A 55,914-nucleotide genomic window follows, 5' to 3' on the forward strand; every position below is an offset into this window, starting at 1 on the left:
CGGCAGGTACAGCCGGTTCGCTCCGCCCCGTCCGGGGCTTCGCGAACCCGCTGAACCTGCCGCAACCCAAAATCTGTCGACAATCATCCCGGTCCAAAATGTCGACCATCAACCCGGTTGAACAGGGGTTCAGACCGGGTAGATTGTCGACAATCATCCCGGTCCAAAATGTCGACCATCAACCCGGTTGAACAGGAGCGTTCAGCCGATCGCCATCAGGCTGGCATTGCCGCCGGCTGCCGCCGTGTTGATCGAGGCGGAAACCTCTTCCACGAGCCAGTTCAGGCAATAGGCGTCCGGGTTGCGGGCTATTTCCTCGCTCGATGCGGCCTGGACGAGCAGGAGCGGGCCGGGCAGGGCGGCGATGGCCTTGTTGACGGCGCGGACGCGCTCGGCGTCACCTTCGACCAGCGCACCGGCGAAGGGGCCGTCGGCAGCCCAGTCCTTCGACCAGGAGACGCGCAGGCCAACCGTTTGCGGCACGTTTTTCAGCGAAGCCTGCAGACCGGAGGCGGCATCGATCGCGACGCTGTTGCCGGTCGCGAGCGCGGCGGCGAGCTGGTGGTACAGCCCGCTCTCCGTCGCCGGCACGAGGAGGATGCGGCCGCGCGCATGGAGGGTATAGAGGTTGCGTTCGCCGACCGGGCCGGGCAGTTCCAGGTCGAGGCCAAGGGCCGAGCTGCTGCCGGCGTTGCGGGCCGCTTCGGCCTCCGCGCGCGCGCCTTTGCCGTCGAGCCACTTGGCGAAATCGAGAAGGACCGGATCCGTGTGCACCGAGCTGTGCTGCGGCGGAACCGGTGGGGTGGTAACCAGGCGGCCGAGATAAAGCGGACCGCCGGCCTTGGGACCGGTACCGGAAAGACCGCGCCCGCCGAAGGGCTGAACGCCCACCACCGCGCCGATGATGTTGCGGTTGATGTAGAGGTTGCCGGCCTTGATACGGCTTGTCACATGCGCGATCGTCTCGTCGAGGCGCGTGTGGAGCCCGAAGGTGAGGCCATAGCCGGTGGCGTTGATGTCGTCCACCAGCCGGTCGAGATCGTCGCGCCGGTAGCGGATGACGTGCAGCACCGGCCCGAAGACCTCGCGTTGAAGATCGGAAAGCTTCTCGAGTTCGATGATCGTCGGCGGCACGAAGGTGCCCACTCCGGTCTCCGAGGCAAGCCCGATCTGCTCGACCTTGCGGCCGAGCCCGCGCATCCGCTCTATGTGCTTCTCGATGTTGTCCTTCGCCTCTGACGTGATGACCGGCCCGACATCCACGGAAAGACGATCGGTGCGGCCGATATGCAATTCGTGCAGCGCGCCCTTCAGCATCGTCAAGATGCGGTCGGCCACATCCTCCTGCAGGCACAGCACACGCAGCGCCGAGCAGCGCTGGCCGGCACTGTCGAAGGCTGATGTGATCACGTCGCCGACCACCTGCTCGGCAAGCGCCGAGGAGTCGACGATCATCGCATTCTGGCCTCCGGTTTCGGCGATCAGCGGGATCGGCCGGCCGGCAGGCGAAAGGCGGTCGGCAAGCTGTGCCTGGATCAGCCGCGCGACTTCCGTCGACCCGGTGAACATCACACCCGCAGTCTCGGCTGCGGCGACCAGCGCCGCACCCACGCGTCCGTCGCCCGGAAGAAGCTGCAGCGCGCTTGCCGGGATGCCGGCCTCATGCAGGATGCGCACACCCTCGGCGGCGATCAGCGGCGTCTCTTCCGCGGGTTTGGCGAGCACGGGATTGCCGGCCACGAGTGCGGCGGCGATCTGCCCGGTGAAGATCGCCAGCGGGAAGTTCCACGGGCTGATGCAGACGATCGGCCCGAGCGGCCCGTGGCCGGGGCCGAGCGTGCGCCGCGTCTGTTCGGCATAGTAGCGCAGGAAATCGATCGCCTCGCGCACCTCGGCAATGGCGTTCAGCGCCGATTTGCCTGCCTCGCGGATGATCAGCCCGAGAAGCGTGGGCATGCGGGCCTGCATCAGCTCGGCGGCGCGGTCGAGGCAGGCGGCCCGTTCGGACGGCGGGACGGCCGCCCAATCCGGCGCCGCTTCGGCGGCAAGGCGCACGGCGCGCCGTGCGTCCTCTTCCGAGGTCTCGGTCACCGAGCCTACGACGTCGCGATGATCTCCGGGATTTAGAACCGTGCGCGTCTCGCCGGCAGCGGGACCGGTAGCGAGCCGCGGTACGGCGGTCCACTTCATGGCCGCGCTTTCCCTCAGCGCTTCCGTAAGCGACGCAAGCGTTTCCTCGTTGGAAAGGTCGAGGCCTGCGGAATTGGTCCGCGCATCGCCGAAGAGCTCGGCCGGCAAGGCGATCCTGTCGTGCTTGGCGCCGACGACCGGCATGGCGCGGACGACTTCGACGGGATCGGCGATCAGTTCGTCGATCGAAACCTTCGGGTCGTTGATGCGATGCACGAAGGAGGAGTTGGCGCCGTTTTCGAGCAGGCGCCGGACCAGATAGGCAAGCAGCGTCTCATGGGTGCCGACAGGCGCATAGATGCGGCAGGGACGATCGAGCTTGCGGCGGCCGACGACCTCTTCGTAAAGAGGCTCGCCCATGCCGTGCAGGCACTGGAATTCGTATTTGCCCACCTGAAAGTCCCTGCCTGCCATGTGATAGATGGCGGCGAGCGTCTGGGCATTGTGTGTCGCGAATTGCGGGAAGACCACATCGGTCGCGGCAAGCAGCTTGGCTGCGCAGGCGATATAGGAGACGTCGGTGTGGATCTTGCGCGTGAAGACCGGGAAATCCGCGAGCCCGTCGAGCTGCGCCCGCTTGATCTCGGCATCCCAATAGGCGCCCTTCACGAGCCGCACCATGATGCGCCGCCCGGAGCGCCGGGCGAGATCGATGATGAAGTCCAGAACGAAGGGGCAGCGCTTGCCGTAGGCCTGGACGACGAAGCCCATGCCGTTCCAGCCGGAGAGCTCGCCGTCGAGGCAGAGCTCCTCGAGGAGATCGAGCGACAGTTCCAGCCGGTCGGCTTCCTCGGCGTCGATGTTGAGGCCGATATCGTAATTCCTGGCGAGGAGTGCGAGCGCCTTGACCTTCGGCAGCAGTTCGCCCATCACGCGCGCGGCCTGCGCGCGGCTATAGCGGGGATGCAGCGCCGAGAGCTTGATCGAGATGCCGGGGCCTTCATAGATGCCGCGGCCGGCGGAGGCTTTGCCGATCGCGTGAATGGCGCTCTCGTAATCCCTGTAATACCGTTCCGCGTCGGCGGCCGTGGTCGCGGCCTCGCCGAGCATGTCGTAGGAGTAGCGGAAGCCCTTTTCCTCGAGTTCCTTCGAACGCTTCAGCGCTTCCTGGATCGTCTCGCCGGTAACGAACTGTTCGCCCATCATCCGCATGGCCATGTCGACGCCGCGCCGGATCACCGGCTCGCCGCAACGCGAAATGAGACGTGTGAGCGCCGCCGACAAGCTGCGGTCGTTGACCGTCGAGGTCAGCTTGCCGGTTACGACGAGGCCCCAGGTCGCGGCATTGACGAAGAGCGAACGGCTGCCGCCGAGATGCGATTTCCAGTTGCCGTCGGCGATCTTGTCGCGGATCAGCGCGTCACGCGTCGCCGTGTCGGGAATACGCAGCAGCGCTTCCGCAAGGCACATGAGAGCCACGCCTTCCTGGCTGGAAAGCGAATATTCCTGCACCAGGCCTTCGACGCCGGAGCCGCTGTGCTTGCCGCGCAGCGCCTCGATCAGCTTGCGGGCTGTTCGTGCGGCCGCGTCGCGCGTTTCCTTCGGCTGCGTGGCCGCTTCGAGAAGCGGCGGCAGGCATTCCGTTTCCGGGCGGCGGTACGCGGCCGTGATCGCCTGGCGCAGTGTGCTCTGTGGCCGGACCGGCGGTGCGAAGTCGGCGAACGGCGCCGGGGCGACCTCGACGGGGGTTTTTTGAAGCGGGCTCGGGCTCATTGAACGCTGTCCTCCACGGAACGGTAGCGGGCGCTATCGACGCCCTGATGTCGTGGCAGAAAATACGCGTGCCATCGCCGAACATCCATCCGGCAAATCAGCATTATGGCCGAATGTTTCTCCACGACAGGCAAGACAAAGGGAGAACTATACGGAGTGCAGGCGAATGTTCCGGACGAAAGTCAGCATGCAGCCCCGAAAAGTTGCTCCCGCGCCATCAGGCACTCGTCATCCCCCGGCATGCAGGTGCGACAGACGATGGGGCGTATATCGTAGACCTTGCAGGCGACGGAACGGCCGAGCTTGCCCTCGAGCGCCGTGCAGCGGCCGCTCTCGCAACGCATGCCGCCGAGATCCGCAGCCACATAGTCTGCTGGTATGCGCTCGAGCTCTTCCTCCGTCTCGAGCGAAAAACGCGGCCAGTCGGCCGAATAGGCGCAGCAGGCGCCGCAGCTCTGGCAGTCGAAATTCTGATTGGCGGGAACGGACTGGCTCATGGCATCAGCCTATCACGAAGCGGGTGGCGCCGGAATGCCTGCCGCTCGCGCCGGAAGGTCACGCCCCCACCGCGTCGCGCCTTGCTATCTCGTAGTCTTCCGTATGCACGAGCACGCCGTCGCCGGTCACCAGCGCTATGCCGTAGGCCGCCGGCTCGTCCACCGAAAGAGATGCGTCCGCCGTGTCGAAGGGCATCGGCTGCTGGTGCACGGGGCTTTTGAAGATCGAGAAGGGAATGCCGCGACTGGAGCCGCTGATGGTGCGGTGAACATGCCCGGCGAAGATATGACGAACATTGCCGTGCCGCTTCACCAGGGCGTAGAAGTCGTCTTCGTTGATGAGGCGGATCATGTCCATACCGGCAAAGCCGCTGACATGCGGCGGGTGGTGCATGAAGACGAGCGCCGGCCGGCCGCCGGTCTCTTCGAGTTGCCGGCCGAGCCACGCAAGCCGCCTGTCGCATAGGTGACCGGCGTGACTCACCGGATAGTCGTAGGGCGGTGCAAACAGCGTATCGAGCAGGATCGCGCGGCAATCGGGGAAATCGAGCACCTGCTGGACGAAGCCGTTCGCGTCGGTCGCCGTTTCGGCGAAGACGTCGAGAAACACTTCGCGCCGGTCGTGATTGCCGATCATGAGCGCCGCCGGTGGGGTGAGTTCGCCGAGAAGGGCCTTCAGCCGCTCGTAGGAAGCGCGGTCCGCCCGATGCGTCAGATCGCCGGCGAAGATCACCCGGTCGGCATCCGCATGATAGCGGTTGACGTGGGCGATGCCGTTTGCGAGCCGCCGATACGGGTCCAGCCCGATGATCGTCTCGCCTTCGGGCACCATGTGGAGGTCGGAGAAAATGATGAGCTTCGTCATGTGCGTCCCGCGTTGATGTCTCACGGGTCACGCTCCTGCGCCTGCTCGCAGGCGTCAAGCGGCATTTTCGGGCGGGTCGGACCTATGCGGAAGACCGGACTGCCGCCCCCATCACTGCAACCGGTCCGCGGTTGCCTGCGCGAAGCGCCGGACGGTCAGCAAATCGCCGGAGGACTTACCGGCCATGCCGCGCTCGGCGAGGAGATGGGCATAGCTTGCCATTGCCAGAGCGTGGCCGTTCGCGGCGGCTTCGGCGAGAATTCGTGCCGACTGCAGCTTCTGTCCAGCCCTGTCGAGAACGCGTGCGAGCTGGAACTGCGTCCGGGCGCCGCCGTTCTGATTATAGGCCTCGCGGCAGGCGGAAAGCGCCACTCCGATGCGGATGTTCTGCGTCGCAACGGCCGGGAAAGCCCTGTTGCGTTCGAGATCGAATTCGCTACCGGCCTCGCGGTCGCATTGCTCGGCGGCGGTGAGATCGCTTGCACGCGCCGCGGACGGCATGGTCGCGAAGAGGGGCAGGAGCACGGCCGTCGCGAGCAGATGATGCAGGCCGGTACGAAGGCTCGATTCAACGTATTTCGTCATGGTGCGCTCCCTCTTGCCCGCACATTCTAGGGTCGCTCCGACCCGGTATCTGTTCCGCGGGAAACAGCGGCGAAGGCGATGAAACGGTGAGTTCAGGCAGACCCCAAGATGCGCCTTGCATCGGGCACGCCTCGGTCTATCCTCGTCAGGAGCCGGAGGCCGAACAGGGAGCGCTGCGAAAACCAGCGGAGAAGCCGATGCGGCAGTTCGACGTGAGGAGACGGATCTTTCTTGGCGGGGTGTTGCTTGCCGCCGTATCGGGCGGCCGTTCGACGGCAGCAGCTCCGGTCGTGGGCAAGGCCGCAAAGATCCGCGGCAACGTCCGCCGTCGGCAGGGCGGGGACGAGGAACGGCTGGCGATCGGCGGTGCGGTTCTCGACAAGGATTATGTCCTGACGAGCAGCAACAGCTTCGCCGATCTCGCCCTCAGCGAAACGCGTATCCTGCTGGGGCCGCAAACGGAACTCCTGATCGACAGCTACATCGCCGGCCAGGGCGGGACGCTGGAGCTGGGACTGGGCCGGATGGTCTTCGACCGGCCCGAAGGCTTGCCCAAGACGGACGTCGCGGTGCGCACCGCCTTCGGCATGATCGGCGTTCGCGGAACGAAATTCTTCTGCGGCCCGAGCCGAGCGGCGTTCGCGGTCTTCGTTGAACATGGCGTGGTGTCCGTTCAGGGCGGCGGCGTTACACGGACAGTTGCGGCCGGCCAGGGCGTCGATATCAGCCGCCCGGGCGCCGCTCCCAGCGAACCGACGCGCTGGGGAGAGGTGCGGATTCGTCAGGCCTATGCGAGCGTCGGGTTGAGGTAGGGGCGATGGCCGGCATCCCGCGCTGCGGTGGCTGTCCTCATTCCGCTCGAAGGTGCTTGTTCAGCTCATTGCTCGCTACCGTAAACAGCTCCATCGATCCGAAGCCTCTGATATCGTGGCGTCCAAGGGATCTGAGCGCCGCTTTCGACTGCGCAGCCGCCGCCGGGCCGATGCAGATGGCGGTGCCGAGAAACTTGTTCGCCTCCTGAAGGCGAGCGGCGAGGTTCACCGCATCTCCATGGGCGGTGTAGTCGAGCTTCCCTCCGGCGCCCACCTCTCCCAGTACCGCCGGCCCGGTTTCGATGCCGATGCGCGTCCTGCCGAAACCGTGTTCGGCAAATTGCGCACGTCTGCGCATCTCCTCGGTCAGTACATGGATCGCCGCGGCGCAGCCGATCGCCTTGTCTACATGGTCGGGCAGGTCCTCTGGCGCGTTGAAGAGAGCGTGGACGGCATCCCCGACGACCTTGTCGACCATGCCGCCATGCCCGGCGACAAGCGCGTTCACCTCGGCGAAATAGACGTCGAGCAGGGCCACGAGTTCGCGGGGAGCAAGCTTCTGCGAAAGTGTCGAGAAACCCTCGATATCGGTGAAAAGCGCCGTCACCGGGCGTTCCTCGCCGGCCATGCGCCCGCGATCGGGCTCGTCTATGTAGCGCGCCACCACGGACTGCGGCAGATATTGCGAGAATTTCCGCCGGGCGATCGCCTCTGCGCGCCGCGTGCGCGCAAACTGCAATGCGCTGGTGACGACGAGCACCGCAACCAGTGCCAATGATGTGCCGACCGCGTCGAAGAGCCAACCGGTGGAGGCATAGATCGCACCGGCAAAGGCGATGACGGCGAGCACCGTCGCAGCGCCCAGCATAAGGGATGCCATCGGGCGAAGCCTGGTTGCTGCATATGCTGCGGCGACTCCCGCTGCGAAGGCGAAGACCGCCTCGATCAATGGCAGATTGCTGCCGCGGTAGGGCACGAACCCCGTCATGATCGCATTGGCAACATCAGCGTGGATCTGAACCGACGGCTGGAGCGGCATGGAGGCGGTGGGCCGAAGGCCGCCAAGGCTCGGCATGCTGCTGCCGATCAAGACGAGCCTTCCCGCCAAACGACCTTTCTCCAAGCGACCGGCGAGGATTTCGGCCGCAGAGACCGTGCGGGCGGCGATCGCCTCCTCGGAACTTGCAGGGAAGCGCAGGTTGCCGTTCTCGTCGAGGGGGATGATCGCGTGATCGAGCCTCAGCCAGGCGGGTTCTCCGCCGAGAACGGGCGTACTGCTGTCGGCGGCAAGCCGCCCCGCTTCGATGCCGAGCGCCGGGTAGGCATCGTTGCCAAGTATGGCGAAAGCCTGAACGCGCCGGACTCGCGCGTCTTCGTCGCCGACGAGAAAAGCCGCCGTCGCAGCCTTCGCCTGGTCCATGAAGGCCGGGCAAGAGGTCTCTGCCCCTTCGATAAACCACTGCGCGGGGACGGCCAGCTGGCGCCGGAGGGCCAGAGGCGGCACGGGGCGCGGCCGTTCGAGAACGCGGTCGGCCGCCAGGAAGCCGAGGGCCGCGGGTGCCCTGCCGATCGCCGCGGCGAGCGCGGCGTTTGCGGGCGAAGCCGGGTCGCAGGCGGAACTGAAAACGAAATCGACGGCGATCGTCTTCGGCCCGGCCGCGGCCAGGCGTGTAATCAGATCGGCGGTTGCGGCCCTGTCCCAACTGCCGCCACGCGCTTCATAGGCCTTGCGGTCGACGTCGACGACGATGATGTCGGGCGACCTCGGCGAGGGAACCCATTGGGTGAGATTATCGAAAAAGAGCTCACGCTGGGTGTTGAGGATGGTTCCGGCAGAGAGATAGAGCAGCAGCGCCACGGCGAGGCTGGCGATGATCCCTCCGGAAAGCGGGGTTATGCGGTGATGCATCCTCGGCCTTACGCTCAACCGCTCCAAGTTTTTGAAACCGCCCGCTTTCAGGCGAGCGGCGTCAATCCTCCTCCGGATCGGCGATGCTCAGCAGGCGGCCGACATTGCAGCAGATGATGCCGTCCGCGCGCTTGATCGCGCCGCTCTCCTCCAGCGACAGGATCGCGCGGTTCACCTTCGGCCGGCTCGCTCCGAGAATCGAGGCGATGTCCGTCTGGCTGAGCGTCAGCCGGAGATTGGCGCTTTGCGGCATCTCGCTGCCGTGGATCTGGCGGAGCGTCGCCAGGAAGAAGCGGGCGACGCGGGCGTTAAGATCGTAGAGCGCAATGGTTTCCAGCCGGTCCGTCGTGTCGCGCAATTGCGCGCAGAGGAAGCGGATCACCGCCTCGGCGGTCCTCGGCCTCTGCGTGATGAGGGCGAGGAAATCCTTCTTGCCGATCACATAGCCTTCGGCGTTGGTGACGGCCGTCGCATCCGCCGATCGCGGCTGTCCGTCGAGCAGCGCCATTTCGCCGAACAGCGCTCCTGCCTCGTGCTGCCGCAACATGAGTTCGCGGCCTTGCGGCGTGAACAGCGAAAGCTTGATGCGCCCGGAAACCACCACGATCATGTAGTCGCCTTGGTCGCCGCGTTGGAAAATGACCGTGCCCGCGGACCATTTGCGATAACTGGCGATGCCCGAGAGCTCGCACAGGGTTTCGCTGTCGAATTCTTCGAATATAGGGAAGGACCGCCAGAAGGCGGAACTCCGGATGACTTCAGCCATTGCGGTTACCCCTGCGTTCCCCTTTACGCGTCGGGGAGTTTTGACTCTGTTGCCTCATCTTGCAACAGAAAAGCGCTTGATCGGCCGACCGAAGCCAAAGCGGTAAGGCATCAGTTGACGACGAATCGATTCCGTCTCTAGATTGTGAACGATCTGTCGCCGGGTGGGCGGCTAGAGGATTTCGAAAATCTTGTTATCTCTGCTGCCAACACGTTTTCCAACAGGAGCCTTGCGCATGTCCCAGAATGTCATCGTGCTCATCGGGCGCATTCTTCTCTCGATCATCTTCATCACCTCCGGTTTCGGCAAGCTCACCGACCCGTCGGCGACGGCCGGCATGATCACCGGTGCCGGTTGGCCTGCCGCAACGGCGCTCGCCTATCTCGCCGGTCTCTTCGAACTCGTTGCCGGTCTTGCGATCCTCGTCGGCTTTCAGACCCGCATCGCATCCTATCTGCTTGCCGCCTTCTGCGTGGTCACCGCCTTCGTCTTCCATAGCGGCGCAATCAACGTCCCGGACTTCCCGCCGGCTGCAAACGGGCTGCTGACGGTCTTCAACCAGATCATGATGATGAAGAACATCACGATCGCCGGCGCCTTCCTGGTGCTGGCAGGCTTCGGCCCGGGCGCGCTCTCGCTCGATGCCCGCACCGGAAACACGGTCGCCGCTTAACGCAGGCACCTCTGATCGAGAAGAACCCGCCGGCTCGCCGGCGGGTTCTTTGTTTAGGCGTCACCTTCTTAAGGATAGATGACGCCCTTGCGCAGGATGACGTTGCCGTAGAGCCGCGGCTCGCTGGTCTGCACCACCGCATGAGCAGCCTTCACCCGCTGATAAAAATCCGCTCCGAGCAAAGGAACGACCGGCTGTGTCGGCTCATGTTTCCGACAGCAGGCGATGATGTCCCGATGCACCGGGTCGAGCGCATCGCGGTCCTGTTTGACCGTTGCCCGAAAGATCGCCTCCGGCACGAAATCGTCGATCGGCAGGATGCTCAAGACGGCGTCGAGCACGGGGACAAGCGGGTGCCCGTCCAGCCGGATGAGCCGGCGCGCGTGCTCCAGCCCGGGATAATTTCCGTCGACGAGTGCAATCTCGTCGCCGTGCCCCATCGCTCTCAATGTGGAGAGAAGCTCCGGGCTCAGAATGGGGCTTATTCCTTTCAGCAACGGTCAAAGCTCCTTGAAGAGGACATTGGTGTCCAGAAGATAGCGGGAGAAGAGCGGCAGGCTTGCGCCGCCGATCGCGCGGGCGTGACTGCCGACGGTGCCTTCGACGAGGTCCGGAACCGTGACGCCCTGCAGGTCGAGCGTCTGGATGGCCTTGCGCGTCGCGGCAAGAAGGCGCGCCCGCACCCAGGGCGGAAAGCCGCCGTCGATCACGGCCGCCGAAAAATCGACGACGGAAACCGCGGAGACGACGGCTTGTGCAAGCGCCGCCGCCGCATCCTGGATCCATATTTCGAGCGGCTCGCCGAAATCGATCCAGTCGTCGGCCGAGTACCAGAGCGGCTCCGGGTCGATGCCGCGTTCGCGTAGCAGCTTTTCCAGGACGAAGACCGAGGCGATTTTCAGCAACTGCGTCGACTTGCCGTCCTTGCCGGCGACAGGCAGCGGGCCGACGGCGCCGGCGGTGCCGGTTCGGCCGGAAAAGAGGGCGGAGTTGATCACGACGCCGCCGCCGATAAAGGAGCCGATATAGAAATAGACGAAATCGGGGTAACTGGCGCCGACACCGAAGGCGAGTTCGGCGCCGCAGGCGCTGGTTCCGTCGTTCTGAAGAAACACCGGATGCCGGATGCGCGAGGCGACCGCCGCCTGCAGGTCGAAATCACGCCACCGGTCCATCTCTTCGCGCGGCGCGCCGACCTCCTCCGACCAGTTCCACAACTCGAACGGCGTAGCGATGCCGACGCCGGCGATGCGGCCGCGCTCGCCGGTGTCGAGCTGTCCCTCGAGCTTGCCGATGCCCCCGACGATGAAGCTGACGATCTCCTCTGGCAGCGGATAGGTATGGATCTGATGCAGGTGCAGCCGAATGGTGCCGAGGAAATCCATCAGCACCAGATCGGCGCTGCGCCGGCCGATCTTCACGCCGAAGGAATAGACCGCATCCGGATTGAGCCGCATGGGGATGGAGGGCTGTCCGACGCGGCCGCGCACCGGCGCGCCGCGGACGAGCAGCCCGTCGGCTTCGAGCGACCGCATGATGACGGAGGCGGTCTGCGCCGAGAGACCGGAGCGGCGCGCGATCTCGGCCTTGGACAAGCTGCCGTGACGGCGCACCAGCGACATGACCAGCCGTTCGTTATAGGCGCGCACGCGCGTTTGATTGGCCCCGCCGCTCGGGTCGACCACATCCGGCTGGGGCGGCCCCGTATAGGGGCCATCTGTCAGTGACATGCCACCGTTTCCTCCCATTGGTACCGTACGGTTACTCCCCGATCCGGTACGGCCATGCAGTACCTAAAGCTTTACCGCGACCGCACCCTGATCGCGGCGTCCTGACGCCGCTCGGTTCGCGTGGGCCTGTCCGCATTCGGCCCGCGATTGTCAATGCCCGATCCTCCCGATTGGACGGAAGCGACATTACGCGCAGAATGCCACAACGAAATAATAATTCAATTTGATTTATTTATTGACAGGCTGGATTTTTGGTGCTTGATTGACCGTCGGAAGCGCCGTCTGCAGCCGAGGAGAATGCTGCAGCGGGTCCTGAAAGCCGGCGCGCCGGCATTTTTCATCCTTGGGAGGATTTAATGAAGAAGACAGTTCTTTCTGCCGCATTCGGCGCGCTCGCCATGGGCGTTGCTTTCGCATCGCCCTCGCAGGCAGCCGACGTGTCGGCATGCCTCATCACCAAAACCGATACCAATCCTTTCTTCGTGAAGATGAAGGAAGGCGCGGCCGCCAAGGCCAAGGAACTGGGCGTCACCCTGAAGTCCTATGCCGGCAAGATCGACGGTGACTCCGAAAGCCAGGTCGCTGCGATCGAGACCTGCATTGCCGATGGCGCCAAGGGTATCCTGATTGCCGCCTCCGATACCCAGGGTATCGTGCCCCAGGTCCAGAAGGCACGGGATGCGGGCCTTCTGGTCATCGCGCTCGACACGCCGCTCGAACCCCTCAATGCCGCCGACGCCACTTTTGCGACGGACAACCTGCTCGCCGGCAAACTCATCGGCCAGTGGGCGGCCGCAACGCTCGGCGATGCCGCCAAGGAGGCCAAGGTGGCCTTCCTCGACCTGACGCCGTCGCAGCCCTCCGTCGACGTGTTGCGCGACCAAGGCTTCATGATCGGTTTCGGCATCGACCCCAAGGACCCGAACAAGATCGGCGACGAGGATGACCCGCGCATCGTCGGCCACGACATCACCAACGGCAACGAAGAGGGCGGCCGGACCGCGATGGAGAACCTCCTCCAGAAGGATCCGACCATCAACGTCGTCCACACGATCAACGAGCCGGCCGCCGCCGGCGCCTATGAGGCGCTGAAGTCCGTCGGCCGCGAGAAGGACGTGCTGATCGTTTCCGTCGACGGCGGCTGCCCGGGCGTCAAGAATGTCGCCGAGGGCGTGATCGGCGCGACGTCGCAGCAGTATCCGCTGATGATGGCGGCGCTCGGCATCGAGGCGATCAAGAAGTTCGCCGATACGGGCGAGAAGCCTACGCCGACCGAAGGCAAGGACTTCGTCGACACCGGCGTCGCGCTTGTCACCGACAAGCCGGTATCCGGCGTCGAGTCGATCGATACCAAGACCGGCATGGAGAAGTGCTGGGGCTGATCGGCCACGCGCACAGGCGTGAGGGGAAGGGCGGCCCCGGCCGCCCTTCCCGCAAGTGCCGAGGTCTTTGACAAGGCATCGAAAACCTGCGCAATTTTCAGGGCGGGGCGAGGAAAGCGCGAGGTGCTTCTTGCCCGCGTTCCGCTCTGGCTTCTCAGAACCGATCGCGGCGCAAGCGGGATTGTCGTCGAGCGTTCTGAGGCTCGCCGCTTCGACCGGTGGGCCGCGCATCCTGCAGCAATGCACCCCCTCTTGAGCGGGGTTCACGGGAGGAGTCCCCATGGGCGAAACAAACACGGCCGCACAGCCATCCCAGGAATTCGAAAAGGTCCTGACCGACAGTTCGACGGACGTAGCGTCTTTCGACGCACATGATAAGACGCTGCTTCAGAAGCTGCAGCACTTCCTGCATTCGAGCCCGGCCGCGGTGCCGCTGATCGTGCTGGTTCTGTCGCTGATCGCCTTCGGGGTCATTCTCGGCGGCAAGTTCTTTTCCGCCTTCACCATGACGCTGATCCTGCAGCAGGTGGCAATCGTCGGCATCGTCGGTGCCGCTCAGACGCTCGTGATCCTGACCGCCGGTATCGATCTTTCGGTCGGCGCCATCATGGTGCTCTCATCCGTCATCATGGGGCAGTTCACCTTCCGCTACGGCTTCCCGCCGGTGCTCTCCGTCATCTGCGGTCTTGGGGTGGGGGCGCTCTGCGGCTACATCAACGGAACGCTCGTCGCGCGGATGAAGCTGCCGCCCTTTATCGTCACGCTCGGCATGTGGCAGATCGTGCTCGCCTCCAACTTCCTCTATTCCGCCAACGAGACGATCCGGGCTCAGGACATTTCCGCGAATGCCCCGATCCTGCAGTTCTTCGGCCAGAACTTCCGCATCGGCAATGCCGTCTTCACCTACGGCGTCGTGGTGATGGTGCTCCTCGTCTGCCTTCTTTGGTATGTCCTGAACCGCACGGCCTGGGGGCGCTATGTCTATGCCGTGGGCGACGACCCCGAGGCTGCCAAGCTCGCCGGCGTCAACGTCACGCGCATGCTCATCTCCATCTATACGCTCTCCGGTCTCATCTGCGCCCTTGCCGGCTGGACCCTCATCGGCCGCATCGGCTCCGTCTCCCCGACAGCGGGGCAGTTTGCGAATATCGAATCGATCACCGCCGTGGTGATCGGCGGCATCTCGCTCTTCGGCGGCCGCGGCTCCATCATGGGGATGCTCTTCGGCGCGCTGATCGTCGGCGTCTTCTCGCTCGGCCTGCGCCTCATGGGCACCGACCCGCAATGGACCTATCTCCTGATCGGCTTGCTGATCATCATCGCCGTTGCAATCGACCAGTGGATCAGAAAGGTAGCAGCCTGATGGCACAGGAACCCATTCTCACCGCCCGTGGCCTCGTCAAGCGCTATGGCCGCGTGACTGCCCTCGATCGCGCCGACTTCGACCTCTATCCCGGTGAAATCCTGGCCGTTATCGGCGACAACGGCGCCGGCAAGTCCTCGATGATCAAGGCGATATCGGGCGCCGTCACGCCGGACGAGGGCGAGATCCGGCTGGAGGGCAGGCCCATCCAGTTCCGCTCGCCGATGGAGGCGAGGCAAGCCGGCATCGAAACGGTCTATCAGAACCTCGCTTTGTCGCCGGCATTGTCGATCGCCGACAACATGTTCCTCGGCCGGGAAATCCGCAAGCCGGGAATCATGGGCAAGTGGTTCCGCTCGCTCGACCGGGCCGCCATGGAAAAGCAGGCGCGGGCGAAGCTCTCCGAGCTCGGTCTGATGACCATCCAGAACATCAACCAGGCGGTCGAGACGCTCTCGGGCGGACAACGCCAGGGCGTCGCGGTGGCACGCGCCGCCGCCTTCGGTTCCAAGGTCGTCATCATGGACGAGCCGACTGCGGCGCTCGGGGTGAAGGAGAGCCGCCGCGTGCTGGAGCTGATCCTCGACGTGCGTCGCCGCGGTCTGCCGATCGTGCTGATCTCGCACAACATGCCGCATGTCTTCGAAGTCGCGGACCGGATCCATATCCATCGTCTCGGCCGCCGCCTCTGCGTCATCAATCCCAAGGATTACACCATGTCCGATGCGGTGGCCTTCATGACCGGCGCGAAGGAGCCGCCGCGCGAGGCGATTGCGGCATGAGCGTCAAATCCCTTGCGGATGAAATCCTGAAGCGGGCGGTCGTTTCCGGCCGCTTCATCGTTGCCATCGCCGGTCCGCCCGGCGCCGGCAAGTCTACGCTTTCCGAAACGCTGGCGGAGGCGATCACGCAGGCGGGCGAAAAGGCGGCGGTGTTGCCCATGGACGGGTTTCACATGGACAATGCCGTTCTCGAAGAAAAAGGGCTGCTTGCCCGCAAGGGGGCACCCGAGACCTTCGACGTCCGATCCTTTCTCGCAACGCTTGCTGCCGTGCGCGCCGATGACGGCGAGGTTCTCGTTCCGGTCTTCGACCGCTCCCGGGAACTGGCGATCGCCTCGGCGAGGATCATCGCGCCCGAGACGCGTATCGTGCTTGCCGAGGGCAACTACCTGCTGCTGGAGGAAGCGCCCTGGAACGGCCTCGACGGCGCCTTCGATTATTCGATCTTCATAGATCCGGGTCTGGAGGTGATCGAGCGGCGGCTCCTGCAGCGCTGGTACGATCACGGCTATGACGAAGACGCGGCGCGCAGCAAGGCCTATGGCAACGACCTGCCCAATGCCCGCCGGGTCCTCGACAGTCGCAGGCCGGCGGATGTCGTGATCAGGGACTTTTAGAGTGCTCGGCATTCGTCCCGCAGTTTCCGGCCGCGGACTGCGGTGACCTTTCGAATCGCCATTGTCTTCGGCGGCGCAATGGTGTTATCGAGGCGCGGTTTCACCACATGAGTTGCCGCCCTTTCGAGCGCACCGGTACGCCTGATGCCGGCCGCGCGGGTCGGGCGCGAGCATCGGGAGAACGCTGATATGCAAGACCTCGTCATACGCCGCCCTGATGATTGGCATCTTCACCTGCGCGACGGCGGCATGCTTCGCGGCGTGATCGCCGATACGAGCCGCCATTTCGCGCGTGCCATCATCATGCCCAATCTGGTGCCGCCGGTGGTGACTTCGGCCGATGCGGCCGCCTATCGCGAGCGCATCCTCGCCGCCATTCCCGCAGGGGACCGGTTCGAACCGCTGATGACGCTTTATCTTACCGAGGGCACCGATCCGGGCGATGTGGAAGCCGGGTTCAGGAGCGGCCTCGTCAAGGCGGTCAAGCTCTATCCGGCCGGCGCCACCACCAATTCGTCGAGCGGGGTCCGCGATATCGACAAGGCCATGCCGGTGCTGGAGCGCATGGCCGAGATCGGCCTGCCGCTCTGCGTCCATGGTGAGGTGACGACGGCCGAGGTCGACATTTTCGACCGTGAGGCAGTCTTCATCGAAACCGTTCTCGACCCGCTCCGCCGGCGACTGCCCGATCTCAGGATCACCATGGAGCATGTGACGACGAAGGACGGCGTCGACTATATCCGGGAGCATGCGGCCAATCTTGCCGGCTCCATCACCACCCATCACCTGATCATCAACCGCAACGCCATCCTCGTCGGCGGCATCAAGCCGCATTACTACTGTCTGCCGGTAGCGAAGCGCGAGACGCATCGGCTGGCGCTTCGCCAGGCGGCGATCTCGGGCGACGTCCGCTTCTTCCTCGGAACGGACTCTGCCCCGCATGTCGACCCGCTCAAGGAATGCGCCTGCGGCTGTGCCGGCATCTACACATCGATCAACACCTTGAGCTGCCTCGCTCACGTCTTCGAGGAAGAGGGCGCGCTCGACCGGCTGGAAGCTTTCACCTCGCTGAACGGGCCAGCCTGGTATGGCCTGCCAGCAAACGAGGAAACGATCACGCTGCACAAGCAGGAGGAGCCCGTCCGCTATCCCGCCAAGATCGAAACCGAGGCCGGCCCGGTCACGGTCTTCGACCCGATGTTTCCGCTTCATTGGGCCGTCGTCCAGCCCTGATTGCAGAAGGAGAATCCATGTTTTCGAACGCGTTCACCGATAAGGCGGTGATGGCCGAACTGGTCGCGAAGATGCTCTGGGAAATCAAGGCGGTGCATTTTCGGGCCGACGAGCCCTACAAGCTCTCTTCCGGCATGGCGAGCCCGGTCTATATCGACTGCCGCAAGCTGATCTCCTATCCGCGAATCCGTTCCGCGGTGATGGATTTTGCCGCTGCGACGATCCTGCGCGAAGCCGGCTTCGAGCGGTTCGATGTGGTGGCCGGCGGCGAGACTGCCGGTATTCCCTTTGCAGCAATGCTTGCCGAGCGTCTAGGACTGCCAATGATCTACGTGCGCAAGGCGCCGAAGGGACATGGCCGCAACGCCCAGATCGAAGGCCATATGCCGGAGGGCGCGCGCGTCCTGGTCATCGAGGATCTGACGACCGCCGGCGGCTCGATGTTCAAGTTCATCGACGCGATCCGCGCGGCCGGCGGCGTCGTCGAGCACGGCATCGCGCTTTTCTACTACGACATCTTTCCGGAAGCCCGCGGCGACATGAAGTCGAAGGGCGTCGACCTGCACTACATCGCCACCTGGCGCAACGTGCTTGCCGTCGCGCGCGAACTGGCGCTGTTCGACGATAAGACGCTGAACGAGGTCGAAGCCTTCCTCAACGCTCCGCTCGACTGGTCGGGCCGTAACGGGGGCGTCAGCGCGCTCGCGGTCCAGTAGCGAAGGGCTTGGCGCGATTTGCCGGATCGATGAATATGTTTGGGGAGGAATGGACATGATCGTTTGCTGCGGAGAGGCCCTGATCGACATGCTGCCGCGGGAGACGACGGCGGGCGAGAGCGCCTTTGCGCCCTATGCGGGCGGCGCGATCTTCAACACGGCCGTCGCGCTCGGCCGGCTCGGCGTCCCCACAGGCTTCTTCACCGGCCTCTCGGACGATATGTTCGGCGACATCCTTCGCTCGACGCTCGAGGCCTCGAATGTCGATTTCGCTCCCTGCGCCACGCTGCCGCTGCACACGACGCTCGCCTTCGTGAAGCTCGTCGACGGGCATGCGAGCTACGCCTTCTTCGACGAGAACACGGCCGGTAGGATGATCACCACGGAGCACCTTCCGGCGCTCGGAGATTTCTGCGAGGCGCTGCATTTCGGCGCGATCAGCCTCATTCCCGAGCCCTGCGGCTCCACTTACGAGGCGCTGATGGCGCGGGAGCACGAAAAACGGGTGATCTCCTTCGATCCGAATATCCGCCCCGGCTTCATCAAAGACCGGGGGGCGCATGTCGGACGCATGAAGCGAATGGCCGCCATGTCCGATATCGTCAAGTTCTCCGACGAGGACCTCGCCTGGTTCGGCATGGAGGGCAGCCACGACGCGCTCGCGGCCGAATGGCTGAAACGCGGCCCGAAGCTGGTGCTGATCACCCGCGGCGCGGACGGCGCGGTCGGTTATACGGACGGCCACAAGGTCGAGGTCGCGAGCGAACGGGTCGAGGTCGTCGATACGGTCGGCGCGGGCGACACTTTCGACGCCGGTGTACTGGCCGCGTTGAAGTTCAACGGCCTCCTGACCAAGAAGAAGGTGGCAAGCCTGACCGACGAGGCCATCCGTCAGGCCCTGACGCTCGGAGCGAAGGCGGCGGCCGTCACTGTTTCGCGCGCAGGCGCCAACCCGCCCTGGCGGCACGAACTCGGGCTGTGAGGTCGGTGCCGGCCACGCCGGGTCTCGGCGGGTCCAAGCAGCACGCGCGGCCGTCTATGCCCGCTCTGGCTTCCTCCATCTCCCCCGCAAGGGGGGAGAATCTGCGCGGCTGACCGATCACTCCGATCGGTCGTCGATCAGCGTGCCGCCTTCAACAGTGCAGCAACCAGTCCGGCGGTTGAGGAATCGTGTCCCTCGGTGCTTTCCTTGCCTTCGATGACGGGCAGCAGGCCGGTCGCCAGTTCCTTGCCGAGCTCGACGCCCCACTGGTCGAAGGAATTGATGTTGAAGAGCGCGCCTTCCACAAAGACGCGATGTTCGTAAAGCGCGATCAGACGGCCGAGCGCGAAGGGGTCGAGCTGATCGTAGACGATGGTCAGCGACGGCCGGTTTCCGGTGAAGACGCGGTGGGGTGCGATTTTGTCGGCCTTTGCCTCGTTCATTCCCTTGGAGGTCAGCTGCGCCTTGGCTTCCGCCAGCGTACGCCCTTTCATGAGGGCTTCCGACTGCGCCAGGCAGTTCGCCATCAGGAGCTGGTGCTGGTGACGCAGGTCCTTTTCGTGGCCGTTCGCCGCGATCATGAACTCGGCGGGAATGATATCGGTTCCCTGGTGGATGAGCTGATAGAAGGCATGCTGGCCATTGGTGCCGGGCTCGCCCCAGACCACGGGACCCGTCGCGAATTCGACCGGCTGGCTGTCGAGCGTCACGCCCTTGCCGTTCGATTCCATGTCGAGCTGCTGCAGATAGGCCGGGAAGCGCGTCAGCCGCTGGTCGTAGGGCAGGATCGCCCGCGACGGATAGCCGAGAACGTTGCGATGATAGAAGCCGATAAGCCCGAGGAGCATGGGGACATTCCGGCGAAGCGGCGCGCTGCGGAAATGCTCGTCCATGGCGTGGCCGCCGTCGAGGAAGCGGCCGAAATTCTCCTTGCCGATCGCGATCATCAGCGGCAGGCCGATCGCAGACCAGATGGAATAGCGCCCGCCGACCCAGTCCCAGAAGCCGAAGACGCGGGCGGCATCGATGCCGAAGGCGCCGACCTTATCCAGGGCGGTGGAGACGGCCGCGAAGTGATGACCCACCGCCGTCTCGCCGAGCTTGCCGGCGATGAAGGCGCGGGCAGTCGCCGCATTGGTCATCGTCTCGATCGTGGTGAAAGTCTTGGAGGCGACGATGAAGAGAGAGGTCTCGGGATCGAGGAGCTTCAGCGTATCTGCGATGTGGGCGCCGTCGACGTTGGAAACGAAGTGCAGCCGCGGACCGTCATGGAAGGGGGCAAGCGCCAGCGTCGCCATGACGGGGCCGAGGTCGGAGCCCCCGATGCCTATATTGACGACGTCGGTGATTTTCTTGCCTGTGGCTCCTTTCAGGGCACCGGAGCGGACGTCGTCAGCGAACTTGCCCATGGCCTCCAGCACGGCATTGACGTCCGGCATGACGTCCTTGCCACCCACGAGAACCGGCCGGTTCGACCTGTTCCTGAGCGCCGTGTGCAGAACCGCGCGCTCCTCGGTGATGTTGATGATATCGCCCCGGAACATCGCATCGCGCTTTTCCTCGACCTTCGCCGCCTTGGCGAGCGCTTCGAGGCCGTCGATCACCCGGTCGTTCACGGCGCATTTGGAATAGTCGAAGAGGAGGTCGTCGAACGCCGTGCTGAAGCGCGAGAAGCGGTTCGGATCGGCCGCGAAGGCGGCACGGATATCGGTCGCATCGGTTTCGCGTGCAGTGGCTTTCAGGTTTTCGACAAGCGCTTTCATCGCAGGGCTCCTTGCATCGCAACTAGGGCATGGGAATGAGGGCATTGGAATTTGGCTGCGATAGCTAGTCGGTTTAACCGCGGCAAATCAAGGGCAGGTGTGCGCTGCAGCGAAAAAAGGTGGCCGCATCGCTCCATCGGCAGGGCGGCGAAAACTTCCCCTCACTCCAACCTCTCCAGGCAGGCGGTCAGAGGGGACTCGGACGCGCACGCAGCGGCAAAATGGAACGGAGCCGGTGCCACGAGTCCCTTCTCCCCGTCCAGCGGGCAGAAGGTGGCCGGCAGGCCGGGTAAGGGGCGTTTTCGCGCCCAAGCCTTTACCCGCGAAGATCCTTGCGCAGGATCTTGCCGACGTTCGATTTGGGCAGTTCGGTGCGGAACTCCACGTGTCGCGGCCGCTTGTAGTTGGTGAGGTTGGCGGCGCAGTGGCGCTTGACCTCTTCTTCGGTGAGGTTCGGGTCCTTGCGCACTACGAAGAGCTTGACCGCTTCGCCGGAATGCGGGTCGGCAATACCGATTGCGGCGCATTCGAGGATGCCGGGATGGGTCGCCGCCACCTCTTCGATCTCGTTGGGGAAAACGTTGAACCCCGAGACGAGGATCATGTCCTTCTTCCGGTCGACGATCTTCGTCAGCCCCTCGGCGTCCATGAAACCGACATCGCCGGTGCGGAAGAAGCCGTCCGGCGAAATGGCCCTGGCCGTTTCCTCAGGGCGCTGCCAGTAGCCCGCCATCACCTGGGGCCCGCGAATGCAGATCTCTCCGATTTCGCCAGCGGGGAGCGTGCGCCCGTCCTCGTCCCGGATCTCGACCTCCGTCGAAGGCAGCGGCATGCCGATCGTGCCGGTGAAATCGTCGGTGTCGAGGCGGTTGGCGGTCGCTACCGGCGAGGTCTCGGAAAGGCCGTATCCTTCATGAATCGGGCAGCCGGTGAGCTCAAGCCAGCGCTCGGCGACGGGCCGCTGCACCGCCATGCCGCCCCCGAAGGTCAGGATCAGGGACGAGAAGTCGAGTTTGCGGAATTCGGGATTGTTCATCAACGCGTTGAAGAGCGTGTTCAGCCCCGGAAAAATGTTCGTCCTGTACCTGCCGAGCTCCTTGACGAAGGCGGGGATGTCGCGCGGGTTCGGTATCAGGATGTTGTTGCCGCCGGTTGCCAGCCCCATCAGCGAATTCACCGTGAGCGCGAAGATGTGATAGAGCGGCAGCGCGCACATGAAGGTGAGACTCTCCGGGCGCGGTTTGCGCAGGAAGGCCGTGTTCAGCCACAGTTCCATCTGGGCCATGTTGGACAGGAGATTGGCGTGCGTCAGCGTTGCGCCCTTGGAAACACCGGTGGTGCCGCCGGTATATTGCAGGAAGGCAACATCCCCCGGCGCCACGTTCGGCCGCTTGAAGCCGAGCGTCGCGCCCTTGGCAAGAACCGACTTGAAAGAAAGGTGACCTGGAATCGACCAGGCGGGGACCAGCTTCTTCACGCGGCGCACCACCAGATTGACGATTGTTCCCTTCGGACCAAGCATGTCGCCCATGCTGGCGACCACGACATGCTTGACCTTCGTGCGGGGCAGCACCTGCTCGACCGTATGGGCGAAGTTCTCGAGCACGAAGATCGCCTTGGCGCCGGCATCCACCAACTGGTGCTCCAGTTCGCGCGGCGTATAGAGCGGATTGACGTTGACGACGGTGAAGCCGGCTCGCAGGATTCCGTAGACGATGACGGGATTTTGAAGGATGTTTGGCATCATCACCGCAACCCGATCGCCGTTCGCGAGCCCCAGCGACTGGAGCCAGGCGCCGATTTTGGCCGAATGCGCATTGAGATCGGAGAAGGTCAGCGCCTTGCCCATGCAGGTGAATGCGGGCCGCCAGGAATATTGCGCAACCGCGTGATCGAAGAATTCGCCGATGGAGCGGTAGGTGAGCGGGCCGATGTCGGCGGGCACGCCCGGCGGGTAGGATCCGAGCCAGATCTTCGCCGTACCGGAACCCGACTGCTGGGTGCTTGCTTCCGCCATGACCTTCCTCCCTCTGGTCGCCAATGAACGGCCGTCATCGCGGCAAAGAAAAATCCCTCCCGATCTTCCTCTCCGTCGAAGATGCTGCTTTTAGCTCGCCTCTTCAAGCCGTAATCCGGATTATATAACTTTGACGTAAACGTCAACAATCGGCAGGCATGCACCGGTTTGTGAAATATTGATGTGCCCTGCAGCACAGTTCTTGCAGGTGCAGCCGGCCCGCCTATACTGCACTGCAGTATACCCTGCCACGACATCGGCTGCGCCGACGTCCCCAAGATATTTTACAAGATCCCTCCCAAGCGGCGGCCGACGGGCCGCGAGCCAAGGTAACGCATGTCCGAAGACGTCCTTTCCGCCGATATCGGCCCCACCCATATAGGCAAGTCCCGCAACAGGGTTTCCGCGGCGGAAATCGCGCTGGCTGTCGGCGGTTTCGGTATCGGTACCGGCGAATTCGCCATTATGGGTCTGTTGCCTCAGGTCGCAGACGACGTCGCGGTGTCGGTGCCGGCGGCCGGCGCCGTCATCAGCGCCTATGCGCTCGGGGTCGTCGTCGGGGCGCCGTTGATCGCGGTGCTTGCGGCGCGGTTCGCCCGTTTTCATGTGCTGCTGGTCCTGATGGCGGTCTTTGCGTTGGGCAATTTCGCGTCCGCATTTGCTCCAAGTTTCCACCCGCTCGTCGCCGCGCGCTTTTTCGCGGGCCTGCCACACGGCGCCTATTTCGGCGTGGCGGCACTGGTCGCGGCAGGACTTGCGGCACCGAACCAGCGGGCGCGCGCGGTCGGGCGGGTCATGATGGGGCTGACGATCGCCACCCTCTTCGGCACGCCGCTCGTCGCCTGGTTCGGCCAGGCGCTCGGCTGGCGCAGCGCCTTCGCGATCGTCGGCGGCATCAGCCTGATGACAATGGTCCTGATCTGGCTTCACGTGCCGCGGGACAGGGGCGATCCGCAGGCGACGCCGCTGCGGGAATTGAGCGCGCTGGGAAGCCTCCAGGTCTGGTTGCTGCTGGGCATCTGTGCGATCGGCTGCGGCGGGATGTTCGCCGTCTTCACCTATATCGCACCGGCGCTGACCCAGGTCGCGGGCGTTTCCGTCGCCAATGTGCCCGTCATGCTGTCGGTCTTCGGCGCAGGCATGATCCTCGGCAATATCGTGGGTTCGCGGCTCGCCGATTGGTCGCTTACGCGCGCCATCGGCATCGCGCTCGTCTTCAACATCTTCGCCTACATCCTCTTCTATTTCACCATGACGAGCCCTTGGATGGCGATCGTCAACGTGCTTTTCATCGGCGGCGGCTTCGCCGTCGTTCCGGGCGTCCAGACCCGGCTGATGGACGTCGCCGGAAAGGCGCAGACGCTCGCGGCAGCCCTTAGTCATTCCGCCTTCAATCTCGCCAATGCTCTTGGCGCCTGGCTCGGCGGCATTGCCATCGCCGCCGGCTATGGCTGGACTTCGCCGGGGCTCGTCGGCGCCGTGCTCGGCATCGGCGGTTTCGCCATATTCCTCGCCTCGGTGTTCGTTGATCGCCGGAGAGGGGACGCGTAGCCTGACTGCGCGCGAAACCGCACGCGCTTTCCTCATCCGCTCTAATCTCCCTGTCACGTCCCCTTGCTAGGTGAAAATGCGCGCGTTCTGGCGTAAAGCGCCGATTCGGCGCCGGCCGCCATCATTGCGCCGGAAACCGCGTCCAGCGGAGCGGAACGGGCTGGCAAGGTTGCGGGTTTGTTGTAAGGTTCGAAGAGACGGAGGAGAATTGGTGCAATTGGGCAATCGCGAACGAGAGAATCTACCTGTGGAGCCGCGGCTCTTCGGGCAGCCGGCCCATTCACGCTCCGCCCTCGTCGTGCCGATTTCGGCGGCCCGGTGGCTGCTCGTTCTCATTCTGCTTTGCGGCGTCTATTTCTTCCATGGTTTCCTCGTGCCGGTGCTTGCGGCGGTGGTCATCGGGTTCGCGAGCTGGCCCATCTATTGGCGGCTGCTTCAGGGCGTGAACGGCAACCGCACACTTGCTGCGACGATCGCCATCATTTCCGTCGTCGCCTTTATCGTCGTGCCGATCTCGCTTGTCGCGATCTATGCCGTGGACGAAGTGCGCGATTGGCTCGTCTGGGCGGTTGCGACCAATGCGAACGGCGCCCCGGCGCCTGCCTGGCTGGCGACGATCCCGGCGGTGGGCGCCTGGCTCGGCGAACAATGGGTCAAATATGTCGGTCACCCCGGCGCTCTCGGGGAATTGGTGCAGCTCGTGAGCGGCTCCAATATCGGCAATATCTATCGCGGCGTGCTCGTGGTCGGTGCCTCCGCCTTCCAGTCCTTCCTGACGCTCCTTTTCATGCTGATCACGCTCTTCTTCGTCTATCGCGACGGCCAGTCCTTTTCGAAGCAGCTCGACCATCTTGGCGAACGGATCTTTCCGATGCGCTGGGAGAGGCTGTCGCGCGTGGTGCCCCTTACGATCAGCTCGACGGTCACCGGCATGGGCATCATCGCGATCGGCGAAGGCATCGTGCTCGGCGTCGCCTATTGGCTGGCCGGCGTGCCGTCGCCGGTGACGCTCGGCATCATCACCGGCGTCATGGCGCTCGTGCCGGGCGGCGCTCCGCTCTGCTTCACCCTGGTCTCGGTCTATCTCGTTGCAAGCGGCTCGCCCGTCCACGGCGTCGCGCTGTTCACCTGGGGTACGACTGAGCTCTTCATCGTAGACAAGACATTGCGCCCGAGGCTCGTTGGCGGCCCGATCAAGCTGCCCTTCCTGCCGACGTTTTTCGGCCTGATCGGTGGCGTTAAGACGATGGGGTTTCTCGGTCTCTTCGTCGGCCCGGTCCTGATGGCGCTGCTCGTCGCCATCTGGCGCGAATGGCTTCGCGAGGTGACGAGCCAGCCGGAGCCGACCGTCAACGGTATACCCAGGGTGGATATTTCCGCCAAGTGAGACCGAAGCCGGCCACGCGGCGATATGGCATTTGCATGGAAGTTGTTTTAAGACAGACTGCAATCCTTCATTTGTAGGCCGTACCTCTCGAACATGAGTGTCGCACCCGACGGCGAAGACGCAGACAGGCCGGGCGCGGATCGTCGCCCCATCGCCGCGCGCGACAGCGGCTACGCGCGGCGCTTGACGGCGTTTCTCCTGAAGACTTCGGTCACGCCGAACCAGATCTCGCTTGCAAGCGTCGTCTTTGCCGCGCTGGGGGCAGGGGCCCTCCTTTCCGCAGTCCGCTGGCCGTTCCTTTATCCCCTGGCGCTCGCCGCTATCCAGTTGCGCCTCCTCTGCAACCTTCTCGACGGCATGGTGGCGGTCGAGGGCGGGCGCGGTTCGCCGGTGGGAGCGCTCTACAACGAGTTTCCCGACCGGGCCGCCGACACCTTGCTCATCGTTGCACTCGGCTATGCCGCCGGCGCGGGATGGCTCGGCTGGGCGGGAGCGCTTGCGGCCGCCTTGACGGCCTATGTGCGCGTCTTCGGCGGGTCGCTCGGCCAGGGCCAGGACTTCCGCGGTCCCATGGCGAAACAGCACCGCATGGCGTTGATGAGTCTCGCCTGCGTGCTGGCATTCGCGGAAGCGTTTCTAATGACAGAGCGCCTCGTGCTTTACGCCACGGCGTGGATCATCCTTGCCGGCGCGCTCGTCACATGCGCGACCCGCACCAGGGCCATCGTCGCGCGCATTCGGGAAGGCGCGAAGCCGTGATCGACCTGGCATTGATCGGTCTCACGCGGTTCATCGTCGGCGGGCAGGCGCACTGGATGGGCTCGCGGCCGGAAATGCGCCAGCGCATCTATTTCGCCAATCACGCGAGCCATCTCGATACGCTGCTGATCTGGTCGGCGCTGCCGCGTGCGTTGCGCGCGTCGACGCATCCGATCGCCGCGGCGGACTATTGGGGCAGGGGGGCCGTGAGGCGTCATATCGGGCTGAAGGTGCTGAACGGCGTGCTCGTCGAGCGCTCGACGCAGGGGCCGCCCGGAGCGGCTCTCGCACCCTTGCGCGACGTGCTCTGCGAGGGTGAGTCGCTCATCCTTTTCCCGGAGGGCACGCGCGGCAGCGAGCGCTTGCCGGGGCCGTTCAAGAGCGGGCTCTACTGGCTGTCTCAGGAATTTCCCGACGTGGAACTGATCCCGACCTATCTCGACAATCCCTCGCGCGCCTTTCCCAAGGGAACCTTTTTGCCCGTCCCCATCAGCTGCACGGTGCGTTTCGGACCGCCGGTCGCGCGCCACGCCGGCGAAGAGAAGGAGGCTTTTCTGGAACGCGCCCGCGCAGCGGTCGCCGCACTTGCGCCCGAACCCATCGGATGAGGCTGCCATGTCCTTGAACGACAAACTCTTTATCCTCTTTGCCGGCATAGTCGTTCTTCTCGGAGCGGCATCGCTGATCGGCTTCGTGCTGTCGCGCCGCGCGACGTCCGAAACGGGGCGGGCGACGATCGACAATCTCAATGCCCGTATCAGGGCATGGTGGGTGATGATCGCCATCTTCGCGGTGAGTTTCGCTCTCGGTCGCGGCGTCACGCTCGTGCTCTTTGCTCTCACCTCCTTCTACACGCTGCGCGAGTTCGTTTCGCTGACGCCGACGCGTGCCGCCGATCACCTGCCGCTCGTCGCTTCCTTTTACGTTCTGCTGCCGCTGCAATACTGGCTGATCTCGATCGACTGGTACGCGCTTTTCACCATTCTGATACCGGTCTACGGCTTCCTCCTCCTGCCGAGCCTTTCCGCGCTGAAGGGCGACACGGAGCAGTTCCTGCTGCGCGTCTCGCGCATCCAGTGGGGGCTGATGCTGACGGTCTATTGCATCAGCCACGCACCGGCCCTCCTGACGCTCGACATCCCCGGCCGGCCGGGCGAAGGCTTTCTGCTGCTCTTCTTCCTCATCACCATCGCGCAGTTCAGCGATGTCATGCAGTATGTCTTCGGCAAGCTTTTCGGCCGGACGAAGATCGCACCGGTCGTCAGCCCGTCGAAAACCGTCGAGGGACTTGCCGGAGGCGGGCTTTCGGCCGTGGCTGCCGGCGCGGCCTTGTGGTGGATAACGCCCTTCACGCCGTTGCAGGCGGCCGCCATGGCCCTCGCCATCGTCGCCATGGGCTTTCTCGGCGGACTGGCGCTCTCGGCCGTGAAGCGCTCGATGGGCGTAAAGGACTGGGGCTCGATGATCAGCGGCCATGGCGGCGTACTCGACCGAATGGATTCGCTGAGCTTCGCGGCACCGGTGTTCTTTCACCTGACGCGATATTTTTACACGTGATGGGTGACGGGGGATCACGGTTTCGTGTTCCTCCATGAGGGAAGGATTGTACCCGTCGAAGAGTCGTTTCTCCTGCCGCGCCGTCGAAAGACTGCTGCGGTCCAACACGCATAAAAAGGAGAAGCCCGTGCGAATTGCGTTTCTGATTGTTCTGACAACGATTCTTGCCACGCCTGCTTCGGCGCAGGACACCGCACTCCATGACCCTTCGATCAGCCGCGATGCCCAGGATGGGGTGATCCGTCTTTACGGTGCAGGCGGTCCGCACACCGCCATCCGGAAAGTTGCGGACGTCTGGACGAAGGAGACCGGCCGCAAGGTCGAAATCACCGCCGGGCCGGAGAAGACATGGTCGAAAAAGGCGCAGGCCGATGCGGACGTCATTTGGGGTACCTCCGAGCAGGCGATGACTGCTTTTCTCGAGACGTATCAAGGATTTTCGTCGGATCAGGTCGCGCCGATTTACCTTCGTCCAGCAGTGATTGCCGTGAAAGCGGGTAATCCCAAGGGGATCACAAAATTCGAGGACCTTCTGGCGGTGGGGACGAAAATCGTCGTAACCGAGGGGGCTGGCGTCGCCAACACATCGGGGACGGGTGTATGGGAGGACATCGCGGGCCGCCTCGGCCGGCTGGAGGATGTCGCGGCGTTCCGCAGGAACATTGTCGCTTTCGAACATGGTTCGGGCGCGAGCTTCAAGGCATTCAAAGCGTTGGATGCAGACGCCTGGATCACCTGGCCGAATTGGCCGGTTTCGAACCCCGACACCCTGGAAGCGGTGATGCTGTCGAGCGATCGGGCAATATGGCGCGACTTGAGCGTGGCGCTGGCCCCCGACGCCGATCCCGAAGCAAAAGCGTTTCTGGACTATCTGATCTCCGATGAAGCGCAGAAGATCATGTCCCGCGAAGGCTGGATACGCTGATCTGATTTGCTGTGCCGGCACGGCCCCCCAGTCGCGACGGCGTGATCATGGACGACCATCCGCTTAAAAGATCAGCGGCGTCCGCGGGGGCGATCGATAATGCCGGGGCGTGGCTATCTTTCCTGCCGCCACGCTCACGGCTTTCAGCACGGTCGGACGCCCGAAAAGAGATTTCCCTTCTTTGCACATCCTGCGATCACCGCGGTCGGCGAGGCATACTGCAGCGGTTAGAAGACGCTTAAGTCAGCAGCCTGTGTATTGTTCGAGCTTTCGATAGAGCCATACGTCAGCCTATCAACCGGAAGACCCGGGAGCCGCCCAAAAACACTCTGATCTCTGAAGAAATGGTGCCGCTTACGTGACTCGAACACGTGACCCCATCATTACGAATGATGTGCTCTACCGACTGAGCTAAAGCGGCCCTTGGGGCGGTTCCGCGAACGTCGCGGAACGAATGTGAGGCGCTGATAAACGCAAAGCGGCGAGATTTCAAGCCATCAGTTTCGAGAACTTGAAAATTCCTGGGCCGGCGGCCCTTCGGAATTGGAAGCGAAGCCGAGGCGTGCGCGTGCGGCGTCGTATTCCTGTTCCAGCCGGTCGATAAGGCGGGCGACGGTGCCGACTTCGCGCACGGCGCCTATCCCCTGGCCGCAGCCCCAGATGTCCTTCCATGCCTTGGCGCCTTCCGTTGCCGTGCCGAAGTCCATCTTGGAGGGATCGGCTTCCGGCAGATTGGCCGGGTCCATCCCGGCGGCAAGGATCGACGGTTTCAGGTAATTGCCGTGTATGCCGGTGAAGTAATTGGAATAAACGATGTCGGCGGCGTTGCTGTCGACGATCATCTGCTTGTAGGCATCGCTCGCGCGGGCCTCTTCCGTGGCGATGAAGGGCGAGCCGATATAGGCCATGTCGGCTCCCATCGCTTGCGCAGCGAGCACTGCGCCGCCGGTGGCGATCGCGCCCGAGAGCAGAAGCGGCCCGTCGAACCAGGCGCGGATTTCCTGCACGAGCGCGAAGGGCGAGAGCGTTCCCGCATGGCCGCCAGCGCCTGCCGCGACTGCGATCAGCCCGTCTGCGCCCTTGCGGATCGCGGAATTCGCATGGCGGTTGTTGATGACGTCGTGGAGAACGACACCGCCATAGGAATGGATGGCGGCATTCACCTCCGGTACGGCCCCTAGCGAGGAGATGACGATCGGAACCTTGTACTTGACGCAAAGCATCAGATCCTGTTCGAGCCGGACGTTCGATTTGTGTACGATCTGGTTCACCGCGAAGGGTGCCGCCGGGCGCTCGGGGTGTCTGGCATCGTGGTCGGCCAGTGTCTCGGTGATCTCCGCCAGCCATTCGTCGAGCTGCGATTGCGGGCGGGCGTTGAGCGCCGGAAAGGCGCCGATAATGCCGGCCTTGCATTGTGCGATCGTCAGCCGGGGATGCGAGACGATGAAAAGCGGCGCCCCTACGATCGGCAGCCTCGTTTTCCCTGACAGGATTGGCGGCAACGACATCGAAAAAATCTCCATCCCAACTTTGACGTTCTCGTAAACGTCAAAACTGATAGCAGCAACGGACGCGCTTGCCTACTGCATCGTTCCTGAAGTCCACCGGTGCGCAAGGACATGCAGCAACGCGAAGGCAATAGCGACCTTTGCACCTCCGATAAGACGCTGCGACACCGCAAAGCGGTGCGCGCTCCGGCAATTCGGCCACGCTCGCCCATGTTTTACCTGGGGAACACCGGACGAAGTCGCGGCTGCACTTGCGAATTCGCAATGCAGCGGTTACCCAATCCTTAATAAAACCAACGGCGTGTGACGGGAAGAGGCGGGGCTCGTCGCGAGAAAGGCACATCCGGCAGCGTATTGCGGCAACCGGAAGACTTCGCGCAGAAGGATTTGACGTGAGCGGACTTGAGACAGCGATCAGGAATGCGCTGGAAAGAGCGGATCGAAGCAATGCGGAGATCCGGGCGCGCATCTATCAGTCGGCGCGTCAGGCGCTGGAAAATGGTCTGCAGAAGCAGCAGATCGAAGATCCGGAGGTCATCTCCGTGCAACGTCACCGGCTCGAAGCGGTCATCCGCGCGATCGAGATGGAAGAGCGCGCCGCCCTTAAGGAGCGCGCTCAGACTCCGGTGGTGAGCCTTGGCGAAGTGAAGGCGAGGGGCGAGAGGGTAGAGCGCGCTCCCGAAGCGCCAGCACCTGCCGCACCACGGAGCGAGCCGGCATTGAAGCCGGAAGGAGGCGCCCCTGCTCAGGCGGATGGGGGGCTCGGCGCTTTGCGTCCCGAACGCGACGGCTCGCCGGCGGCTTTCAGAGCGACGGCGGACGAGGGAAGAATAGAACCCGCGCGCAAGCCTGCTCCCGATCCGGGCGTCGCCGACCAGCGACCGCGCAAGCGCAGGCGCAGCCGGTTCTTCTCCTATGCGATGATCGTTGCCACGCTCGCAGCGGCGGCCGGCGTCGCCGTCTGGTGGGTTCAGACGAACGACCTGCTCCGGCCGCCGACGGACACCGGCGTCGCCAATCCGCCCGCGACGGTGGATGCGGAGGATTTCGACGGAGCGGCCGGCCTGCAGACCCTCGGCGCCCAGGAGGGCTTCTCCGGCGATTGGATAGAGGTCTTTGCTCCCGGAGAAACTGCGGCGGTCACGCCGGGGCCGCGCGCCAGCGCGGAACCGTCCGGCGGTGATGCAGGCGAGAGCCTGCGGTTGATTTCGGCAGCGGCCTCCAAGGAGGGCGATGTGGCGATCGAAATTCCCGCGGATGTCCTTGCCCAGCTGTCGGGCAAGTCGTCGACACTCGCCCTGACGGTCCAGGCGGCTCCGGGCAAGGCAACCGAATTCTCGGTCGAATGCGATTTCTCGACGCTCGGCGACTGCGGCCGGCACCGCTTCACCGTACACGACGAGCGGGTCGACATGCTGTTGAAGATCAATTTCGAGCGCGGCTCGGCACCCAGCAGCCCTGGAAAACTGATGATCAACAGCGATCTCAGCGGCGGCGGCAACAGCCTCGATCTCTTTGCGATCCGGGTGCAGCCGGGCGGCTGATCGTCAGCGCGTCGGAATCACCTGAGAAAACCGGAGCCGGAGCCGAGGATCTTCTCGTCGACATCGCCGATCGCCGCCTCGTCCTTGCCGTCATAGTTGAGCTTCGTCAGCATGTGGCGGATCACGTTGATGCGGGAGCGGCGCTTGTCGTTCCCGCGGATGACGGTCCATGGCCCGTGCTCCGTGTGCGTTTCCTTCAGCATACGGTCGCGTTTTCCGGTGTAGTCGTCCCACTTGTTCAGCGCCGCGATGTCCATCGGCGAAAGCTTCCAGATCTTCAATGGGTCGTGGCGCCGGTCATGGAAGCGCTTCAGTTGCATCTCCCGGCCGATATTGATCCAGAACTTGAAGAGATGGATGCCCTCGTTCGCGATCATCTCCTCGAAACGCGGCGTCTCTTCGAGGAATTGCTCGTACTGGTCGGCGGTGCAAAAGCCCATCACTGGTTCGACACCGGCGCGGTTGTACCAGGAGCGGTCGAATAGGACGAACTCGCCGGCGGTCGGGAAGGTTGCGACATAGCGCTGGAAATACCACTGACCCCGTTCGGTCTCCGTCGGTTTCGTCAGTGCGACGACGCGCGCGGAGCGGGGATTCATATTGGCCGTCGTCGCGTGGATCGCACCACCCTTGCCGGCGGCGTCGCGACCCTCGAAGACCGCCATTACGCGCTTGCCGGTCGCCTGCATCCAGAACTGGACCTTGACCAGTTCGATCTGCAGCTTCGTCAGCGTTTCTTCGTACTCCTCCCGATCGAGCTTTTTCTTGTAGGGATAATCGTCGGAGCCGAAGGCTTCCTCGTCGATCCATTTCGGCAGGTCCGGATCGTCGATGTCGAAGATGCGGCTTCTGCCGTCAATCTCCAGTTCGACCGCCCGGTTCCCCGGCCTTGCTTCGGCCGGTGCTTCGTGGCGTGCCATCTGTTTCCTCCCGCTCGCTCGATTTCTCCGGAGGAGGCCATAATTACATTGCGGATTCAAGCATGTCGTGAAAATCATGTCATGAAGCAGCGCTATCTCTGCGCCCTTATGGCCGGATTCTGTTGGAGGATTTGAGGCGGTTACCCTCACTTCTGCGGCATCCGGGCCGCTGGCTGGATCAGCAGCAGTCGTCGAGGTGCAGGAGGCAGCGAATTGAGGAACGAGGGTATCGTGTTGGATGGCGCGAAGGTGTTCTGGCGCACCCTGCTGCCGAGGTTGAAGGCGGAACGCGGGCTTCTCGGCCTGTCCGTCGTGCTCGCCTTCCTTGCCGTACTGGCGGGCATCCATCCGCTGGCCGTTCTGCCGTTCTGGATCGTGCTCGTCGCGGCCATCCTCAACCGGGGGGCACCGCCCGTCCAGGCAGCGCCGGCAAGCGTCGGCTCTGCCGTGGAAACCAAGGCCGACCCGATCGCTCCCCTGCTCGACGCACTCGACATGCCGGTGCTCGTCGTGGCGGCCGACGAGACCGTCGTCTTCCAGAACGTTGCCGCAGAGAAGGCCTTCGGAACCATCCCCCAGGACAGCTATCTTTCCGCCCGCGTCCGTTCGCCCGGCATTCTCGACATGGTGCGCGAGACGATCGCGACAGGCAAAGTCAACCAGATCGAGCATGCGGAACGGCTACCTTCGGAGGCGGTCTACGTGGTTCGCGTCGCGCCCGCGGACATAGGTTCCGACGTTTCCGGCCGGCGCATCTTCCTGCTGACGTATCGCGATATCTCGCAGGCCCGCCGCATCGACCGGATGCGCTCCGACTTTGTCGCCAATGCCAGCCATGAGCTGCGCACGCCGCTCGCATCGCTGCGTGGCTTCATCGAGACGCTGCAAGGCCCCGCCCGCGACGACCGGAAGGCCCAGGAGAAATTCTTCGGCATCATGCACGAGCAGGTCACGCGCATGAGCCGGCTCGTGGACGACCTCCTGTCGCTGTCGCGGCTCGAGTTGAAATCGCACATCGCGCCGGACGATGCCGTCGATCTCGGGCCGCTGCTCGGACACGTGCGCGATAGCCTGGCGCCGCTTGCGGGCGAACTCGACGTGACGATCGCGCTGGAGGTTCCGCAGACGCCGGTTTTCGTCCAGGGGGATCGGGACGAACTGGTGGAGGTCTTCGAAAACCTTATAGAGAACGCCTGCAAATACGGGCAGGAAGGCAAGCAGGTCGATGTCCGGCTGACCGGCGGGAACGGTCATCAGGCGGAGGTGACGGTTACCGACCACGGCCCGGGAATACCTGCCGAGCATGTCCCGCGCATCACCGAGCGCTTCTACCGGGTCAATGTCGAGGCGAGCCGGTCGAAGAAAGGCACCGGCCTGGGCCTCGCCATCGTCAAGCATATCCTCACGCGTCACCGCGCCCGCCTGCTCATCCATTCGGAGGTGGGGAAGGGCACGGTCTTCAAGGTCCGCTTCTGACACACCACGCCGCGCTGAAATATTCCTACGAGGAAATCAGGAAGTACTTTCAGCACGTTAGCCTGTCATAAATGTTTCACCGAATTGACATAAAAGCTGTAGCCATCGGCGGCTAACTAGGGGCGGCCGATGAAACGGCGAAGAGAGCGCTGAACCCTGGCGCACCAACACAAGCCCATTCCGGGAGAACATTCATGAAATCTCTTAAACTCACTGTAGCGGCGCTGGTTGCATCCGCCGCCTTCGCGGGCGTTGCTGCGGCTCGCGACCAGATCCAGGTCGCCGGCTCCTCGACCGTTCTTCCCTATGCCAAGATCGTTGCCGAGAATTTCGGCGAGACCTTCCCCGACTTCAAGACCCCGGTGGTCGAGTCCGGCGGCTCCTCTGCCGGCCTCAAGGAATTCTGCAAGGGCGTGGGTGAAGACACGATCGATATCGCCAACTCTTCCCGCAAGATCAAGGACAGCGAAGTCGAGGCCTGCAAGGCTGCCGGCGTGACCGAAATCCAGGAAGTGAAGATCGGCTATGACGGTATCGTCTTCGCCACCGACGCCGGCAATGCCGACCTCGCCCTGAAGCCGGAGCACATCTACAAGGCGCTCGCTGCCGAAGTCGTCGTCGACGGCAAGCTCGTCGCCAATCCCTACAAGAAGTGGTCGGAAGTCGACGCATCGCTGCCGGACGCCGAAATCGCCGCCTATATTCCGGGCGAAAAGCACGGCACGCGCGAAGTCTTCGAAGAGAAGATCCTTGCCGCCGGCTGCAAGGACACCGGCGCTCAGGACGTCATCAAGGCCGCCGTCAGCGACGAGAAGCAGCAGCACAGCAAGTGCATCGCGGTGCGCAAGGACGGCATGGCCGTCGATATCGACGGCGACTACACCGAGACGCTGGCACGTATCGACTCCAACAAGAACGGCATCGGCGTCTTCGGTCTCTCGTTCTACGAAAACAACGCCGACAAGCTGAAGGTCGCGACCGTCAACGGCGTCGTTCCCTCGACCGAGACGATCGCTTCCGGCGAGTATCCGGTTTCCCGCCCGCTGTTCTTCTATGTCAAGAAGGCTCACATCGGCGTGATCCCGGGCCTCAAGGAATATGTCGAATTCTTCGTCGACGATCAGATGATCGGCCCCGACAGCCCGCTTGCCGAATACGGCCTCGTTGCCGCTCCGGACGCCGAGCGCGAGGAAATCCGCACGTCCTTCGAGGCAGGCAACCTGCTCTGATCATGACAGGCTCCGGCGCTTCTCAGCGCCGGAGCCGCATTCTTCCGAATTTGTCGGGGCTTACGACAAGCCTGTCGCGGAGACGTGCCGATGAGTACTTCGCTCCTTCTCCTGATCATCGCTTTGATCGGTTTCATTGCGTTTCTTGCCGGCCGTGCGCGCTCGTTCGCCCGGTCCGGAGGCAAGCTCGCCAGCCTGCATTCCCTGCCCGGATATCACGGCAGCTACGTCGCCATCTGGGCGATGCTGCCGGCTCTTCTTCTGCTTGCGGTATGGCTCGTCGCAGCTCCGATCTATGTCGATTACTCCGTTCGCTCGTCTCTTCCGGAACCGGTCCAGAACCAGGGGGCAGCCACCGTTCAGCTCGCGCTCGGTCAGGTCAAGTCCGTGGCCGCGGGCTTCGAACGCCTGAATGCGGGCGAGGTCGCTGCAATCGAGAACGGTTCGACCAACATGCGGGAAGCCCTGGCCGCCAAGGGCGTGGCGCTTGCCGGCGAGGGCGAGCCTTACATGATCCAGTCCGCCCAGCAATTCAATGCGATGCGGCAATATAGCCGCTGGCTGATGAGCGCCGTCGTGCTGCTCGTCTCCGTTGCCGGCGGGCTCTACGCGATCCGCAATATCGACGTCCGTTTCCGTGCCCGCAATCGGGTGGAGCGCGTCATGCTCGGCTCGCTCATCTTCGCCTCTTCCATAGCCATTCTGACGACGGTCGGCATCGTCGCCTCGATGCTCTCGGAGGCGGGCCGCTTCTTCACCATGGTGTCGCCCTTCGAGTTCTTCTTCGGCACGGTCTGGGATCCGCGCTTCGCTGCGGCCGGAAGCGGCGGCGCCTCCGGCCAGTTCGGCCTGCTGCCGCTCCTTGCCGGCACCCTCTATATCGCCTTCGTGGCGATGCTTTTCGCGGTGCCGATCGGGCTTTTCGCCGCCATCTACATGGCCGAGTATGCGAGCCCGCGGCTGCGTTCCACAGCCAAGCCTCTTCTGGAGGTGCTCGCCGGCATCCCGACGATCGTCTACGGCTTCTTCGCGCTGGTCACCGTCGGGCCTTTCCTGCGCGACATCTCCGCGCAACTGAACGGTCTCGTCACCGGCAACTACCAGAACTTCATTCAGGCCCAGAGCGTCATCACCGCCGGCATCGTCATGGGCATCATGCTCATCCCGTTCGTTTCGTCGTTGTCCGACGACATCATCACCCAGGTGCCGCGGGCGCTGCGTGACGGTTCTCTCGGCCTCGGTGCGACGCGCTCGGAAACGGTGAAGAAGGTGATCCTGCCTGCAGCACTTCCCGGCATCGTCGGGGCGCTGCTTTTGACGGCCTCGCGCGCGGTGGGCGAGACGATGATCGTCGTGCTCGCTGCCGGCGTCGCGGCGCGCATGCAATTGAACCCCCTCGAGCCGATGACCACGGTGACGGTCAAGATCGTGAATCAGCTGACGGGCGACCTCGAGTTCACCTCGCCGCAGACGCTGGTCGCCTTTGCGCTCGGCATCACGCTCTTCGTCATCACGCTCGGCCTCAACATCTACGCGCTCTACATCGTGCGCAAATATCGGGAACAGTACGAATGACCGAATTTGCCTCCCCGACGGTAAGGGTCTCCACCCGACCTGCCGCAAGCCGACGCGATATCGGCATCAAGCGCCGCTATGCCGCGGAGCGCCGCTTCCGTGCCTTCGGAATCAGCGCCATCGCCATCGGTCTGTTCTTCCTCGCGGTTCTCCTCTGGAGCGTCGTTTCGAAGGGCTATACCGCCTTCCAGCAGACGACGATCACGTTGCCGATCGAGTTTTCCGAGAAGGTGATCGATCCGAAGAACGAACGGGCGACCGATCCGAAGCGGCTCTATACCGCCAACTATCCGCTGCTCGTGCGGGAGGCTCTGGTCAAGCAGCTCGGCCTCGATCCGTCGAAGCGGCCGCTGGTGAAGCAGGCGACCGATATGGTCTCCGCCAGCGCCCGGACGCAACTGCGTGACATCGTCGTCGCCGATCCGTCGGTGATCGGCAGGACGGTTCCCGTCACGCTGCTTGCCGAGGCGAACATCGACTCCGCCTTCAAGGGCCAGATCGACCTGTCGGTCGACGAAGCCAAACGCAAGGTGAAGGATGCGCAGGTCGCGTGGATGAACCAGCTTGCCGAGGCCGGCGTGCTCAAGAAGAGCTTCAACACCGGCATCTTCACCTTCGGCGCATCCAGCCGGCCTGAAGCGGCGGGTGTCGGCGTCGCCCTTCTCGGCTCGCTCTACATGATGCTGATCGTGCTCGTGCTGTCGCTGCCGATCGGCGTCGCCGCCTCCATCTATCTCGAGGAGTTCGCGCCGAAAAACCGGCTGACGGACCTGATCGAGGTGAACATCAACAACCTGGCGGCCGTACCTTCCATCGTCTACGGCCTCCTCGGGCTTGCCGTCTTCATCAACTTCGCGGGCATGCCGCGCTCGGCAGCACTCGTCGGCGCCTTCGTGCTGACGCTGATGACGCTACCGACGATCATCATCGCGACCCGGGCGGCCCTGAAGGCAGTGCCGCCGTCGATCCGCTCCGCCGCACTCGGCCTCGGCGCATCGAAGATGCAGACCATCTTCCATCACGTGCTGCCGCTTGCCATGCCCGGCATCCTGACCGGCACGATCATCGGCCTCGCCCATGCGCTGGGCGAAACGGCGCCGCTGCTTCTGATCGGCATGGTCGCCTTCGTGGTCGACTTTCCGGGGTCGCCGCTGGAGCCATCCACGGCGCTGCCGGTGCAGATCTACATGTGGGCGAACGAGGCAGAACGTGCCTTCGTCGAGCGTACGTCCGGAGCGATCATCATTCTCCTGATCTTTCTCATCTTCATGAATCTCGGCGCAATTCTCTTGCGGCGTCGCTTTGAGCGTCGCTGGTAGTGGGGTAAGGACTATGAACATCATGTCGGAAGCTGCAGTCGAAAAGGCTCTTGAGCAGAAAATGAATACGGTGCCTTACAAGATGATCGGCAACGATGTGTCGGTCTATTACGGCGAAAAGCGTGCGCTCTTCGACGTCAACCTCAATATCCGCGAGAACACGGTCACGGCGCTGATCGGTCCGTCCGGTTGCGGCAAATCGACGTTTCTGCGCACTTTGAACCGCATGAACGACACGATCGAGAACTGCCGCGTTACGGGCAAGATCACGCTCGACGAGGACGATATCTACGATCCGTCCGATCGACGTGGTGGAATTGCGTGCCCGCGTGGGCATGGTGTTCCAGAAACCCAATCCGTTCCCGAAGTCGATCTACGACAATGTCTCCTACGGCCCGCGCATTCATGGCCTGGCACGCACCAAGACCGAGCTCGACGAGGTCGTGGAAACGAGCCTTCAGAAGGCCGGGCTCTGGAACGAGGTGAAGGATCGGCTGCAGGAGCCGGGCACCGGGCTTTCCGGCGGCCAGCAGCAGCGCCTCTGCATCGCCCGCGCCGTTGCCGTCAGCCCGGAAGTCATTCTGATGGACGAGCCCTGCTCGGCGCTCGATCCCATCGCCACCGCGAAAGTCGAGGAACTCATCCACGAATTGCGGGCGAATTTCACGATCGTGATCGTCACCCACTCGATGCAGCAGGCGGCGCGCGTGTCGCAGCGCACGGCCATGTTCCATCTCGGCAATCTCGTCGAGGAGAACGATACCGACAAAATGTTCACCAACCCGGACGATCAGCGCACCCAGGACTACATCATGGGCCGCTTCGGCTGATGGCCGGAGAGGGGCGGCGCTTTTCCGTCCCTCCCGGTTAAGACCGAACGAGGCCCATTCAGAACAGCGCGTCCCCCGAGGAAACGAATATGTCTCACGCACACATCATGTCCGCCTTCGACGAAGAGTTGAAGTATCTCACGCGCCGCATCTCCGAGATGGGCGGTCTCGCCGAGCAGATGGTCGCGGACTCCGTCCGTGCGCTCGTCAATTCCGATCTCGCCCTGGCCCAGAAGGTGATCTCCGACGACACCATTCTGGACGACGCGGAACGGCAGATCGGCGAAAAGGCGATCGTCACCATTGCCAAACGCCAGCCCATGGCCTCGGATCTTCGGGAGATCATGGGTTCGATCCGCATCGCCGCGGACCTGGAGCGCGTGGGCGACCTCGGCAAGAACACCGCAAAGCGGGTGATTGCCGTGGCCGGTTCAGGCATACCGCGCAAGCTTGCGCGCGGCCTCGAACACCTGGCCGAGCTCGCGCTCGTTCAGTTGAAGGAAGTCCTGGACGTCTACGCGTCCCGTTCGCCGGAAAAGGCGAACAGCATACGCGAACGCGATGAAGAGATCGATGCGATCTACACGTCTCTGTTCCGGGAACTGCTGACCTATATGATGGAAGATCCGCGCAACATCACGCCGTGCACGCATCTTCTTTTCTGCGCCAAGAACATCGAGCGTATCGGCGATCACGCGACCAATATCGCCGAAACGATCTACTATATGGCGACAGGCGCCCAGCCGCAGGGCGAACGGCCGAAGGACGACATGACGTCGACATTGGGTTCCGTGACGGACTGAGATCGCCCGGCATCCTGTGCCTATGCAGAATTGTTCTGGCCGCCTCGGCGCGGCCTACCACCGTGCGCGGCGGCATGACGGCTGTCGTGCGTAGGAAGGAGTCCTACTGAATGTTGCCGAAGATTGCCGTAGTCGAAGACGAGGAAGCCCTGAGCGTTCTCCTGCGCTACAATCTCGAGGCGGAAGGCTTCGAGGTCGATACGATCCTTCGCGGCGACGAGGCGGAGATCCGCCTGCAGGAGCGCCTGCCCGACCTTCTCATCCTCGATTGGATGTTGCCCGGGGTTTCCGGTATCGAGCTCTGCCGCAGGCTGCGCCAGCGGCCGGAAACGGAGCGTCTGCCGATCATCATGCTGACCGCGCGCGGCGAGGAAAGCGAGCGCGTGCGGGGCCTTGCCACCGGCGCCGACGATTACGTCGTCAAGCCCTTCTCGACGCCGGAACTGATGGCGAGGGTCAAGGCGATGCTCAGGCGCGCCAAGCCCGAGGTTCTGTCGACGCTCCTGCGCTGCGGCGATATCGAGCTCGACCGGGAGACGCACCGCGTCCACCGACGCAGTCGCGAAGTGCGCCTTGGCCCGACGGAGTTCCGGCTGCTGGAATTTCTAATGTCCTCACCGGGGCGCGTCTTCTCCCGTTCACAGCTCCTGGACGGTGTCTGGGGACACGACATCTATGTCGACGAACGGACCGTGGACGTTCATGTCGGGCGGCTGCGCAAGGCGCTGAACTTTTCCAACATGCCGGACGTCATCCGGACGGTGCGCGGCGCTGGCTATTCGCTGGAGAGCTGAGGCTGAAGGTCGCTGCCGCCCGTGCCGGCTTGCGGCACGGCAAAGAAAAAGGGGCCTTTCCGGCCCCGATTTTCGTCGTGCATCCAGAGCGGGATGAGCAAGGCGCCTCAGCGCATGCGCCGGCGCTCGGCAGAGGGCTGGTAGGCCAGCCGGGCATGGAAGGTGCAATAGGGAGAGGCTTCCGGGGAGTCGTTGCCGCAGAAGTGGAACTCTTCCTTGAGCGGGTCGCCGATCGGCCACTTGCAGGTGCGTTCGGTAAGCTCCGTGAGCTCCAGCCGCCGCGACATCGGCAGGACGATGTTCCTGTCGATCTGCAGCTCCTGGTCCATTTCCAGGTCGACTGCGAGCTCTTCCTTGAGCGCGGTCGCACCGGCCGTGCGGGTCACGGTGCGTGTTACGGAACGCGCAGCATAGTTCGGTGCGCGCGGGGCAGACGTCGCCCGTTTGGGCCGGGCTGCAGCGGTCGTGCTTCCGCCGGCCTTGGCGCGCCCGGGCAGGCTCAGCCGATGAACCTTTCCGATGACCGCGTTGCGGCTGACGCCGCCCAACTGCGCCGCGATCTGGCTGGCGCTCAGGCCCTCCGACCACAGCTTCTTCAGTTTCTCGACCCGCTCGTCAGTCCAGTTCATCTCTGCACTCCCCGTTCTCGGCGTTGGGATGGCGGAATCCGTCACCGCTCTCCGGGAAAAACCCGAAGATTCAACGCGATAATACTTTTGGTGACTAGGTCCGCCGCATGCGTCTAGTAATTGAATGTTAACCTACCGGCAGGGTGACTCCGTGGCAAGAGTCGCCGGAATCGCGCCGAATCGATTTCGCGTTTTTCCCCAACTTGCTGTCGGAGCGTTGCATTTTTGCAAGTCCCAGAGTGCGATTTTTTCGCGCTTCGGAATCGGCATCGGCAAAGCGCCTGCAAACCTTGGTTTTGTTGACATCGCGGTGCGAAATGGGAATAGTGCCTGTCGCCGCCGCAAGGCGGCATTTTTGATTTTTATCGGGCCGAATGGTCCGTGCCGCCGGAATGAAGGAGAGCTCGACATGGCCGCAACCACGCCGCTTTACGACACCTATCTGCGCGCGCCGTTGCGTTTCGAGCGAGGTGAAGGCGTTTGGCTGATCGCCGAAGACGGCACGCGCTATCTCGATTTCGCTGCCGGTGTCGCCGTGAACTCGCTCGGCCATGCCCATCCTCATCTCGTCGAGGCGCTGAAGGCGCAGGCCGACAAGGTCTGGCATCTGTCCAATCTCTACGAGATTTCGGGGCAGGAAAGCCTTGCACGGAGGCTGACCCAGGTGACCTTCGCCGATCGGGTGTTCTTCACCAATTCGGGTGCGGAAGCGCTTGAGTGTGCGATCAAGACGGCGCGGCGCTATCATTTCGCCAAGGGGCACGTGGAGAAGTTCCACGTCATCACCTTCGAAGGTGCTTTCCACGGCCGCACGCTCGCAACGATCGCCGCCGGCGGACAGCAGAAATACATCGAGGGCTTCGGGCCGAAGGCGCCGGGCTTCTATCAGGTCCCCTTCGGCGATATCGCGGCGGTCAAGAACGCGATCAATGAAGAAACCGCGGCGATCCTCGTCGAGCCGATCCAGGGCGAGGGCGGCATTCGGTCGACATCGAAGGAATTCATGCAGGGGCTGCGCGAACTTTGCGACGAGTTCGGCCTGCTTCTGATCCTCGACGAGGTCCAGTCCGGTGTCGGCCGGACCGGCAAGCTCTTCGCCCATGAATGGGCTGGCATCAAACCGGATATCATGGCCGTAGCCAAGGGCATCGGCGGCGGCTTCCCGCTCGGCGCTTGCCTTGCGACGGAAGCGGCGGCCGCCGGCATGGTGGCGGGCACGCACGGGTCGACCTATGGCGGCAACCCGCTCGCAATGGCGGTCGGAAATGCCGTGCTCGACGTCGTTCTCGCCGAAGGCTTCCTCGATCAGGTGCGCGAGGTTGCTCTCGCCTTCCGTCAGGGGCTCGCTTCGCTGAAGGATCGTTTTCCGGACGTGATCGAGGAAATCCGCGGCGACGGGCTGATGCTCGGCATCAAGGCCAAGGTGCCCTCCGCGGACCTTTTGAAGGCGATCCGCGCCGAGAAGCTGCTCGTCGTCCCGGCCGGCGAAAACGTGCTGCGCCTTTTGCCGCCGCTGATCACCACCGCGGCCGAGGCGCGCGAAGGACTGGCACGGCTCGAACGCGCCGCGGAGGCGGTGAGTGGCAAGAGCGGCAACGCCGCGGCTTGAATGCCCCGACGTTTCGGATCGATCCGGCCCGGGCGGGGCCGACAAACGGATTCTACGACAGGAAACAAGGCAGTATGACCAGACACTTCCTCGATCTCTCGGCCATGACGGCCACCGACCTCAGGACCATCATCGACGATGCCCGCGTCCGCAAGTCGGCGACCAAGGCAGGGACTGCCGAGAAGCCGCTTGCCGGCAAGATGCTCGCGATGATCTTCGAGAAGCCGTCCACCCGCACGCGTGTTTCCTTCGATGTCGGCATGCGCCAGCTCGGCGGCGAGACGCTGTTTCTGTCGGGTACGGAAATGCAGCTCGGCCGGGCGGAGACGATCGGCGACACGGCGAAGGTCCTGTCGCGCTATGTCGACGCGATCATGATCCGCACGACCGATCACCGCCGGCTTCTGGAAATGGCGGAGCATGCGACCGTGCCGGTCATCAACGGGCTCACCGACGATACGCACCCGTGCCAGATCATGGCCGATATCATGACTTTCGAGGAGCACCGGGGACCGGTCAAGGGCAAGACGATCGCCTGGACCGGCGACGGCAACAACGTGCTTCACTCGCTGATCGAAGGCTCGGCGCGCTTCGGCTACCGCATGAACATGGCCGTGCCGCTCGGCTCCGAACCGCATGACAAGTTCCTGAACTGGGCGCGCAACAACGGGGCCGAGATCCTGCTCAGCCACGAGGCGGAGCAGGCGGTTGCCGGCGCACACTGCGTCGTCACCGACACCTGGATCTCGATGAACCAGGAACATCGCGCCCGCGGTCACAACGTCTTCCAGCCCTACCAGGTCAACGGCGCACTGATGAAGCATGCAGCGCCGGACGCGCTGTTCATGCATTGCCTGCCGGCGCACCGCGGCGAGGAAGTGACCGATGAGGTCATCGACGGCCCGCAGTCGGTGGTCTTCGACGAAGCCGAGAACCGGCTGCACGCGCAGAAATCGATCCTGGCCTGGTGCATGGGCGCGGTGTGACGGCTGAAGGCGTTCTCTTGAAATCTGGACGGTGCAACACGATTTAGAGCGATGAGCGGGGCCTTCCGATCATCAAATCGGCCAGTCGCCCCACGCCGGCTATCCTGCGCTTGGCGCCCTGCGGGGTGCTTTAAGGCAGAGCAAATGCCGGCGGAGAAATTCGTCCATGACGGGATCAAATGGAATGGCGGGCGGTTGTACCGGTGCGCGCCGGTGCACTCGATGCAAGCCGTGTCGGAAATCAAGAGGAACGAGCGGTTTCCATCCGCATCCCGCATGCAGTTTTTGGAATGGGTCATGGCCACATCCCGGATTGAATCGATCCGCGTGACCATGGTCGAGGCAAGGAGCAAGCGATGACAGAAACAGCGCCGGGACTTGGCGAGTTCGATTTTGCCGGTGACGATCACGTCGTGCCCTTTCAGGTCGAGGGACTCGACGTGCGCGGCCGCGCCGTCCAGCTTGGTCCGATGCTCGATGCCATTCTCGAGCGGCACGGTTACCCGCTTCCTGTCGCGCGGCTTGTCGCCGAAACAGTGGTGTTGACGGTCCTGCTCGGCACGTCTCTGAAATTCGAAGGCAAGCTGATCGTTCAGACACAGGGCGATGGACCGGTCGATCTTGTGGTTGCGGATTTCTCGACGCCGGACCGCGTCCGCGCCTATGCGCGCTATGATGAGGAGGCGCTTGCCGACGCCGAAAAGAGCGGGCGCGTCCAGCCTCATGAATTGTTAGGCAACGGCGTCCTCGCCTTCACGATCGACCAGGGTGCGCACACGCAGCGCTATCAGGGCATCGTGGCCCTTGACGGGGCGACGCTCGAGGACATCGCCGGCGCCTATTTCCGCCAGTCGGAGCAGATACCGACCAGGGTGCGCCTCGCCGTTGCCGAGCTTCTCGACAAGGACGAGAACGGCAAGCCGCGGCACCGCTGGCGCGCCGGCGGCATGGTCGCGCAGTTCCTGCCCGACGCGCCGGACAGGATGCGCCAGGCGGATCTGCCGGGCGGCGACGGTGACGAAGGCCAGGAGGATTTCTTCGACGAGGACGACCTCTGGGCGGAAGCCAAGGTGATGGTCGAGACGATCGACACCGATGAACTCACCGATCCGACGGTCGGTACCGAGCGATTGCTGTACCGTCTGTTCCATGAGCGCGGCGTGCGCGTCTATGAGCCGCAGGCGGTCTACGATCGCTGCAGCTGCTCGCGCGAGAAGATCAAGGACGTTCTGGTGGGGCTCGGCAACGAGGATATCGAAGCCAGCGTCGAGGACGGCCTGGTCAAGGTGACCTGCGAGTTCTGCTCGACGACCTACCGCTTCGAGGCGAGCGAAGTCCGCCCGCAATAGGGCAGCCGCGCTGAATTGCGCGCTGAATCAATTAAGCGTGCGGACGAGGCCTGGTGAATCGAGCGAGAAGGCGGGAATGGCGACATCGAAAGTCTCCCCGCCTTCCGCCTCCATGCTGTAATGGCCGAACATCACGCCGGACGGCGTATCCAGCGGGCAGCCGGAGGAGTATTCGTAGGTATCGCCGGGGTTGAGCAGCGGCTGCTCGCCGATCACGCCGGGGCCGCTCACCTCGTCCACCTGACCGTTCTCGTCGGTGATGTGCCAGTAGCGGGTCATCAGCCGGACCGCGCGCCCGGAATGGTTCGCTATGATGATGCGATAGCCCCAGACATAGCGGCTGTCGTCGGGATCCGACTGTTCTTCCAGGTAGTACGGCTCGACCGTCACTTCGATGTCGCGTGTCAGCGCGCGGTACATGTGCAACACCCTGTTTCAAATCCGTACGCGTATTCTACAGCAATATGGTTTCGTCAAGAATAACGGCGAGATTGTGCGAGTGGTATCAAATTTCCCAGGAGGCAGCGGCAATGCTTGACGGCGTGCTTCGCAGGCGGCTCGATCCGGTTCTGGACAGGTTCGGCGCCGCACTGGCCGGCCGCGGGGTCAGCGCCGATGCCGTCACCATCCTCGGCCTTTGCCTTGGCCTTGCGGCAGCCCTGCTCATCGGTCTCGGCGCTTACCTGCCCGCCGCCGCTCTGATCCTTGTGAGCCGGCTCTGCGACGGCCTCGACGGAGCCGTCGCCCGCGCGAGCCGGAAAACGGATTTCGGCGGCTTTCTCGACATCGTTCTCGATTTCACCTTTTACGGGGCCGTCCCACTCGGTTTCATCATCGCAGATCCGGCCGCGAACGGTCTTGCCGGCGGATTTCTGCTCTTCGCCTTCTATGTCAACGGCGCGAGCTTCCTCGCCTATGCCGTGATGGCCGAGAAGCGCGGCCTCACGACCGAGGTGCGCGGTGCGAAGTCGCTCTACTTCACGACGGGGCTCGCAGAGGCGACGGAGACGATCGTCTTTTTTCTGCTGTCGTGCCTGTTGCCCGGGTGGTTCCCCTTGTTCGCAACCGTCTTCGCGCTCGTCTGCCTCTATACCGCGCTGTCGCGGATCGTTCTCGCAAGACAGACGTTTCGGCAAGACTGACGACAAAGCCTGCTGACGCGGGCTTCGTCATGGTGTCGGTCAGGCGTTTACGCCCTTCAGCGCCCGTGCGAAATCCTCGATGAGGTCTTCGCTGTCCTCGATCCCGGCCGAGAAGCGCACCGTTCCGGCGGAGATGCCGAGTTCGGCGCGGGCTTCGTCGGTGAGGTTCTTGTGGGTGGTCGTCGCCGGATGGGTGATCAGGCTCTTGGAATCGCCGAGATTGTTGGAGATCCGGATGATTTCAAGCGCGTTCTGCAGGGCGAAAGCTGCTTCCTTGCCGCCCTTGAGCTCGAAGGCGACCAGCGTCGAGCCGCCGCTCATCTGCTTCGCAATGATGTCGGCCTGCGGGTGATCCTTGCGGCCCGGATAGATGACGCGGGCGACCTGCGGCTGCTCCGCGAGGAAATCGGCGATGCGGCGGGCGCTTTCGGTCTGCTGCTTGACGCGCAGCGGCAGGGTCTCGATCCCCTTCAGCAGCGTCCAGGCGTTGAAGGGCGACATGGCCGGGCCGGTGTGACGGAAATAGTCGTGCAGGTTCTCGTCGATCCACTGCTTGTCGGAGAGCACCACGCCGCCGAGGCAGCGCCCCTGGCCGTCGATGTGTTTCGTCGCGGAATAGACGACGACATGGGCGCCAAGCTCCAGCGGTTTCTGGAACAGCGGGGTCGCGAAGACGTTGTCGACCACCACCTTGGCGCCGATCTGATCGGCGAGCTTGGCGACGCCGGCGATGTCGATCACTTCGAGCGTCGGGTTGGTCGGGCTTTCGAGAAAGAAGACCTTGGTGTTCGGACGCACCGCGTCTTCCCAGTTCTTGAGATCGCGACCGTCGACCAGGGTGCACTCGACGCCGTATTTCGGCGCCAGCGTTTCCACGACCCAGCGGCAGGAACCGAAGAGCGCCCGGGCCGCGACGATGTGGTCGCCCGCCTTCACCTGGCACAGGATTGCCGCGGAAACCGCCGCCATGCCGGAGGCGGTGGCGCGCGCGTCTTCCGCCCCTTCGAGCATGCACATGCGCTTCTCGAACATGTCGTTGGTCGGACTGCCGTAGCGCGCATAGATGAAGCCGTCGGTCTCGCCCTTGAACCGGGCCTCCGCCGCTTCGGAGCTGTCGTAGACGAAGCCTTGCGTCAGAAAGATCGCTTCGGAAGTCTCGCCGTACTGGGAGCGGAGCGTTCCGCCGTGGACGAGTTGGGTTGCCGGGCGCCAATTCTTGCTCATGAGAACGTCACTTTCAAAAACAAAAAAACCGGCCGCGAAACGACCGGTTTGACACCCGGCCTTTTTAGCTACTTGTTTAACGTGGCTGCAAGCCGACCGGCCAAATCACCACGGGATAAAGCTCCAATACTGCGTGGCCGCGCTTGCGTCAATTCCCGGAGTTTGGTTTTGTCTGGCAACTGTAAATGAGGATCGGAATGGGGCGCGACACAGGGATTTTGGCCGACCGCGCAATTGCTGCGCTGTATGCCTCGGGACGACTGAAGAGCGAGAAGGCGCTGGATGATGACCAGATCCAGCCGGCTAGCCTCGATCTTCGCCTTGGATCCAAGGCGTTCCGCGTCCGGGCGAGCTTCATGCCCGGTCCTTCTCATCTGGTCGCCGACAAGCTCGACCGGCTCAAGCTGCATGTCGTCGATCTGAGCGAAGGCGCCGTGCTCGAGACCGGCTGCGTCTACATCGTGCCGCTGATGGAAAGCCTGTCGCTGCCGGCAGATATGTCGGCCTCTGCCAATCCGAAGAGCTCGACCGGCCGGCTGGATATCTTCACACGCGTGATTACCGACAGGGCGCAGGAGTTCGACAAGATCCCGGCGGGCTACAGCGGACCGCTCTATCTCGAAATCAGCCCGCGAACCTTTCCGATCGTCGTCAGGCGCGGTTCGCGGCTTTCGCAGATACGCTTCCGCATAGGCCACTCGGTTCTTTCCGAGCAGGAACTTCTGGCCTTGCACGAAAGCGACGTGCTCGTCGCCAGTGACCGGCCCAACGTTTCCGGCGGCGGCATTGCCCTTTCCATCGATCTCAAGGGCACCGGGCCGGACGGCCTGATCGGCTACCGCGGCAAGCATCACACATCGGTGGTCGATGTCGACAAGAAAGCCCAGCATGCCGTTTTCGACTTCTGGGAGCCGCTCTACAGCCGCGGCCGCGACGATCTCGTGCTCGATCCGGACGAGTTCTATATCCTCGTGTCGCGTGAAGCCGTCCATGTGCCGCCGCGCTATGCCGCCGAAATGACACCCTTCGACCCGCTCGTGGGCGAGTTCCGCGTCCATTATGCCGGCTTTTTCGATCCCGGCTTCGGCCATGCGTCGGCCGGCGGCAGCGGCAGCCGGGCGGTGCTCGAGGTGCGCAGCCACGAGGTACCGTTCATTCTGGAGCACGGGCAGATCGTCGGCCGTCTCGTCTACGAGCACATGCTGGAACGTCCGGAGGGACTTTACGGCCTCGATCTCGGCTCCAATTATCAGGCGCAGGGGCTCAAGCTCTCCAAGCATTTTCGCGCCGAGTGAGCATTGTGCTTGACAGATCGCGGCTGTTGAGGAAATTTCCGGTTCTGTCGCGGGTGTAGTTCAGTGGTAGAACGCCAGCTTCCCAAGCTTGATGTCGTCGGTTCGATCCCGATCACCCGCTCCAATTCCTCCTTTCATAGAGGCGCCATAGCGCTGCGGATTCTCTGGGTATTAGTACTGTCGGCCGTTTTCGCCCCGGGTTTGGCTTTGGCACAGCCGAAGGAACTGCCCCGGCTGTTCGATGCCCGCGAACGGATTGCCAAGCCGGACCTCAGCGGCCTTGCCAGGCTTCGTTTCCTGACCACCGTCGACTTCCCGCCCTTCAACTTCATCGACCAGTCGGGCAAGCTGTCGGGCTTCCATGTCGACCTCGCCCGCGAGATATGCCGTGAGCTGGAGATCGAAGCCAAGTGCCAGATCCAGGCAGTGACCTATCCGGAGCTCATGCCGGCCCTCGAACAGGGGCAAGGGGAAGCGATTGCCGCCGGCATTGCCGTGACTTCGGAGCTGAGGCAGAGTTTCGCCTTTTCCCGCGCCTTCATGCAACTTCCCGCCCGCTTCGTCGTCAACACCAAGGCCGCCGGCGCGATCACCGGTCCTGCCGACCTCGCCGGGAAGCCCGTCGGCGTCGTCTCCGACACCACCCATGAGGCAATGCTCAAGGCATTTTTCCCGAAGCTCGAAGCCAAGGGCTTTCCGGACCGGGACGCGCTGCTCTCCGCGCTTCGCGGGGGCACCGTCGCGGCCGCGTTCTCCGACGGCATGCAATTGTCCTTCTGGGTCTCCGGCAACCTGGCCGGCGGATGCTGCGCCATGCTGGAGGGCTCCTATTTTTCCCAACGCTTCCTGGGCGAGGGACTGACGATCATGAACCGCAAGGCCGAGCCGGCGCTGACCCAGGCGATCGACCACGCTTTGCTGGCACTCTCACGCAGCGGCAGGCTTGAGGAGATCTATCTTCGCTATTTCCCGAACGGGATTTATTGAGGCGGCTCCACTCGCGGCTATGCCCTAGCGACGCCGGAAGGGGAGTATCAGCGACCATAGGAGCTTCACGGGTGCAACGCGCCCGTAGGCCTTCAGCCCGGTCTCGATCGCATCGTCGCCGCGCGATGGATGGGCGACGTAGGTCGAGAACAACCGATCCCAGACCGAAAGATTGAAGCCGTAGTTTGAATCGGTCTCCCGCTTTTCCACGGAATGGTGGATGCGGTGCATGTCGGGCGTGACGATGACCTGGCGCAACAGCCTGTCGGCGCCTTTCGGCAGCCGCAAATTGGCGTGATTGAACATCGCCCCGGCATTGAGCACGATTTCGAACAGGAGAACGGCAAGTGCGGGCGCGCCGAGCAGGATGATAACCGCGCTCTTCCAGATCATCGACAGCAGAATTTCGAGGGGATGAAAGCGAAGGGCCGTGGTGACGTCGACACCGGGATCGGCATGGTGGACGCGGTGGATGCGCCACAGGACAGATATCTTGTGAAACACGACGTGTTCAAACCAGATGGCGAAGTCCAGTGCGATGAAGGCGATCAGGCCGGCAAGCGGCGGGGTCACGCCAAGAGCCGGGAGCACGCCGTAGCCGCGCCCCTGAGCCCAGATAGCAACGCCGGTAGCGGCAGCGGGAAAGGCGACGCGAAGCAGGAGGGAGGATAGGACGAGAATAGACAGGTTGGTGACCCAGCGGCGTGCCTTCAGTGCCCGCACCAGCTCCGGCCTCTCCAGCCGCGGATGAATAAGCTCGAGCACTGCCAGCGCGGCGAAGGCGGCGGCAAAGGCGGCGAGCCGCCAGACCGGTTCGGCGAGACCGAAATAGAGCATGCATCGATCCCCGTTGCATCGACCCCGGCCCGTTCCGTGCCGGAAACGGGCAAGGACCTTTTTTCAGAAGCCTACTTGCGGAAGCGCGCGATGGCTCCGCGCTCGATTGCTGCGCAGGCGAGCTTGTCGAGGCCCAAACGGTCCCGCAGCAGCTGCAACAAGCGGATTTCCTCGTTGCGGATACGCTGATCGGCGGCAGCGATCTCGACCGCAAGGGCATAGGCCGTTTCATAGAGCCGCTGCGGCAACGCTTCGCGAACCATTTCGAGCGCCACGTCGAGGCCCTCGGGGGCCGCAAGCTGGGCGGCGCATTCGCGGCCGATATGGATCAGATGGTCTTCGTCGAAACCGTCGAAGGCCGGGAGGAACCGCACGAGCACGCCGATGCGTGCAATCTCGTCGTCGGTCATGTTCCGGTCGACGGCGGACATCATGACCATGACGTGGACAAGGGCTTCGTGCTGGCTGAGACTTGCGGACATCCTGCCTCGCGATCCTTTCATCGTTCTCATTGGGGCCGCGATACACGACGGGTGCATAGCGGTTTGGGCGGACCTGCAGTGGTGGGTGACAGTTAAGGACTTGCTCCAAGCCTTACAAGTCCGGCGCGGCGTCTTCCGGGGCGATGCTCGCAGCCGGATCGTCGAGCGCGAGAGGCGCTCGGGCAAGATCGCGCGGGTCGTCCCCGAAGAAACCGAGCCTGGCGCCCCGGGCGGCCTCGGCCTTCGCCTCGAGCGCCGTGCCCGGCAGCGGCGTCGCCCAGCCGTTGCCGACGAGCCATTCGGCCACGTCCTGGCCGCCGACGCTGCACCGCGCGTTCAAGGTCTCCGAGGAGCCATCCGCCGCTTCGCAGACGAGTGCGCGGCCCCGCAAAAAGTTGCGGAACGCCGTACGCGCGACCATGCCGCAAGGCCAGCTCCTGCCATTCGCTTCGCAGACCTTCTCGGGCGTTTCGGGTTCGATATCCTTGAGCTGCAGAGTCGTCTCGCCGGACCGGACAAGCCCGGCGGCAAGCGCAACCGGGCGCGGGAAGACGGCGGAAGCGGGCTTTTCCTTTTCCTCAGGCTTTGAAAGCGGCGGTCTCGGTGCGATCCGTTCCAGCGGTTTGGCAATTCCGTCTTCCGGCTGGGCGAAGAGACCCGGCTCGACCGGCCTGGCCGCCACGCGCGAGCCCTTGCCTGGGGCGGCATCCGGTTCGGGGGGAGGGGGAGCGGCTTCGGTCTCGGCGGGAGGCTCCACCGAAATCGGCTCGTCGACCGCTGCTTCCGGCGTTTCGAGCACGAACTCAGGCGTTGCGACGCTGTCGCGGTTGCGGATGATCGCGGCCCCGGCCATCAGAATGCCGGCATAAAGGGCGAGGGCGGCAAGCCCGCCGGCGATGGTGAAGAGCCTCGGCCGCATCGAAGAATCCTATTGGCTGGCCCAGATGATCCGGGCAATCCATTCCACGTCGTTCATCTCGAAATTGCGGTTGGGATGGTCGGGGTTGAGCGAGACGAGTTCGATGCCGCGGGGCGTCTGCCGGGCCAGCACCTTCGCCATCACCTCGCCCTCGCGCGTCTTGACCACGACGCGGTCGTTGCGGCGCACCTGCGCGCTCGGGTCGACGATCAGGACATCGCCGTCGCGGTAAAGCGGCAGCATGCTGTCGCCCTGAACCTCCAGAGCGTAGGCACCGCCCTGCCGCCGCTCGGGCGTGGGGAATTCGATCGTGTCCCAGCCCTGGCCGACCGGAAAGCCGCCGTCGTCGAAAAAACCGCCGGCGCCGGCCTGCGCGAAACCGATCAGCGGAATGCCCGGCGCTGCCGATGCTTCCTCCCTTTCGCGGCCGGCGGCATTGGGCTCCATCAGCGCCAGGAACTGATCGACGCTCGCCCCCGTGGCATGCAATATCTTCGCGATCGACTCGGTGGAGGGCCATCGGTCGCGCCCGTCGGTGGACTGGCGCTTCGACTTGTTGAAGGAGGTGGGGTCCAGGCCGGCCCGCCGTGCAAGGCCCGACGGCGAAAGCCGGTGGCGCTCTGCCAAGGCGTCGATCGCGCGCCAGATGCTGTCATGTGAGAGCATGTCGACCCATCTTCGGAAGGAGAGACGATGCGGGCGGCACAGCAAGCCGTTCCGCGGTCTGCGAATACATTAGCCAAGCGCCCCGCGACCGTAAAGCACAGCGAGGAAAATAGTCCTTCCTATCCGATCAAAGGACGGCATACAGCAGATGCAGCGGACTTCGGGGGTGAACTCTTCAGCAGCTGTGCTAAATAAAACAGCGTCACTCCGGGCCAAGAGGCGTGCTTGCTTGCAAACCTGAGATCGGAACGGCATCTCGTTGCCGCTTTTCTCGCTGCTCTTGCCGGCGTCGCGGTCGAGCATCATCTGCTCGAGGCCGGTCGCGCCGCATCGCTCATCGGTGCGGCCCTGATGGTGGCGGCGATCGTGCTTGCTTCCATGCGGGTCGCCCATCATGCCGAGGTGCTTGCCGCCAAAGTGGGTGATCCCTACGGCACGATGATCCTGACGCTTTCGGCGGTGCTGGTCGAGGTCGTCATCCTCGCCATCATGATGACCGGCGAGACCTCGCCGACGCTGGTGCGCGATACGATCTATTCGGCAGTGATGCTCGATATCAACGGGATCCTCGGACTTGCGGCGCTGCTCGGCGGCCTCAAACACGGCGAGCAGCCCTATAACGACGATTCCGCGCGCACTTACAGCGTCATGATTCTCACGGCCATGGGCATTTCCATGCTCGTCCCCGAATTCGTGCCGCAGTCGAAATGGCATTACTATTCCGCCTTCACCATCGGCGCGATGATCGTGCTCTATACGTTGTTCCTGCGCATGCAGGTTGGCGTCCACAGCTACTTCTTCAGTTACAGCTATCCGCGCGCCAAAGCGGGAACCGCGGCAAGCCGGCTGGAGGGCGAGCCGGTGCTTCCTTCCGTCGTCGTGCTCATCCTGGGCGTGGTGGTGATCGGCTTTCTCGCCGAAATCATGTCCGGGCTGCTGTCGGCCGGGATCAAGGGCACGGCGGCGCCGCCGGCCCTGGCCGCGATCGTCGTCGCGGCGATCTCCGCTTCGCCCGAGGTCATGACGGCAATGCGCGCCGCGCTCGCCAACCGCATGCAGGCAGTGGTGAACATCGCGCTCGGCGCTTCGCTTTCGACCGTGATCCTGACCGTACCCGTCATGGAGGCGATTGCCCTTTATACGGGCCAGCCCTTCATCATGGCCATGTCCCCGGTGCAGACGGTGATGGTTGCGGTAACGCTCATCGCCGCCGCGATCAATCTCAATGACGGTCAGACCAATGCCATCGAAGGCATGACGCATTTCGTGCTGTTCGCCACCTTCATCATGCTGTCAGCCCTCGGGCTTTAGAGCACTTCCAGGAAAAGTGTGTAACGGTTTTCCGTCCGGAAGTGCGTTGGGTCAAAGATTAGTGCTCAGGCCGGCTGCTCTTCCATCGCCTTGCGCGCCACAACGCGGTCATAGGCGGCTTGAAGCGTTTGCCGCACGGAGGGTCCCTCCGGTCTGGCCTCGCCGAGGTGTTCGGCGCGCAATTCCCGCATGAAACGCTCCCAGAGCTCGGGGCCGCCCTCCTCCATCAGTTGGGCGCGGATGCTGAGTTCCTCGGTGACCGGCAGGTAGCGCCGGCCCCAGGCGCCGAGATGGGCCATGATCGGCACAAGCGCGATCGCCATTTCCGTCAGGCTGTAGATCGCCTTCTGCTTGTGGCTCGGATCGTCCGCTTTCGTCAGCATGCCGATCTCGACAAGCGTTTTCAGCCGGTCGGCGAGGATGTTGGTGGAAATCCCCTCCTGCGAGCGCAGGAGCTCGCGGAAGTGGCGTTTGCCGCCGAAAATCATGTCGCGAATGATCAGGAGGCTCCATTTGTCGCCGAATACTTCGAGCGAGAGATTGATCGGGCAACCCGAGCGATGGTCATCGGTCATTTTGGTCTCTGCAAAACGCGAGCGGAGCATCCGCTCTAAAACTGCTTGCATTATTGCACCAGTGAAGTTAGCCTGCAACCGCTTTCATTTCGCAACCAGTTTCCCAGCGAGGAGGAAAAGATCATGACCAAAGCTTCTGTCGCCCATGCGGATTTCACCATCGAACGCGTTTTCAATTCACCCCCGGAACAGGTCTTCGAGGCCTTCGCCGATCCTGCTGCGCACGACCGCTGGTTCGTCAAGGCCGACAACTGGCCGGTCGCCGAATATAGCCACGACTTCCGCATCGGCGGCCGGGAAAGCGGCCGGTTCAGCCAGGACGGGAAGGTTTTCTATTTCAATGAAACGATCTATCTCGACATCGTCGAGAACCGGCGGATCGTCTCGGCCTATACCATGGCGAAGGACGAGCAGCGGCTTTCCGCGTCGATCGCCACCGTCGACCTCATACCGGAAGGCACCGGCACACGCGTCGTCTTCACGGAGCAGGGGGCATTCCTGGATGGGCTCGACAAGGTGGAATATCGCCGCGAAGGCTGGGAGCAGCTGATCGGATTTCTGGCGGCCGAGCTCGGTGAGAAGGCTGAAGTGGCCTGAAGCCTTGAATACGTTTCTCTCCGGTCATTCGCGGTTACCGAGAACGACCGGAGAGACAATCTTTGCGCCGTGCGGCTGACCTGGCGGCTTATGCCGCCTTCTGCCCCGCGCCATAAGGATCGAAGCGCCCGTAGAAGGTCTCGCCCTTTTCGGCCATCTCCTTCAGAAGCGGCGTCGGCCGGAAGTGGTCGCCATGGTCGGCCGCGAGCTTTTCGCAGAGCTCGACGAAGGCTTTTGCGCCCATGCCGTCGATGTAAGAGATCGTGCCGCCGGTGTAGGGGGCAAAGCCGAAGCCGAGGATCGAGCCGACATCGGCTTCGCGCGGATCGGTGACGATGCCCTCCTCGATCGTGCGCGCGGCTTCGAGTGCGATCGTCACCAGCAGGCGCTGCTTGAGCACGCCGACCTCGATCTCGCCGGCATCCTTCTGCGGGTAGAGCTCCTTCAGACCCGGCCAGAGATATTTCCTGGCCGGCTTTGCCGGATACTCGTAGAAGCCCTTGCCGTTCTTGCGGCCGCGCCGGTCGAGCTCGT

Annotated in this window: 51 protein-coding genes, 2 tRNA genes, 1 pseudogene and 1 riboswitch (1 of these 55 only partly in view); of the genes and pseudogenes, 32 read left to right on the forward strand and 22 right to left on the reverse strand. The window is 63.6% G+C overall.

What is annotated here, in order from left to right:
- Positions 1-201: 201 nt before the first annotated feature.
- The 4 genes from putA to ACFHWW_RS25120 form a co-directional block, all read right to left on the reverse strand.
- Positions 202-3,903, reverse strand: a complete 3,702-nt coding sequence (putA, locus tag ACFHWW_RS25105) for a trifunctional transcriptional regulator/proline dehydrogenase/L-glutamate gamma-semialdehyde dehydrogenase (RefSeq protein WP_379941534.1) — start codon at positions 3,901-3,903, stop codon at positions 202-204.
- 182 nt (positions 3,904-4,085) lie between these two features.
- On the reverse strand, positions 4,086-4,400 hold the full coding sequence (locus tag ACFHWW_RS25110; RefSeq protein WP_275599961.1) for a YkgJ family cysteine cluster protein: 315 nt from the start codon (positions 4,398-4,400) through the stop codon (positions 4,086-4,088).
- A gap of 58 nt (positions 4,401-4,458) precedes the next feature.
- Positions 4,459-5,265 (reverse strand): phosphodiesterase, encoded by an 807-nt coding sequence (locus ACFHWW_RS25115; RefSeq protein WP_338277916.1) that lies wholly within the window; start codon positions 5,263-5,265, stop codon positions 4,459-4,461.
- A 111-nt stretch (positions 5,266-5,376) separates the two neighbouring features.
- Positions 5,377-5,850: a sel1 repeat family protein gene (locus ACFHWW_RS25120; protein ID WP_379941536.1), complete on the reverse strand. Its 474-nt coding sequence runs from the start codon at positions 5,848-5,850 to the stop codon at positions 5,377-5,379.
- A 197-nt stretch (positions 5,851-6,047) separates the two neighbouring features.
- On the opposite strand from ACFHWW_RS25120, the gene ACFHWW_RS25125 reads away from it, so the two are divergent.
- Positions 6,048-6,662, forward strand: a complete 615-nt coding sequence (locus tag ACFHWW_RS25125; protein ID WP_338277921.1) for a FecR domain-containing protein — start codon at positions 6,048-6,050, stop codon at positions 6,660-6,662.
- Between the two features lie 37 nt (positions 6,663-6,699).
- Here the strand turns inward: ACFHWW_RS25125 and cyaD1 are convergent, their stop codons facing one another.
- Positions 6,700-8,571, reverse strand: a complete 1,872-nt coding sequence (gene cyaD1 / locus ACFHWW_RS25130; protein ID WP_379941538.1) for an adenylate cyclase CyaD1 — start codon at positions 8,569-8,571, stop codon at positions 6,700-6,702.
- A gap of 61 nt (positions 8,572-8,632) precedes the next feature.
- Positions 8,633-9,337, reverse strand: coding sequence for a Crp/Fnr family transcriptional regulator (locus ACFHWW_RS25135; RefSeq protein ID WP_018094076.1), 705 nt, complete (start codon positions 9,335-9,337; stop codon positions 8,633-8,635).
- Between the two features lie 235 nt (positions 9,338-9,572).
- On the opposite strand from ACFHWW_RS25135, the gene ACFHWW_RS25140 reads away from it, so the two are divergent.
- Positions 9,573-10,010, forward strand: coding sequence for a DoxX family protein (locus ACFHWW_RS25140; RefSeq protein WP_018094077.1), 438 nt, complete (start codon positions 9,573-9,575; stop codon positions 10,008-10,010).
- 68 nt (positions 10,011-10,078) lie between these two features.
- Here ACFHWW_RS25140 and ACFHWW_RS25145 read toward each other — a convergent pair whose 3' ends face one another.
- Positions 10,079-10,507: an RbsD/FucU family protein gene (locus tag ACFHWW_RS25145; RefSeq protein ID WP_324762828.1), complete on the reverse strand. Its 429-nt coding sequence runs from the start codon at positions 10,505-10,507 to the stop codon at positions 10,079-10,081.
- Positions 10,508-10,510: 3 nt separating this feature from the next.
- Positions 10,511-11,740, reverse strand: a complete 1,230-nt coding sequence (locus ACFHWW_RS25150) for an ROK family transcriptional regulator (RefSeq protein WP_379941541.1) — start codon at positions 11,738-11,740, stop codon at positions 10,511-10,513.
- 356 nt (positions 11,741-12,096) lie between these two features.
- Here ACFHWW_RS25150 and ACFHWW_RS25155 point away from each other — a divergent pair, with 356 nt between their 5' ends.
- The 7 genes from ACFHWW_RS25155 to ACFHWW_RS25185 all read left to right on the forward strand — a co-directional run bounded on the left by ACFHWW_RS25155 (position 12,097) and on the right by ACFHWW_RS25185 (position 18,815).
- Positions 12,097-13,122: a sugar ABC transporter substrate-binding protein gene (locus ACFHWW_RS25155; RefSeq protein ID WP_018094081.1), complete on the forward strand. Its 1,026-nt coding sequence runs from the start codon at positions 12,097-12,099 to the stop codon at positions 13,120-13,122.
- 280 nt (positions 13,123-13,402) lie between these two features.
- A complete protein-coding gene (locus ACFHWW_RS25160; protein WP_379941543.1) occupies positions 13,403-14,485 on the forward strand; it encodes an ABC transporter permease in 1,083 nt (360 codons plus the stop codon).
- Positions 14,485-15,267 carry an ATP-binding cassette domain-containing protein gene (locus tag ACFHWW_RS25165; protein WP_018094083.1) on the forward strand — a complete coding sequence of 261 codons (783 nt, stop codon included), beginning with the start codon at positions 14,485-14,487 and terminating at the stop codon, positions 15,265-15,267. The genes ACFHWW_RS25160 and ACFHWW_RS25165 overlap by 1 nt, the downstream gene beginning before the upstream one ends.
- Positions 15,264-15,884, forward strand: coding sequence for a nucleoside triphosphate hydrolase (locus ACFHWW_RS25170; RefSeq protein ID WP_275596850.1), 621 nt, complete (start codon positions 15,264-15,266; stop codon positions 15,882-15,884). Before ACFHWW_RS25165 ends, ACFHWW_RS25170 begins: the two co-directional genes overlap by 4 nt.
- Before the next feature lie 189 nt (positions 15,885-16,073).
- Positions 16,074-17,117, forward strand: a complete 1,044-nt coding sequence (gene pyrC / locus ACFHWW_RS25175; protein WP_379941546.1) for a dihydroorotase — start codon at positions 16,074-16,076, stop codon at positions 17,115-17,117.
- 17 nt (positions 17,118-17,134) lie between these two features.
- Positions 17,135-17,833: an orotate phosphoribosyltransferase gene (locus ACFHWW_RS25180; protein ID WP_379941548.1), complete on the forward strand. Its 699-nt coding sequence runs from the start codon at positions 17,135-17,137 to the stop codon at positions 17,831-17,833.
- A 55-nt stretch (positions 17,834-17,888) separates the two neighbouring features.
- Complete coding sequence (locus ACFHWW_RS25185) at positions 17,889-18,815, forward strand: carbohydrate kinase (RefSeq protein ID WP_379941550.1); 927 nt, start codon at positions 17,889-17,891, stop codon at positions 18,813-18,815.
- A gap of 137 nt (positions 18,816-18,952) precedes the next feature.
- Here the strand turns inward: ACFHWW_RS25185 and pgi are convergent, their stop codons facing one another.
- A complete protein-coding gene (pgi, locus tag ACFHWW_RS25190; RefSeq protein WP_379941552.1) occupies positions 18,953-20,578 on the reverse strand; it encodes a glucose-6-phosphate isomerase in 1,626 nt (541 codons plus the stop codon).
- A gap of 316 nt (positions 20,579-20,894) precedes the next feature.
- Positions 20,895-22,595: a long-chain fatty acid--CoA ligase gene (locus ACFHWW_RS25195; RefSeq protein WP_379941554.1), complete on the reverse strand. Its 1,701-nt coding sequence runs from the start codon at positions 22,593-22,595 to the stop codon at positions 20,895-20,897.
- 336 nt (positions 22,596-22,931) lie between these two features.
- Here ACFHWW_RS25195 and ACFHWW_RS25200 point away from each other — a divergent pair, with 336 nt between their 5' ends.
- From ACFHWW_RS25200 to ACFHWW_RS25225, 6 genes are all read left to right on the forward strand, one after another.
- Positions 22,932-24,146, forward strand: coding sequence for an MFS transporter (locus tag ACFHWW_RS25200; protein ID WP_275596846.1), 1,215 nt, complete (start codon positions 22,932-22,934; stop codon positions 24,144-24,146).
- A gap of 211 nt (positions 24,147-24,357) precedes the next feature.
- Positions 24,358-25,533, forward strand: a complete 1,176-nt coding sequence (locus ACFHWW_RS25205; protein WP_100670022.1) for an AI-2E family transporter — start codon at positions 24,358-24,360, stop codon at positions 25,531-25,533.
- Positions 25,534-25,626: 93 nt separating this feature from the next.
- The gene (locus tag ACFHWW_RS25210) at positions 25,627-26,292 is read left to right on the forward strand and encodes a CDP-alcohol phosphatidyltransferase family protein (RefSeq protein WP_379941556.1); all 666 of its coding nucleotides are present in this window, start codon (positions 25,627-25,629) and stop codon (positions 26,290-26,292) included.
- Entirely contained in the window at positions 26,289-26,900 is a 612-nt protein-coding gene (locus ACFHWW_RS25215; protein ID WP_379941558.1) for a lysophospholipid acyltransferase family protein, read from the forward strand. The genes ACFHWW_RS25210 and ACFHWW_RS25215 overlap by 4 nt, the downstream gene beginning before the upstream one ends.
- 7 nt (positions 26,901-26,907) lie before the next feature.
- Entirely contained in the window at positions 26,908-27,849 is a 942-nt protein-coding gene (locus ACFHWW_RS25220) for a phosphatidate cytidylyltransferase (RefSeq protein WP_379941560.1), read from the forward strand.
- A gap of 127 nt (positions 27,850-27,976) precedes the next feature.
- Entirely contained in the window at positions 27,977-28,774 is a 798-nt protein-coding gene (locus ACFHWW_RS25225) for an extracellular solute-binding protein (RefSeq protein ID WP_379941562.1), read from the forward strand.
- A gap of 345 nt (positions 28,775-29,119) precedes the next feature.
- Here the strand turns inward: ACFHWW_RS25225 and ACFHWW_RS25230 are convergent.
- Positions 29,120-29,195, reverse strand: a tRNA-Thr gene (locus ACFHWW_RS25230).
- 76 nt (positions 29,196-29,271) lie between these two features.
- Entirely contained in the window at positions 29,272-30,282 is a 1,011-nt protein-coding gene (locus tag ACFHWW_RS25235; RefSeq protein WP_379941564.1) for an NAD(P)H-dependent flavin oxidoreductase, read from the reverse strand.
- 392 nt (positions 30,283-30,674) lie between these two features.
- Between ACFHWW_RS25235 and ACFHWW_RS25240 the strand changes: the two genes are divergently transcribed.
- On the forward strand, positions 30,675-31,826 hold the full coding sequence (locus ACFHWW_RS25240; protein WP_379941566.1) for a biotin transporter BioY: 1,152 nt from the start codon (positions 30,675-30,677) through the stop codon (positions 31,824-31,826).
- A 17-nt stretch (positions 31,827-31,843) separates the two neighbouring features.
- Here ACFHWW_RS25240 and ppk2 read toward each other — a convergent pair whose 3' ends face one another.
- On the reverse strand, positions 31,844-32,746 hold the full coding sequence (ppk2, locus tag ACFHWW_RS25245) for a polyphosphate kinase 2 (RefSeq protein ID WP_379941568.1): 903 nt from the start codon (positions 32,744-32,746) through the stop codon (positions 31,844-31,846).
- A 213-nt stretch (positions 32,747-32,959) separates the two neighbouring features.
- Here ppk2 and phoR point away from each other — a divergent pair, with 213 nt between their 5' ends.
- The 7 genes and pseudogenes from phoR to phoB all read left to right on the forward strand — a co-directional run bounded on the left by phoR (position 32,960) and on the right by phoB (position 40,772).
- Complete coding sequence (gene phoR, locus ACFHWW_RS25250; RefSeq protein WP_379941570.1) at positions 32,960-34,222, forward strand: phosphate regulon sensor histidine kinase PhoR; 1,263 nt, start codon at positions 32,960-32,962, stop codon at positions 34,220-34,222.
- A 194-nt stretch (positions 34,223-34,416) separates the two neighbouring features.
- The gene (locus tag ACFHWW_RS25255) at positions 34,417-35,451 is read left to right on the forward strand and encodes a substrate-binding domain-containing protein (protein ID WP_100669686.1); all 1,035 of its coding nucleotides are present in this window, start codon (positions 34,417-34,419) and stop codon (positions 35,449-35,451) included.
- A 90-nt stretch (positions 35,452-35,541) separates the two neighbouring features.
- On the forward strand, positions 35,542-37,026 hold the full coding sequence (gene pstC, locus ACFHWW_RS25260) for a phosphate ABC transporter permease subunit PstC (RefSeq protein WP_275596833.1): 1,485 nt from the start codon (positions 35,542-35,544) through the stop codon (positions 37,024-37,026).
- On the forward strand, positions 37,023-38,345 hold the full coding sequence (gene pstA, locus ACFHWW_RS25265) for a phosphate ABC transporter permease PstA (protein ID WP_338277959.1): 1,323 nt from the start codon (positions 37,023-37,025) through the stop codon (positions 38,343-38,345). The genes pstC and pstA overlap by 4 nt, the downstream gene beginning before the upstream one ends.
- Before the next feature lie 13 nt (positions 38,346-38,358).
- A pseudogene (gene pstB / locus ACFHWW_RS25270) lies at positions 38,359-39,175 on the forward strand (phosphate ABC transporter ATP-binding protein PstB).
- A gap of 89 nt (positions 39,176-39,264) precedes the next feature.
- Positions 39,265-39,978 carry a phosphate signaling complex protein PhoU gene (gene phoU / locus ACFHWW_RS25275; protein ID WP_003530180.1) on the forward strand — a complete coding sequence of 238 codons (714 nt, stop codon included), beginning with the start codon at positions 39,265-39,267 and terminating at the stop codon, positions 39,976-39,978.
- A gap of 110 nt (positions 39,979-40,088) precedes the next feature.
- Entirely contained in the window at positions 40,089-40,772 is a 684-nt protein-coding gene (gene phoB / locus ACFHWW_RS25280) for a phosphate regulon transcriptional regulator PhoB (RefSeq protein WP_003530178.1), read from the forward strand.
- A gap of 107 nt (positions 40,773-40,879) precedes the next feature.
- Here phoB and ACFHWW_RS25285 read toward each other — a convergent pair whose 3' ends face one another.
- The gene (locus ACFHWW_RS25285; RefSeq protein ID WP_018094105.1) at positions 40,880-41,401 is read right to left on the reverse strand and encodes a GcrA family cell cycle regulator; all 522 of its coding nucleotides are present in this window, start codon (positions 41,399-41,401) and stop codon (positions 40,880-40,882) included.
- Between the two features lie 409 nt (positions 41,402-41,810).
- Here ACFHWW_RS25285 and ACFHWW_RS25290 point away from each other — a divergent pair, with 409 nt between their 5' ends.
- The 3 genes from ACFHWW_RS25290 (at position 41,811) to ACFHWW_RS25300 (ending at position 45,345) form a co-directional block, all read left to right on the forward strand.
- Positions 41,811-43,010, forward strand: a complete 1,200-nt coding sequence (locus ACFHWW_RS25290) for an aspartate aminotransferase family protein (RefSeq protein ID WP_379941575.1) — start codon at positions 41,811-41,813, stop codon at positions 43,008-43,010.
- A gap of 74 nt (positions 43,011-43,084) precedes the next feature.
- Positions 43,085-43,996 carry an ornithine carbamoyltransferase gene (gene argF / locus ACFHWW_RS25295; RefSeq protein WP_018094107.1) on the forward strand — a complete coding sequence of 304 codons (912 nt, stop codon included), beginning with the start codon at positions 43,085-43,087 and terminating at the stop codon, positions 43,994-43,996.
- A 356-nt stretch (positions 43,997-44,352) separates the two neighbouring features.
- Positions 44,353-45,345: an Hsp33 family molecular chaperone gene (locus ACFHWW_RS25300; RefSeq protein ID WP_379941577.1), complete on the forward strand. Its 993-nt coding sequence runs from the start codon at positions 44,353-44,355 to the stop codon at positions 45,343-45,345.
- Between the two features lie 27 nt (positions 45,346-45,372).
- Here ACFHWW_RS25300 and apaG read toward each other — a convergent pair whose 3' ends face one another.
- Positions 45,373-45,765, reverse strand: a complete 393-nt coding sequence (gene apaG, locus ACFHWW_RS25305) for a Co2+/Mg2+ efflux protein ApaG (protein WP_018094110.1) — start codon at positions 45,763-45,765, stop codon at positions 45,373-45,375.
- 110 nt (positions 45,766-45,875) lie between these two features.
- On the opposite strand from apaG, the gene ACFHWW_RS25310 reads away from it, so the two are divergent.
- A complete protein-coding gene (locus ACFHWW_RS25310) occupies positions 45,876-46,487 on the forward strand; it encodes a CDP-alcohol phosphatidyltransferase family protein (protein ID WP_379941579.1) in 612 nt (203 codons plus the stop codon).
- Positions 46,488-46,526: 39 nt separating this feature from the next.
- Here the strand turns inward: ACFHWW_RS25310 and ACFHWW_RS25315 are convergent, their stop codons facing one another.
- The gene (locus tag ACFHWW_RS25315; RefSeq protein ID WP_100669676.1) at positions 46,527-47,711 is read right to left on the reverse strand and encodes an O-succinylhomoserine sulfhydrylase; all 1,185 of its coding nucleotides are present in this window, start codon (positions 47,709-47,711) and stop codon (positions 46,527-46,529) included.
- Positions 47,712-47,754: 43 nt separating this feature from the next.
- Positions 47,755-47,833: riboswitch (SAM riboswitch) on the reverse strand.
- 75 nt (positions 47,834-47,908) lie between these two features.
- On the opposite strand from ACFHWW_RS25315, the gene ACFHWW_RS25320 reads away from it, so the two are divergent.
- The 3 genes from ACFHWW_RS25320 (at position 47,909) to ACFHWW_RS25330 (ending at position 49,993) form a co-directional block, all read left to right on the forward strand.
- Complete coding sequence (locus ACFHWW_RS25320) at positions 47,909-49,006, forward strand: 2'-deoxycytidine 5'-triphosphate deaminase (RefSeq protein WP_018094113.1); 1,098 nt, start codon at positions 47,909-47,911, stop codon at positions 49,004-49,006.
- Positions 49,007-49,055: 49 nt separating this feature from the next.
- Positions 49,056-49,130, forward strand: a tRNA-Gly gene (locus tag ACFHWW_RS25325).
- A gap of 77 nt (positions 49,131-49,207) precedes the next feature.
- On the forward strand, positions 49,208-49,993 hold the full coding sequence (locus ACFHWW_RS25330; protein WP_338279315.1) for a transporter substrate-binding domain-containing protein: 786 nt from the start codon (positions 49,208-49,210) through the stop codon (positions 49,991-49,993).
- 24 nt (positions 49,994-50,017) lie between these two features.
- On the opposite strand, the gene ACFHWW_RS25335 is transcribed toward ACFHWW_RS25330, so the two are convergent.
- From ACFHWW_RS25335 to ACFHWW_RS25350, 4 genes are all read right to left on the reverse strand, one after another.
- Positions 50,018-50,830, reverse strand: a complete 813-nt coding sequence (locus ACFHWW_RS25335; RefSeq protein ID WP_379941582.1) for a sterol desaturase family protein — start codon at positions 50,828-50,830, stop codon at positions 50,018-50,020.
- A gap of 71 nt (positions 50,831-50,901) precedes the next feature.
- Positions 50,902-51,312 carry a tellurite resistance TerB family protein gene (locus ACFHWW_RS25340; RefSeq protein ID WP_100669672.1) on the reverse strand — a complete coding sequence of 137 codons (411 nt, stop codon included), beginning with the start codon at positions 51,310-51,312 and terminating at the stop codon, positions 50,902-50,904.
- 112 nt (positions 51,313-51,424) lie between these two features.
- Positions 51,425-52,231, reverse strand: coding sequence for a thermonuclease family protein (locus tag ACFHWW_RS25345; protein WP_275596829.1), 807 nt, complete (start codon positions 52,229-52,231; stop codon positions 51,425-51,427).
- Between the two features lie 9 nt (positions 52,232-52,240).
- On the reverse strand, positions 52,241-52,897 hold the full coding sequence (locus tag ACFHWW_RS25350) for a helix-turn-helix transcriptional regulator (protein WP_379941585.1): 657 nt from the start codon (positions 52,895-52,897) through the stop codon (positions 52,241-52,243).
- A gap of 225 nt (positions 52,898-53,122) precedes the next feature.
- On the opposite strand from ACFHWW_RS25350, the gene ACFHWW_RS25355 reads away from it, so the two are divergent.
- Positions 53,123-54,208 (forward strand): calcium:proton antiporter, encoded by a 1,086-nt coding sequence (locus tag ACFHWW_RS25355; RefSeq protein ID WP_379941587.1) that lies wholly within the window; start codon positions 53,123-53,125, stop codon positions 54,206-54,208.
- Positions 54,209-54,273: 65 nt separating this feature from the next.
- Here ACFHWW_RS25355 and ACFHWW_RS25360 read toward each other — a convergent pair whose 3' ends face one another.
- Positions 54,274-54,783: a helix-turn-helix domain-containing protein gene (locus tag ACFHWW_RS25360; protein ID WP_275596826.1), complete on the reverse strand. Its 510-nt coding sequence runs from the start codon at positions 54,781-54,783 to the stop codon at positions 54,274-54,276.
- Positions 54,784-54,906: 123 nt separating this feature from the next.
- Here ACFHWW_RS25360 and ACFHWW_RS25365 point away from each other — a divergent pair, with 123 nt between their 5' ends.
- Positions 54,907-55,380, forward strand: coding sequence for an SRPBCC family protein (locus ACFHWW_RS25365; protein WP_275596825.1), 474 nt, complete (start codon positions 54,907-54,909; stop codon positions 55,378-55,380).
- Positions 55,381-55,468: 88 nt separating this feature from the next.
- On the opposite strand, the gene ACFHWW_RS25370 is transcribed toward ACFHWW_RS25365, so the two are convergent.
- A protein-coding gene (locus ACFHWW_RS25370) for a 3-hydroxyacyl-CoA dehydrogenase NAD-binding domain-containing protein (protein ID WP_379941589.1) crosses the window boundary here: on the reverse strand, positions 55,469-55,914 show its 3' end. 1,768 nt of this gene lie beyond the right edge of the window; the window shows 446 of its 2,214 coding nt (coding positions 1,769-2,214); the start codon falls outside the window, past its right edge; the stop codon is at positions 55,469-55,471.

The sequence above is a fragment of the Sinorhizobium sp. P24N7 genome, from assembly GCF_042436655.1.
GTDB classification, from domain to species: Bacteria; Pseudomonadota; Alphaproteobacteria; order Rhizobiales; family Rhizobiaceae; genus Sinorhizobium; species Sinorhizobium meliloti_A.

Bases quoted from the DNA above. Each gene is read 5' to 3' on its own strand.
- ACFHWW_RS25220 (WP_379941560.1), top strand. From the start codon at position 26,908: ATGTCCTTGAACGACAAACTCTTTATCCTCTTTGCCGGCATAGTCGTT.
- ACFHWW_RS25155 (WP_018094081.1), top strand. From the start codon at position 12,097: ATGAAGAAGACAGTTCTTTCTGCCGCATTCGGCGCGCTCGCCATGGGC.
- pstA (WP_338277959.1), top strand. From the start codon at position 37,023: ATGACCGAATTTGCCTCCCCGACGGTAAGGGTCTCCACCCGACCTGCC.
- ACFHWW_RS25315 (WP_100669676.1), bottom strand. From the start codon at position 47,711: ATGAGCAAGAATTGGCGCCCGGCAACCCAACTCGTCCACGGCGGAACG.
- ACFHWW_RS25285 (WP_018094105.1), bottom strand. From the start codon at position 41,401: ATGAACTGGACTGACGAGCGGGTCGAGAAACTGAAGAAGCTGTGGTCG.
- ACFHWW_RS25170 (WP_275596850.1), top strand. From the start codon at position 15,264: ATGAGCGTCAAATCCCTTGCGGATGAAATCCTGAAGCGGGCGGTCGTT.
- ACFHWW_RS25255 (WP_100669686.1), top strand. From the start codon at position 34,417: ATGAAATCTCTTAAACTCACTGTAGCGGCGCTGGTTGCATCCGCCGCC.
- phoB (WP_003530178.1), top strand. From the start codon at position 40,089: ATGTTGCCGAAGATTGCCGTAGTCGAAGACGAGGAAGCCCTGAGCGTT.
- ACFHWW_RS25165 (WP_018094083.1), top strand. From the start codon at position 14,485: ATGGCACAGGAACCCATTCTCACCGCCCGTGGCCTCGTCAAGCGCTAT.
- ACFHWW_RS25290 (WP_379941575.1), top strand. From the start codon at position 41,811: ATGGCCGCAACCACGCCGCTTTACGACACCTATCTGCGCGCGCCGTTG.
- ACFHWW_RS25135 (WP_018094076.1), bottom strand. From the start codon at position 9,337: ATGGCTGAAGTCATCCGGAGTTCCGCCTTCTGGCGGTCCTTCCCTATA.
- ACFHWW_RS25115 (WP_338277916.1), bottom strand. From the start codon at position 5,265: ATGACGAAGCTCATCATTTTCTCCGACCTCCACATGGTGCCCGAAGGC.
- ACFHWW_RS25120 (WP_379941536.1), bottom strand. From the start codon at position 5,850: ATGACGAAATACGTTGAATCGAGCCTTCGTACCGGCCTGCATCATCTG.
- putA (WP_379941534.1), bottom strand. From the start codon at position 3,903: ATGAGCCCGAGCCCGCTTCAAAAAACCCCCGTCGAGGTCGCCCCGGCG.
- pyrC (WP_379941546.1), top strand. From the start codon at position 16,074: ATGCAAGACCTCGTCATACGCCGCCCTGATGATTGGCATCTTCACCTG.
- argF (WP_018094107.1), top strand. From the start codon at position 43,085: ATGACCAGACACTTCCTCGATCTCTCGGCCATGACGGCCACCGACCTC.
- phoU (WP_003530180.1), top strand. From the start codon at position 39,265: ATGTCTCACGCACACATCATGTCCGCCTTCGACGAAGAGTTGAAGTAT.
- ACFHWW_RS25335 (WP_379941582.1), bottom strand. From the start codon at position 50,830: ATGCTCTATTTCGGTCTCGCCGAACCGGTCTGGCGGCTCGCCGCCTTT.
- ACFHWW_RS25300 (WP_379941577.1), top strand. From the start codon at position 44,353: ATGACAGAAACAGCGCCGGGACTTGGCGAGTTCGATTTTGCCGGTGAC.
- ACFHWW_RS25210 (WP_379941556.1), top strand. From the start codon at position 25,627: ATGAGTGTCGCACCCGACGGCGAAGACGCAGACAGGCCGGGCGCGGAT.
- ACFHWW_RS25180 (WP_379941548.1), top strand. From the start codon at position 17,135: ATGTTTTCGAACGCGTTCACCGATAAGGCGGTGATGGCCGAACTGGTC.
- ACFHWW_RS25235 (WP_379941564.1), bottom strand. From the start codon at position 30,282: ATGTCGTTGCCGCCAATCCTGTCAGGGAAAACGAGGCTGCCGATCGTA.
- ACFHWW_RS25365 (WP_275596825.1), top strand. From the start codon at position 54,907: ATGACCAAAGCTTCTGTCGCCCATGCGGATTTCACCATCGAACGCGTT.
- ACFHWW_RS25110 (WP_275599961.1), bottom strand. From the start codon at position 4,400: ATGAGCCAGTCCGTTCCCGCCAATCAGAATTTCGACTGCCAGAGCTGC.
- ACFHWW_RS25150 (WP_379941541.1), bottom strand. From the start codon at position 11,740: ATGTCACTGACAGATGGCCCCTATACGGGGCCGCCCCAGCCGGATGTG.
- ppk2 (WP_379941568.1), bottom strand. From the start codon at position 32,746: ATGGCACGCCACGAAGCACCGGCCGAAGCAAGGCCGGGGAACCGGGCG.
- ACFHWW_RS25345 (WP_275596829.1), bottom strand. From the start codon at position 52,231: ATGCGGCCGAGGCTCTTCACCATCGCCGGCGGGCTTGCCGCCCTCGCC.
- apaG (WP_018094110.1), bottom strand. From the start codon at position 45,765: ATGTACCGCGCGCTGACACGCGACATCGAAGTGACGGTCGAGCCGTAC.
- pgi (WP_379941552.1), bottom strand. From the start codon at position 20,578: ATGAAAGCGCTTGTCGAAAACCTGAAAGCCACTGCACGCGAAACCGAT.
- cyaD1 (WP_379941538.1), bottom strand. From the start codon at position 8,571: ATGCATCACCGCATAACCCCGCTTTCCGGAGGGATCATCGCCAGCCTC.
- ACFHWW_RS25200 (WP_275596846.1), top strand. From the start codon at position 22,932: ATGTCCGAAGACGTCCTTTCCGCCGATATCGGCCCCACCCATATAGGC.
- ACFHWW_RS25340 (WP_100669672.1), bottom strand. From the start codon at position 51,312: ATGTCCGCAAGTCTCAGCCAGCACGAAGCCCTTGTCCACGTCATGGTC.
- ACFHWW_RS25160 (WP_379941543.1), top strand. From the start codon at position 13,403: ATGGGCGAAACAAACACGGCCGCACAGCCATCCCAGGAATTCGAAAAG.
- ACFHWW_RS25350 (WP_379941585.1), bottom strand. From the start codon at position 52,897: ATGCTCTCACATGACAGCATCTGGCGCGCGATCGACGCCTTGGCAGAG.
- pstC (WP_275596833.1), top strand. From the start codon at position 35,542: ATGAGTACTTCGCTCCTTCTCCTGATCATCGCTTTGATCGGTTTCATT.
- ACFHWW_RS25320 (WP_018094113.1), top strand. From the start codon at position 47,909: ATGGGGCGCGACACAGGGATTTTGGCCGACCGCGCAATTGCTGCGCTG.
- ACFHWW_RS25125 (WP_338277921.1), top strand. From the start codon at position 6,048: ATGCGGCAGTTCGACGTGAGGAGACGGATCTTTCTTGGCGGGGTGTTG.
- ACFHWW_RS25195 (WP_379941554.1), bottom strand. From the start codon at position 22,595: ATGGCGGAAGCAAGCACCCAGCAGTCGGGTTCCGGTACGGCGAAGATC.
- ACFHWW_RS25185 (WP_379941550.1), top strand. From the start codon at position 17,889: ATGATCGTTTGCTGCGGAGAGGCCCTGATCGACATGCTGCCGCGGGAG.
- ACFHWW_RS25310 (WP_379941579.1), top strand. From the start codon at position 45,876: ATGCTTGACGGCGTGCTTCGCAGGCGGCTCGATCCGGTTCTGGACAGG.
- ACFHWW_RS25360 (WP_275596826.1), bottom strand. From the start codon at position 54,783: ATGACCGATGACCATCGCTCGGGTTGCCCGATCAATCTCTCGCTCGAA.
- ACFHWW_RS25140 (WP_018094077.1), top strand. From the start codon at position 9,573: ATGTCCCAGAATGTCATCGTGCTCATCGGGCGCATTCTTCTCTCGATC.